This is a genomic window from Planktothrix mougeotii LEGE 06226 (assembly GCF_015207485.1).
Taxonomy (GTDB): Bacteria; Cyanobacteriota; Cyanobacteriia; order Cyanobacteriales; family Microcoleaceae; genus Planktothrix.
Map to the genome: position 1 here is coordinate 1 of NZ_JADEWU010000041.1, position 49640 is coordinate 49640.

41 protein-coding genes and 2 tRNA genes are annotated in these 49640 nt (G+C 39.9%); 23 read left to right on the forward strand and 20 right to left on the reverse strand.

Annotation, left to right across the window (positions count from 1 at the left end; genetic code table 11):
* On the forward strand, nucleotides 1-632 hold a 632-nt coding region (locus tag IQ236_RS16655; protein ID WP_193870332.1), incomplete at its 5' end, for an S-layer homology domain-containing protein.
* Between the two features lie 134 nt (nucleotides 633-766).
* Nucleotides 767-1342 (forward strand): Uma2 family endonuclease, encoded by a 576-nt coding sequence (locus tag IQ236_RS16660; protein ID WP_193870333.1) that lies wholly within the window; start codon nucleotides 767-769, stop codon nucleotides 1340-1342.
* On the opposite strand, the gene IQ236_RS16665 is transcribed toward IQ236_RS16660, so the two are convergent.
* Complete coding sequence (locus IQ236_RS16665; protein ID WP_193870334.1) at nucleotides 1331-1756, reverse strand: hypothetical protein; 426 nt, start codon at nucleotides 1754-1756, stop codon at nucleotides 1331-1333. The genes IQ236_RS16660 and IQ236_RS16665 overlap by 12 nt on opposite strands.
* Nucleotides 1757-1987: 231 nt before the next feature.
* Here IQ236_RS16665 and IQ236_RS16670 point away from each other — a divergent pair, with 231 nt between their 5' ends.
* Together IQ236_RS16670 and psb27 are read left to right on the forward strand one after the other, a co-directional pair.
* Entirely contained in the window at nucleotides 1988-2962 is a 975-nt protein-coding gene (locus tag IQ236_RS16670; RefSeq protein ID WP_193870335.1) for a carbohydrate kinase family protein, read from the forward strand.
* A gap of 155 nt (nucleotides 2963-3117) precedes the next feature.
* Nucleotides 3118-3519, forward strand: a complete 402-nt coding sequence (gene psb27 / locus IQ236_RS16675; RefSeq protein WP_193870336.1) for a photosystem II protein Psb27 — start codon at nucleotides 3118-3120, stop codon at nucleotides 3517-3519.
* 207 nt (nucleotides 3520-3726) lie between these two features.
* Here psb27 and tgt read toward each other — a convergent pair whose 3' ends face one another.
* Nucleotides 3727-4890, reverse strand: a complete 1164-nt coding sequence (gene tgt, locus IQ236_RS16680) for a tRNA guanosine(34) transglycosylase Tgt (RefSeq protein ID WP_193870337.1) — start codon at nucleotides 4888-4890, stop codon at nucleotides 3727-3729.
* A 143-nt stretch (nucleotides 4891-5033) separates the two neighbouring features.
* Entirely contained in the window at nucleotides 5034-5486 is a 453-nt protein-coding gene (locus tag IQ236_RS16685) for a hypothetical protein (protein ID WP_072720443.1), read from the reverse strand.
* Between the two features lie 587 nt (nucleotides 5487-6073).
* Between IQ236_RS16685 and cobS the strand changes: the two genes are divergently transcribed.
* On the forward strand, nucleotides 6074-6871 hold the full coding sequence (gene cobS, locus IQ236_RS16690; RefSeq protein WP_193870338.1) for an adenosylcobinamide-GDP ribazoletransferase: 798 nt from the start codon (nucleotides 6074-6076) through the stop codon (nucleotides 6869-6871).
* A gap of 274 nt (nucleotides 6872-7145) precedes the next feature.
* On the opposite strand, the gene IQ236_RS16695 is transcribed toward cobS, so the two are convergent.
* Both IQ236_RS16695 and IQ236_RS16700 read right to left on the reverse strand, forming a co-directional pair.
* Entirely contained in the window at nucleotides 7146-8366 is a 1221-nt protein-coding gene (locus IQ236_RS16695; RefSeq protein ID WP_193870339.1) for a hydrogenase, read from the reverse strand.
* Nucleotides 8367-8417: 51 nt separating this feature from the next.
* Nucleotides 8418-9038 (reverse strand): ribonuclease HII, encoded by a 621-nt coding sequence (locus IQ236_RS16700; protein ID WP_228041686.1) that lies wholly within the window; start codon nucleotides 9036-9038, stop codon nucleotides 8418-8420.
* A 457-nt stretch (nucleotides 9039-9495) separates the two neighbouring features.
* On the opposite strand from IQ236_RS16700, the gene bchH reads away from it, so the two are divergent.
* On the forward strand, nucleotides 9496-13167 hold the full coding sequence (gene bchH, locus IQ236_RS16705; protein ID WP_193870341.1) for a magnesium chelatase subunit H: 3672 nt from the start codon (nucleotides 9496-9498) through the stop codon (nucleotides 13165-13167).
* A gap of 67 nt (nucleotides 13168-13234) precedes the next feature.
* On the opposite strand, the gene IQ236_RS16710 is transcribed toward bchH, so the two are convergent.
* Nucleotides 13235-13930, reverse strand: coding sequence for an SPASM domain-containing protein (locus IQ236_RS16710; protein WP_193870342.1), 696 nt, complete (start codon nucleotides 13928-13930; stop codon nucleotides 13235-13237).
* 133 nt (nucleotides 13931-14063) lie between these two features.
* Between IQ236_RS16710 and IQ236_RS16715 the strand changes: the two genes are divergently transcribed.
* From IQ236_RS16715 to IQ236_RS16760, 10 genes are all read left to right on the forward strand, one after another.
* Nucleotides 14064-14408, forward strand: coding sequence for an ArsR/SmtB family transcription factor (locus IQ236_RS16715; RefSeq protein WP_193870343.1), 345 nt, complete (start codon nucleotides 14064-14066; stop codon nucleotides 14406-14408).
* A 280-nt stretch (nucleotides 14409-14688) separates the two neighbouring features.
* Complete coding sequence (locus IQ236_RS16720; RefSeq protein ID WP_193870344.1) at nucleotides 14689-14922, forward strand: DUF7219 family protein; 234 nt, start codon at nucleotides 14689-14691, stop codon at nucleotides 14920-14922.
* A 420-nt stretch (nucleotides 14923-15342) separates the two neighbouring features.
* Entirely contained in the window at nucleotides 15343-16683 is a 1341-nt protein-coding gene (locus IQ236_RS16725) for an oligosaccharide flippase family protein (RefSeq protein WP_193870345.1), read from the forward strand.
* Between the two features lie 88 nt (nucleotides 16684-16771).
* Nucleotides 16772-17656, forward strand: coding sequence for a sulfotransferase domain-containing protein (locus IQ236_RS16730; RefSeq protein ID WP_193870346.1), 885 nt, complete (start codon nucleotides 16772-16774; stop codon nucleotides 17654-17656).
* Between the two features lie 38 nt (nucleotides 17657-17694).
* Nucleotides 17695-18522: a 2OG-Fe(II) oxygenase gene (locus IQ236_RS16735; protein ID WP_193870347.1), complete on the forward strand. Its 828-nt coding sequence runs from the start codon at nucleotides 17695-17697 to the stop codon at nucleotides 18520-18522.
* A gap of 51 nt (nucleotides 18523-18573) precedes the next feature.
* Nucleotides 18574-20184: an O-antigen ligase domain-containing protein gene (locus IQ236_RS16740; RefSeq protein ID WP_193870348.1), complete on the forward strand. Its 1611-nt coding sequence runs from the start codon at nucleotides 18574-18576 to the stop codon at nucleotides 20182-20184.
* Between the two features lie 64 nt (nucleotides 20185-20248).
* The gene (locus tag IQ236_RS16745) at nucleotides 20249-22006 is read left to right on the forward strand and encodes a cellulose-binding protein (protein WP_193870349.1); all 1758 of its coding nucleotides are present in this window, start codon (nucleotides 20249-20251) and stop codon (nucleotides 22004-22006) included.
* 47 nt (nucleotides 22007-22053) lie between these two features.
* Nucleotides 22054-23046 (forward strand): glycosyltransferase family 2 protein, encoded by a 993-nt coding sequence (locus IQ236_RS16750; RefSeq protein ID WP_228041687.1) that lies wholly within the window; start codon nucleotides 22054-22056, stop codon nucleotides 23044-23046.
* 1 nt (nucleotide 23047) lies between these two features.
* Entirely contained in the window at nucleotides 23048-23914 is an 867-nt protein-coding gene (locus IQ236_RS16755) for a sulfotransferase family protein (RefSeq protein ID WP_193870350.1), read from the forward strand.
* Nucleotides 23915-23940: 26 nt separating this feature from the next.
* The gene (locus IQ236_RS16760; RefSeq protein WP_193870351.1) at nucleotides 23941-24924 is read left to right on the forward strand and encodes a glycosyltransferase; all 984 of its coding nucleotides are present in this window, start codon (nucleotides 23941-23943) and stop codon (nucleotides 24922-24924) included.
* Between the two features lie 142 nt (nucleotides 24925-25066).
* Here the strand turns inward: IQ236_RS16760 and IQ236_RS16765 are convergent.
* The 4 genes from IQ236_RS16765 to IQ236_RS16780 form a co-directional block, all read right to left on the reverse strand.
* A tRNA-Ser gene (locus IQ236_RS16765) sits at nucleotides 25067-25155 on the reverse strand.
* Between the two features lie 119 nt (nucleotides 25156-25274).
* Nucleotides 25275-27731 (reverse strand): ComEC/Rec2 family competence protein, encoded by a 2457-nt coding sequence (locus tag IQ236_RS16770; RefSeq protein ID WP_193870352.1) that lies wholly within the window; start codon nucleotides 27729-27731, stop codon nucleotides 25275-25277.
* Between the two features lie 146 nt (nucleotides 27732-27877).
* Nucleotides 27878-29662, reverse strand: a complete 1785-nt coding sequence (gene pyk, locus IQ236_RS16775; protein ID WP_190523471.1) for a pyruvate kinase — start codon at nucleotides 29660-29662, stop codon at nucleotides 27878-27880.
* Nucleotides 29663-29841: 179 nt separating this feature from the next.
* Nucleotides 29842-30651, reverse strand: a complete 810-nt coding sequence (locus tag IQ236_RS16780) for a COP23 domain-containing protein (protein ID WP_193870353.1) — start codon at nucleotides 30649-30651, stop codon at nucleotides 29842-29844.
* A gap of 136 nt (nucleotides 30652-30787) precedes the next feature.
* On the opposite strand from IQ236_RS16780, the gene crtR reads away from it, so the two are divergent.
* A complete protein-coding gene (gene crtR / locus IQ236_RS16785) occupies nucleotides 30788-31684 on the forward strand; it encodes a beta-carotene hydroxylase (RefSeq protein ID WP_190523467.1) in 897 nt (298 codons plus the stop codon).
* A gap of 102 nt (nucleotides 31685-31786) precedes the next feature.
* The gene (gene lepB, locus IQ236_RS16790; RefSeq protein WP_193870354.1) at nucleotides 31787-32374 is read left to right on the forward strand and encodes a signal peptidase I; all 588 of its coding nucleotides are present in this window, start codon (nucleotides 31787-31789) and stop codon (nucleotides 32372-32374) included.
* On the opposite strand, the gene tumA is transcribed toward lepB, so the two are convergent.
* The 3 genes from tumA to IQ236_RS16805 all read right to left on the reverse strand — a co-directional run bounded on the left by tumA (nucleotide 32371) and on the right by IQ236_RS16805 (nucleotide 35862).
* Nucleotides 32371-32598: an antitoxin TumA gene (gene tumA, locus IQ236_RS16795; RefSeq protein WP_193870355.1), complete on the reverse strand. Its 228-nt coding sequence runs from the start codon at nucleotides 32596-32598 to the stop codon at nucleotides 32371-32373. The genes lepB and tumA overlap by 4 nt on opposite strands.
* 154 nt (nucleotides 32599-32752) lie before the next feature.
* Nucleotides 32753-35038, reverse strand: coding sequence for a Piwi domain-containing protein (locus IQ236_RS16800; RefSeq protein ID WP_193870356.1), 2286 nt, complete (start codon nucleotides 35036-35038; stop codon nucleotides 32753-32755).
* Nucleotides 35035-35862 (reverse strand): PD-(D/E)XK nuclease family protein, encoded by an 828-nt coding sequence (locus IQ236_RS16805; RefSeq protein WP_193870357.1) that lies wholly within the window; start codon nucleotides 35860-35862, stop codon nucleotides 35035-35037. Before IQ236_RS16805 ends, IQ236_RS16800 begins: the two co-directional genes overlap by 4 nt.
* Before the next feature lie 161 nt (nucleotides 35863-36023).
* On the opposite strand from IQ236_RS16805, the gene IQ236_RS16810 reads away from it, so the two are divergent.
* Nucleotides 36024-36386 (forward strand): helix-turn-helix domain-containing protein, encoded by a 363-nt coding sequence (locus IQ236_RS16810; protein ID WP_193870358.1) that lies wholly within the window; start codon nucleotides 36024-36026, stop codon nucleotides 36384-36386.
* 5 nt (nucleotides 36387-36391) lie between these two features.
* A complete protein-coding gene (locus IQ236_RS16815) occupies nucleotides 36392-36997 on the forward strand; it encodes an ImmA/IrrE family metallo-endopeptidase (protein WP_193870359.1) in 606 nt (201 codons plus the stop codon).
* Between the two features lie 107 nt (nucleotides 36998-37104).
* On the opposite strand, the gene IQ236_RS16820 is transcribed toward IQ236_RS16815, so the two are convergent.
* Complete coding sequence (locus IQ236_RS16820; RefSeq protein ID WP_193870360.1) at nucleotides 37105-38025, reverse strand: glycosyltransferase family 2 protein; 921 nt, start codon at nucleotides 38023-38025, stop codon at nucleotides 37105-37107.
* Between the two features lie 174 nt (nucleotides 38026-38199).
* Between IQ236_RS16820 and IQ236_RS16825 the strand changes: the two genes are divergently transcribed.
* A complete protein-coding gene (locus tag IQ236_RS16825; RefSeq protein ID WP_193870361.1) occupies nucleotides 38200-39402 on the forward strand; it encodes an argininosuccinate synthase in 1203 nt (400 codons plus the stop codon).
* A 337-nt stretch (nucleotides 39403-39739) separates the two neighbouring features.
* On the opposite strand, the gene IQ236_RS16830 is transcribed toward IQ236_RS16825, so the two are convergent.
* From IQ236_RS16830 to IQ236_RS16845, 4 genes are all read right to left on the reverse strand, one after another.
* The gene (locus IQ236_RS16830) at nucleotides 39740-40348 is read right to left on the reverse strand and encodes a Uma2 family endonuclease (protein ID WP_193870362.1); all 609 of its coding nucleotides are present in this window, start codon (nucleotides 40346-40348) and stop codon (nucleotides 39740-39742) included.
* A 296-nt stretch (nucleotides 40349-40644) separates the two neighbouring features.
* Nucleotides 40645-40716, reverse strand: a tRNA-Val gene (locus tag IQ236_RS16835).
* Nucleotides 40717-40761: 45 nt separating this feature from the next.
* Nucleotides 40762-41988, reverse strand: coding sequence for a glycosyltransferase (locus tag IQ236_RS16840; protein ID WP_193870363.1), 1227 nt, complete (start codon nucleotides 41986-41988; stop codon nucleotides 40762-40764).
* A 42-nt stretch (nucleotides 41989-42030) separates the two neighbouring features.
* Nucleotides 42031-43242, reverse strand: coding sequence for a glycosyltransferase family 2 protein (locus IQ236_RS16845; protein ID WP_193870364.1), 1212 nt, complete (start codon nucleotides 43240-43242; stop codon nucleotides 42031-42033).
* Nucleotides 43243-43880: 638 nt separating this feature from the next.
* On the opposite strand from IQ236_RS16845, the gene IQ236_RS16850 reads away from it, so the two are divergent.
* Together IQ236_RS16850 and IQ236_RS16855 are read left to right on the forward strand one after the other, a co-directional pair.
* Nucleotides 43881-45305, forward strand: a complete 1425-nt coding sequence (locus IQ236_RS16850; protein ID WP_228041688.1) for an SLBB domain-containing protein — start codon at nucleotides 43881-43883, stop codon at nucleotides 45303-45305.
* A gap of 40 nt (nucleotides 45306-45345) precedes the next feature.
* Nucleotides 45346-47661, forward strand: coding sequence for a GumC family protein (locus IQ236_RS16855; protein WP_193870366.1), 2316 nt, complete (start codon nucleotides 45346-45348; stop codon nucleotides 47659-47661).
* Between the two features lie 133 nt (nucleotides 47662-47794).
* Here the strand turns inward: IQ236_RS16855 and argJ are convergent, their stop codons facing one another.
* On the reverse strand, nucleotides 47795-49036 hold the full coding sequence (gene argJ, locus IQ236_RS16860; RefSeq protein ID WP_193870367.1) for a bifunctional ornithine acetyltransferase/N-acetylglutamate synthase: 1242 nt from the start codon (nucleotides 49034-49036) through the stop codon (nucleotides 47795-47797).
* Between the two features lie 238 nt (nucleotides 49037-49274).
* Complete coding sequence (locus tag IQ236_RS16865; RefSeq protein ID WP_190522743.1) at nucleotides 49275-49466, reverse strand: hypothetical protein; 192 nt, start codon at nucleotides 49464-49466, stop codon at nucleotides 49275-49277.
* Nucleotides 49467-49640 lie beyond the last annotated feature (174 nt).

The following is a 49640-nucleotide window of genomic DNA, read 5'->3' on the forward strand; positions in this document are numbered from 1 at the left end:
CTCCCACCCCAGCACCCAGCCCTGGCCCAACTCCCACACCGACTCCGGCTCCAGGTGGTGCAAAATTCAACGATATTGCGTCTCACTGGGCGAGACCGTTTATTGAGCGGTTAGCGGATATGGGGATTATTAGCGGGTTCCCCGATGGTTCATTTAAACCGGATGCGACCTTAACTCGCGCCCAACACGCTGCAATGTTGATGAAGGCGTTTACACTCACCCCTATTCGAGAACCCATCGCCTTTACCGATGTTCCCGCGGATTTCTGGGGGAAAGAAGCCATTGATAAGGCAAATCGGGCGGGGTTCCTGTCGGGTTATCCTGATAAAACCTTCCGACCCAATCAAAATTTAACTCGTTCTCAGGCTATTGTTTCTTTAGTGAATGGGTTGAAATTAACCGGGGGAACCTCGAATAGTTTGAGTGTTTATACGGATCGTGCTCAAATTCCGGCTTTTGCTGTTAATGCCATGATTACCGCAACGGAATTAAATATGGTGGTCAATTACCCGAAAAAAGAGGTTTTTAACCCCTTAAAAGATGTCACTCGTGGGGAAATTGCGGCGATTTTCTATCAAACCTTAGTGGCCGTTAATCGGGCACAGGCGATTGATTCTCCTTACATTGTTTAATTCCCTCTAGTTCCCTGGTAGAACCAGGGAATTTACTTAGGGAGGCTCTGCCTCCCGTTAACAGCAGGCAGAGCTTGATTAAAGTATTGCTAGGTAGAACCTAGCAACAAGAAAAAATTAAGGAGATAAAAAATATGGCAGAATTAATTTTAAATAATCCAGAAACCGCCCCGATTACCGATGAGCAATTTTATCAACTTTGTATCGCTAATCGTGAATTAAAATTAGAACGAACCGCCACAGGAGACTTAATTATTATGCCACCCACCGGAGGCGGAACTGGAAAACGGAACTCAGATATTAACCTAGATTTGGGTTTGTGGAATCGACAAACTCAATTAGGAATTGTCTTTGATTCTTCTACTTGTTTTCAACTTGCTAATGGTGGAGATCGTTCTCCTGATGCGGCTTGGATACCCTTAGCGAAGTGGGAATCTCTCACCCCCGAACAGCAAGAGAAATTTCTGCCAATTTGCCCCGATTTTGTCATAGAATTGCGATCGCAAGAGCGTTCTTTAAAACCTCTACAAGATAAAATGCAGGAGTATATTGATAATGGGACTTGTTTAGGTTGGTTAATTAATCGTAAAAATCGTCAAGTCGAAATTTATCGTCACGGGAGGGAAAAAGAAATTTTAGAAAACCCAACTACCTTATCGGGAGAAGATATTTTACCCGGATTTGTTTTAAATCTTTCATTAATTTGGTAAATAGATCATCTTAATATTGCCCACATAACGTAATCTTTCAGAGTATCCTAACTGCCACCTTTCAAGAAGTTTGACATAATCAATGATTTCGTATCTTCCGTATTTGTAAGTCATGTAATCTAACTGTTGAAGTTTTTTTAAGGTGGTTTTCACCGTTTTGGGACTAACACCAGAAATGTAAGAAATTTGTTCATCAACATCATCCTCTTTTAAAGTATTGGGCTGGCTTAATAAGGCATACATAACTTGCAAAGTAGAGCTAGTAATTTCTAAAGACTTATTTTTACTATCTTTTGAAGCTTGATTACGAACTACTAGATAAATTCCTGGGCTATTCAGATAAATATTTCCATCAACATCAATAAATTCAATAGAGGCAAGACACTTTTGGAATAGTGGGTTTTTGGGACGCATTGAACGATTCCCCAGATGACGGAACAAAGTTTAATTATATCTTTAGATTTGTATTTCCGTTGTTTTCAGTCCTCAGCCTATATCCAATTCAAGCACAACCAAGAATCATTAGGGTCAAATCATCCCATCCTGTTTACTCTGGCTGAGTGTGCTTAAATGTTCTACGATAGCTGGTGCGTGCGCGTTGCTTACGCACCCTACAATAGAGAAGGTTTATTATTGTGAAAAATCATGAATAATCCTCCAGTTATTTGTATTGGTGAAATGTTGTTTGATCGGTTATCGAATGAATTAGGACAACCGTTAGAACAGGTTAAATTGTGGACAGATTACCCTGGAGGTGCTCCCGCTAATACGGCTTGCGGATTAGTAAAATTAGGCATTCCAACGGCTTTTATCGGGTGTATTGGGGAAGATGCACCCGGAGAACAATTAGTGGAATTATTAAGGGAAATAGGTGTTAATATTACAGGAGTTCAACGCCATTCTAACGCACCGACTCGGATTGTTTATGTAGTTAGAGATGCAGCAGGCGATCGCAGTTTTGCAGGTTTTGGAGATTTAGACACTACAGAATTTGCAGATACCTATTTACAAGCAGAACTCCTTCCAGAAGCATTATTTAAAACCGCAAAATTTCTTGTTTTGGGAACCTTAGAATTAGCTTATCCAGAAAGTCAACAAGCAATTTTAAAAGCAATTCAGTTAGCTAAAAAATATCAAGTTAAAGTTTTTATTGATATAAATTGGCGACCGATGTTTTGGCAAAATCCTGATTCTGCAATTGACTTGATTTTAAAGTTGGTTCAAAATGCGGATTTTCTTAAATTAACGAATGAAGAAGCTGAATTATTATTTAATACGATAGAACCCGAAGCGATCGCTCAATTGTTACAAATCCAAGGAGTCTTTGTTACGGCAGGTGAACAAGGTTGTGCCTATTATTTAGCCGGAAATTCAGGAAGACTACCCGCATTTTCTGTTAGTGTAGCAGATACAACGGGCGCTGGAGATGGATTTACAGCCGGAATTCTTGATCAATTCTGTAAATTAGGACTAGATGCGATTAATGATGCTATAATAGCTGAAGATATGGTAAGGTTTGCGAGTGCAGTTGGGGCATTAACCACAACAAAACCCGGTGCAATTGCGGCTGAACCGACATTAACAGAAGTTGAAATATTTTTAAACAATTCTAAATCTTAATTAATTTTTAAGATAACAATTAAAGCTAAATTAAGTATTAGAATTGGGACGTTTGACCCTGATCCCATCCCCCATTTTAGCAGTTTATTCCTTCCTTCAGATAGAATAGACCCGGATTTTGACTATAATTTTTAATGCCAATTCTAATAAAGATCATGAAAAAATACATTTCTCGCCTATTAGCTCTTGTTCTTGTAGCCGCCATTACCTTAGTCGGATGTGGGGGAAGTCCCTCTGGACTGTTAACAGGCAATTATCCTCAAGATACTTTAGCCGTTGTCGATAGCTTAAGAACTGCTATCCTGTTACCTGAAGATGCTCCGAATAAGTCAGAAGCCCAAGGTCAAGCCCGCGAGGTGATTAACGAATTTATTGCCCGTTACCGTCGGGATAGCTCTGTAACGACTCTCTCCTCCTTTACCACCATGCGAACCGCCCTCAATGCCTTAGCAGGTCATTATAGCTCCTATCCTAACCGTCCTATCCCCGATAAGTTAAAACAACGTTTGGAACAAGAATTTAAACAAGTTGAAGCTGCCGTCAACCGAGGCGCGTAAACATTTGTAGGGGCGGGGTTTCTCCAAAAGTCCGTCAACTTTAGGAAAATATAGAAGGCATTTGCAACGGTTAATGCTAGTTGAAGAGGGCGATTATTAGTAGCCGCCCTCGCGACATAATTCTGAAGAACGACAATTTTTCATGATCAGGGATTTAAACTGTAATTGATAGCAGGAAGAAAGCCCTGAAGGGCTTACTACGGGGGGTTAGCCGTGACTACGTTTATTGATTTCAACCTCTTCTAAAACGGTTTCAGTATCCGGTGCTGGACTTAACCAAAATTGGAATTCCTCTGCAAATCGATGGTTTAAAATCGCCTCTCGAATGCGTTGGGTAAACCGAATTAATTCGGTAACATTATGAATTGAGATTAATGTATAGCCTAAGAGTTCCTTGGCTCGGACTAAATGACTAATATACGCCCGACTAAAATTTTGACAGGTATAACAGGGACAAGTTTCATCTAACGGTTGAAAATCCTCTCGAAATTGAGCATTTTTTAAATTCAATCGTTCTCCCTTAATTAATGCTGCGCCATGACGGGCTAAACGAGTGGGAATGACACAATCAAATAAATCCACCCCAGCAGCAATGGCTTGAGCCATTTCCCGATAGGTTCCTACCCCCATTAAATAACGGGGTTTATTAAAGGGTAAAATTGGCGTTGTCACCTGAACAATTTTTTCAATTAATGTTACAGGTTCCCCCACACTTACCCCACCAATGGCATATCCAGGTAAATCAAATTCAACTAATTCTTGAGCCGCTTTTTGTCGTAAATCCGCATAAATTCCCCCCTGTACAATGGCAAATAAAGCTTGGTCGCTGCGTTGATGGGCTTGAATACAACGTTCTAACCAGCGTTTCGTGCGTTCTGTGGCTTTTAAAACCGCTTCTCGACTGGCGGGATAGGGGGGACATTCATCAAAAGCCATAATCACATCCGCCCCTAATTCATTTTGAATTTGGATAGAACGTTCTGGGGTAAAGTTAATGATTTTCCCATCATGGGGAGAACGAAACGTTACCCCGTCTTCAGTGATGGTGCGAATTTCACTTAAACTAAAGACTTGAAACCCCCCAGAATCCGTCAACATCGGGCCATCCCACCCCATAAATCGATGCAGACCTCCAGCCCTCGCCACAATATTTTCCCCTGGTTGTAAATGCAGGTGATAGGTATTGGATAAAACCATCTGGGCACCTGCATCCTTCAGGTGGGCTGGAGTCAAGGTTTTGACATTGGCTAAGGTTCCCACAGGCATAAATCGGGGGGTTTCCACCCAACCATGGGGGGTATGAAATAACCCAACACGGGCTTTTGTTTGACTACAGCACGCCTGAACTTCAAAGGAAAAAGGGTGTGACATAAAAAACTTAAAAAACAGCTTGGAAAAACTAGGGGAAAAAATAATTTTCCCCTTTCCTTTTTTATTCTAAGGCTCTGTTGAAACAACAAAGTTCAAATTCTGAGATTAAGCCTTGAGAATTCCGATTTCCTGGCTTTTATCCCTTAGAATGGACAGTCATCCTCATCAATTTGAGTATCCCAATTAGAAGACAAAACTTGATCCATAACCGCATCTAAAGCTGCTGCATTAAAATTGCGGTTAAATTGTTCTTGTAAGGGATTGTTTAAAGGAATTAATCTTAATAAACGCCCCCCTTCTTGAACCAGATCAAAATAAGTTTCCTTGTCAGGAGACTGTTTGAGTTCTAAGTAATCAAAACTATAAACATTCAAATACAACGAATGATTCGCAACTAATGTTGCTTGTTGTGGATTGGCAAAAACTTCTAGGATGTATCCTTCTGCTTCGGTGCATATTTGTCCGTCTTGAATATGCAAATAACGGACACGACCTAAATCAACAAGCAGTTTTTGCATATCCCGCTTATTGAGAACGATACCCGTATCGATAATGCACGGAGCAGACACCCTGTAGTTTAGTTGGTCGTAACTCATGGAGCAAAAGCCTCAGATGTAATCTGTGAATGACAGAATGGCAATGATTCTGTTGAATGAAATCTGTAGTTGTCAAGTTATCCCATCCCTAGGTGTAGAGGAATTACGAACAAAGGTGTCTGGCTGTACTGGTCGTTAATTCCGATACGCCTTCCCAATTACGAACCTTAATTGTTTTATTCCTCCGCCATTGATCTTATGGTTTTACTCTAACAATTATTGAGGAAAATGCAAGGCTGAAGTCAGAATTTTATTAAAATTCTTTAACAAGGCTCAAGCTATTCCTACCCATCATTAGAACCATGCTTTTCACTGATATGGTAGATATTGTCATTGTAGCAAAACTACAACTGTCCAATCGGACAAACCGGGTTTGTAACTCACCTATTCCTTCTCTTATCTGAAATAATCGCAAGGAATTAAAAAGGATGGATTCGTTTTCGAGCAGATGTGTCATTGAACAACCCTGGAGTTGGTAAACTCCGATATGATGTTTTGACTTGACTCAGGCAAAACATGAGTTGTTATTTCAATTCTGGCATAACCTAGAAAATATTTATAGATCTACGCAAATTTAATTTTTTGCTATGTCAGATAATAAGCTGATTCGATCACTTTCTGAATTTTTCCAGCGACAGGGTGCAGCGTTAGCGGCGGCAATTGCCTTTTATACCTGTTTCCCTATCCCCCTATCTTGGTCGTTGGAGTTTCGAGGAATTGCCCGTTTTGCCCCGGTGATTGGGGTATTAATCGGCGGAATTTTAGGCTTAATTGATGGGGGATTATTCCTACTCGGTTGTCCGGTATTAACCCGGTCTGTTTTAGTCATTCTGGCAGGAATTGGCATCACCGGAGGATTACATTTAGATGGAGCAATGGATACGGCTGATGGTTTAGCCGTGGGCGATCCGAATCGACGCTTAGAGGTGATGGCCGATAGTGTGACGGGGGCCTTTGGGGTGATGGTGGCGATCGCAATTATATTATTAAAAGTTTCTGCTTTACAGGATTTGAGTGCAGATCGAGGCTTAATTTTAATGGCTGTGGCGGGATGGGGACGTTGGGGACAGTTAGTGGCGATCGCTCGTTATCCCTATTTGAAAGCTACAGGAAAGGGAGCCTTTCACAAGGATACCCCCTATTCGTCCTGGGATTTAGTTCCCGGTGCGCTATTACTGATGGCTTTAAGCGGGATTATTGTGCTTCTCCATCCTCAGCATTGGTTAGTGGCTATAGGTCTAGCTTTAGGGGGAAGTGCGATCGCCATTTTAAGCGGGGCTTGGTTTAATGCGCGTTTGGGAGGACACACCGGAGATACTTATGGAGCCGTTGTTGAATGGACAGAAGCCTTTGTTTTAGTTTGGGTGGTTGCATTACAAGGATAATAATCAGTCATCAGTCATCAGTTATCAGTCATCAGTTAACAGTTATCAGTCAAGAAGTGGGCAGTTGTTAACATTTACAACTTATTAAAACTTAAATTTTAACGGTTAACGGTTAACTGTTCACTCTTACACTAATAAGCTGTTCAGCATCTAAATTGTGTATTTAGAAATGGGGAAAGTCTTGTAGTGCCAGCGTTCTCACTGGCTTACATATAAAGTTTAAATGCGGAACAGCTTAACTGATAACTGATAACTGATAACTGATAACTGATTATTACTTCGCTTCGATCCAAACTTTAAGTCCTTCTACCCGTAGACCTTGACCTTTTGTGCCGCAGTATTGGCCGTTGGTGCAGACGGGAACATCGCCTTTATTTTGGATGTGGGCCGTATAGAAAACCGTGTAGTTCGCAGCTTGGGGGCCAGTGAGTTCAATCATAAATCCCTCAATTTGTCGGTTTTTGCCCCGTTCTCCGACTAATTGTCCTTCGGAAATCCAGGGGGTATCCCCAACGTTGGCGATATGAGCCATGTAGCGCAGACTTAAACCCGCAATGGGGGGATCAATATTAATTTGCAGAGCTTCTAAACGCCGTCCTTGGCCTCGTGTTCCGGCGTATTCTCTGGCGGTAAAGGCGCGATCGCCTAAGCCTTGTAAATGGACTAAAATCTTTAAATTAATATTAGAAAGGGTTGCCTTTCCTTGGGATTTAGAGACAAGGGGTGCATTGCCAAAAACAATATTTTTCCCGTCAATGGTGGGAGGTAATTTGCTAACATCAATACTGGGAACAATAATTAATTCGGGGTTTGCCGATCCTTGGGGTTCATCCAAGATCACAATATCAGGAATTTGCGGTTTAGGAACAGTTGCAACTGGGGCGGGAGGTTGAACGGTGAAATTAATTTTTCCTCTGGAAATTGCCACCCCCAGAGACTTACCAAAGGCTTTAGTAATTTGTTCTTCTAAAATCGCCCATTGATTATCATCTAATTGATCTTGTTTTTCGACTAAGTTGACTAATGCCACTAACGGATGATTTCCAGCCGCTAAGGCTTCGGCGACAGAATGCAGTTGGTTGGTTTGCTGAGTAATAGATTCTTGCAATTCTCTTGCTTGATTTTGAGCCGTTTGTAAGGGTGAAAAATCCGGTTGTTCGCTGTGGGTTAGAGACAGAACTTGCTCTAAAATTTGCAACGCTTGTTGGTGAGTCTTCTGATGTCCAGGGGGGGCGGTTAAGGTTTGTAATAAATTCTGTAACTGTTGTACAGAGGTTGCTTGAATAGCAGGTTGTTGTCCTTGGGCGATCAATTTTTGTTGAATTTCGCTAAAGTCTTTAGAGTAAGCAATCACTTCATCCACTAAGCTTTTTGCTGGGGGAGTTCCTGCGGTTTTGAGGTGTTGTGCGGCTTCGGTGAGACGACTCCCTAAATTGGGATAGCGTTGAGATAATGCAGTCAGTTGTTGTTTTAAGGTTTCGTAATTTGGTTCCACAAAGAATAATCCTCCTCGTTCAAAGTTGGGTACAGCATCGTTGAATCTTTTCTATCTTTCATTGTACTCTAAAGGTAAGGATAATTGACAACAACTAAAAGATTGACGATGTTGAGAAGTTATACCATATTGTTGAATAGCTTGACGGTGTTTTGCTGTTCCGTAACCTTTATTTTTTTTTAAATCATAGTGAGGATATTTTTTCGATAAACGAGTGATTAATTCATCTCGCCAAACTTTTGCAACAATACTGGCGGCTGCAATGACCAAAGATGTACTATCACCTTTAATAATAGTTTTTTGGGGAATGAATAATTGCGGAATGGTTTGATTACCATCAATTAAACAAAGTTCGGGTTGGGGATTTAACTTAGAAATAGCGCGTTTCATGGCTAATAATGTCGCTTGTAAAATATTGACGCGATCAATTTCTCGCACGGAAGCCCAACCAATTTTACAATCAATGGCGATCGCTTTTATTTCCAGGGCTAACCGCGAACGCACCCCAGGGGTTAATTTCTTACTATCTTTCACCCCAGCACGGGTTAATTGGGTCATACTATTTTCAGATAAAATCACGGCGGCTGCCACCACAGGGCCAAATAAAGCACCTCGTCCAACTTCATCCACTCCGGCGATTAAAATCGGAGTTGGAGAATCATCTTCTATCATAGAAAAAAGCATGGGAGTGTGGAAACGAGCGCGTCTTCAGACAACAGAGGAAACACGACTCAGGGGAATTTATTCCCCGTGAATATTGGATTGGGAATCGACAAAAATTTTTGTATTTGCCGATTCCCGGTTTTTTTGGGATTTCTCCCACTCCTATTTCTAGGGTGAAGTTAGCTTCGCCAATGTTATCGGTCGGTAACTATCTCAAAAGCACTGTTTTACCCCTCGTAAAACTGTTTAACTTTTAAGTTCCAGAGCAACGGACTAGCTACGCATCCATTGGTGGGTTCTTTAACGCTTGCCGATAACGTAGTCAGTTAAGACTTAGGCTGGTCAGCTATCCAAAGAGGAGGCATGAAGCCCCGTCTCTTCAGAGCGGGGTGCTGACTTCCTTCAAATTTAGACTTGCTATAATTATCTATCATAGATTAAACCGTATATTTTAAAAACTGATTTTATGAAACGAATTGTTTTGATTGCAGGCTTTGAATCTTTTAATGCTGATTTATATCGAAATTCTGCACAATTAGCCAGTGTTCGTTGTCCTGAATTAGAGATTTTTGTCTTTAGCGATCGCGCTATTTCTACTGAACCGGATACCGTCGCAGCAGCGTTAGAAAATGCTGATGTTTTTTTTGCAAGTTTATTATTTGATTATGATCAAGTTTTATGGTTACGAGAACGGGTACAAAAGATTCCCATTCGGTTAGTATTTGAATCTGCTTTAGAATTAATGAGTTTAACTCAAATTGGCGCCTTTAAAATTGGGGATAAACCGAAAGGAATGCCCAAACCTGTACAATTTATTCTCAGTAAATTTTCCAGTGGGAAAGAAGAAGATAAACTTGCGGGTTATATTAGCTTTCTGAAAACAGGGCCAAAATTATTAAAATTTGTTCCGGTTAAGAAAGTTCAAGATCTCCGCAACTGGTTAATTATTTATGGGTATTGGAACGCAGGGGGAACGGAAAATGTCGCCGCTATGTTTTGGACAATTGCTACAAATTATTTAGGGTTAACCGTTGGTGAAATTCCGCCGCCCATAGAAACGCCTAATATGGGATTATTACATCCCGATTATAACGGTTATTTTGAATCCCCTAAAGCTTATTTAGACTGGTATCAACAGCAATATCCAGAGACAGCTAATAATCCCGTTGTCGGTCTTTTATTATATCGAAAGCACGTTATTACTCACCAAAATTATATTCCGAAACTTATTAGTTATTTTCAGCAGGATAATTTAATCCCTTTACCAATTTTTATTAATGGTGTTGAAGGTCATGTTGCGGTTAGAGATTGGATGACAACAACGGATGAATTAAATAAGCGAGAACAGGGAAAGATTGAAACCCTATCCTTATCTAAAGAAGCTGTAAAGGTTGATGCCATTGTTTCAACCATTGGGTTTCCCTTAGTTGGAGGGCCAGCAGGCTCAATGGAAGCCGGACGACAGGTAGAAATTGCTAAAGGGATTTTAACCGTCAAAAACGTTCCTTATTTTATTGCAGCACCCCTATTAATTCAAGATTTATTATCTTGGACTCGTCAAGGAATAGGAGGGTTACAAAGCGTTGTTTTATATGCTTTACCCGAACTCGATGGTGCTATTGATACAGTTCCTTTAGGGGGGTTAGTTGGAGAAGAAATTTATTTAATTCCTGAACGAGTAAAACGGTTAACCGGACGGGTGAAAAGTTGGATCAAACTGAGACAAAAACCGCCTGAAAACCGAAAAATTGCTATTATTTTATATGGATTTCCCCCTGGATATGGCGCAACCGGAACCGCAGCTTTATTAAATGTACCCCAGAGTTTATTAAAGGTTTTGCATGGGTTAAAAGCCCAAGGTTATAGCGTTGGAGAGTTACCCGAAACGGGTGAAAGTTTAATTCAAAAAGTTAAAATAGCAGATGAAACCTTAGAAATAAAACAGAATTTTGTGTTGGCTGAGGGTTCGGTTATTTCTAATCAAGTCAATGTAGAAAAATTAGAAAAATGGTTAGGCTATTTACAACGCAGTCGGGTAGAGAAACAATGGAAATCTTTAACAGGAACGGGGATTAAAACTTTAGGTGAAGATTATCATATTGGGGGAATTCAACTGGGTAATATTTGGATCGGAGTTCAACCGCCTTTAGGGTTATCCGGTGATCCAATGCGGTTAATGTTTGAACGAGATTTAACCCCCCATCCCCAATATACTGCCTTTTATCAATGGTTACAAAAAGACTTTCAAGCCGATGCTATTGTTCATTTTGGAATGCACGGAACTGTTGAATGGTTGCCTGGTTCACCGTTAGGAAATACAGGTTATTCTTGGTCAGATATTTTACTGGGAAATCTGCCGAATTTATATCTGTATGCTGCTAATAATCCCTCAGAATCTATTTTAGCAAAACGTCGAGGCTATGGGGTATTGATTTCTTATAATGTTCCGCCTTATGGTCGAGCCGGACTGTATAAACAATTGGTATCTTTACGAGAATTAATTGCCGAATATCGGGAAGATCCGCAAAAAAATTCTACTCTTCAAGAGGTAATTAGTCAGCAAATTGTAGATATGGGTTTAGAGGTAGATTGTCCTTTTGAGGAAGGGAAAAAATTAGGAATTGCTTTTAATTTAGAAAATGCTCGATTATTTAGTGTCGAAGTTCTCTACAATTATTTTATCAAAATTTATGATTATTTGCAAGTGCTTGAACAGCGATTATTTTCCTCTGGATTACATACCTTTGGAGAAAACCCAACAGAAGAGGAATTAAGCAATTATATGAATGCTTATTCCACTGAATCAATGAATGAGTTAACCCCAGAAACAGACAGTCAAATTCGAGGGTTATTGTTGCAAACTTCCGATGAATTAACCAATTTATTACGAGGATTAAATGGAGAATATATTCCTCCCGCTCCCGGTGGGGATTTACTGCGAGATGGGCCGGGAGTGTTGCCCACCGGACGCAATATTCATGCGTTAGATCCCTATCGAATGCCTTCTGCTGCGGCCTATTTAAGAGGACGAGAAATCGCTCAAAAAATCATCGCTCAACAGTTAGCAGAAACGGGGAATTATCCTGAAACGGTGGCGGTAATGTTATGGGGGTTAGATGCGATTAAAACGCGGGGAGAATCATTAGGAATTATCTTAGAATTAGTCGGAGCGGAACCTGTTAAAGAAGGAACTGGACGAATTGTTCGTTATGAATTACAACCGTTAGAAAATATCAATCATCCTCGGATTGATGTTTTAGCAAATTTATCGGGAATTTTTCGAGATAGTTTTGCTAATATTATTGAATTATTAGATGATTTATTTCTGCGGGCTACCAATGTTGAAGAACCCGAAGACCAAAACTTTATTAGAAAACACGCTTTACAGTTGCGATCGCAAGGTATTGAAAACCCATCCGCCCGTTTATTTTCTAATCCATCGGGGGATTTTGGTTCATTAGTAAATGATCAAATTGTCGATGGAAATTGGGAATCTGGGGACGAATTAGCGAACACCTGGAAAGGGCGAAATGTCTTTAGTTATGGTCGCCAAGATAAAGGACAAGCTAGACCGGAAGTGATGACTCAATTGTTAAACACAATGGATAATATTGTGCAGGAAATTGATTCTGTTGAATATGGATTAACAGATATTCAAGAATATTATGCCAATACAGGAGGATTAAAACGGGCAGCCGAACAACATCAAGGTAAAAAAATCAAGGCTAATTTTGTTGAAAGTTTTTCTAAAGATACAACGCCTCGACAATTAGAAGATTTACTAAGAATTGAATATCGAACGAAATTATTAAATCCCAAATGGGCAGATGCAATGGTGAATCAAGGAAGTGGAGGGGCTTATGAAATTTCTCAACGAATGACGGCATTAATGGGTTGGGGAGGAACAACTAATTTCAAAGAAAATTGGGTATATGATCAAGCAGCTAAAACCTATGCGTTAGATGAAAAAAGGGCTAATCAATTAAGACAAGCAAACCCCGAAGCTTTTCGTAATATTGTCGGTCGAATGTTAGAAGCGCAGGGTCGTGGATTTTGGGAAACCGATGCAGAAACTTTAGAAAAATTAAGAGCATTGTATGATTTAACAGAACAAGAATTAGAAGGAGTAATCCTTTAAAACCCATCAAAAACTGCTATAGTCTACAAAGGTAGGCTATAGCAGAGATTACAGAAGATTAACGCAGCTAATTTTGACGATTTGTTAATAGAGTTAATCCCATTTTGACTTTATCTGCTAAGGTTTTTTGGGATAAACAAGTGTAGAGGCAAAGGCGATCGCAATTTGTTGTTTGTTGACGTCGATCCTGAGCTTCTTCTCCTTCCCAAATTTGTCGCGCACTGTGATGTTTAACATTGCCAATGGGAGGATAAAACCAGCAAACTTCTACATCCCCATTCGAGCGAATAAAATAGTTTCGTAAACCCACACGACAGGAACCAACACTGGCGGGTGCTTTTTCTTCTCGAAAATGAGCCGACCACATTTGTAGCAAAGATTCACTATTGAGGATGGGAAGACCCTGGCGTTTTTGTTCAATTAAATTTTCAACAACGGTTTGCAATTCTTCCATACGAGCTTCAGAAATCCAAAGTTCATCATAGGTTTCAGATGTCCAACGATCAACAGGTTGGAAATTAACAGCCGTTGCTCCCAATTGTTGCACCCATTCCGGCATTTGAGAAATAATATGCAAATTTTGACCATGAACCGTTGGTTTAATCATCACAGGAAAGGTTTGCCCTTGAGCATTTCGTTCTGCTAGTAAAAATTGCAAATGTTTTTTGACTTTTTCTAAAGCACCGGAAACTCCTCGGACATAATCATGAATTTCAGCAATGTGAGCATCAATGGAAATTAGGAAGCAAGTTTTGATTCTCATCAGAGGACTGTAGATTCTCAAAGAAGATCAACAATCCTGAATGATCACCTCAGAATGGTTGATTTGTACTTGATATTGGAATGAAACGAAGATGATAAGCTAGAGTGATTCGCCTAAATTTAGGAGATCCTTGATGGTTGCAAATAATGTGAGGGGAACTCCTGCGGTTCCTGTTGCGAACAGTGTTCTCGTTGCTAGGTTTCATGCCCTATCTGACCCTTTGCGTTTGCAAGTCATCAATCTGTTACGAGAACAAGAATTGTGCGTTTGTGAACTGTGCGAACTGTTGGGAGTCAGTCAGTCTAAACTTTCCTTCCACCTGAAAACCCTGAAAGAAGCATTATTAGTACAAAGTCGTCAAGAAGGACGATGGATTTACTATCGTCTTAACCCTGACCAATTTAAAGTTTTAGAAGAATATTTGGCACAATACCGCCATTTTAGTCCCCTCGCAACCTCCCACAACGGTTGTAATTGAGAGCCGTCTCAAGATCTGCTGTTCGGTGAAAAATCAAAAAGGTCTGTATCTTTTTTTACCAACTTGAACAGGCATTTTGTTTCATTGTTTCTAGGGTGCGAAGAACTTCAATTCTTAATATCAATTTATATCTCACGATATAGAACTGTATTTTCTCTATCCTGAAAACATGAAGCTAATTGAGTTATAATAAAAGTATCAAGCAATACTTTTTCAGTTGATTCTGAATCCGACATTGTATGTAAAAATGGATAATTATGTAAACTGGAGGGTGAAAAAGATGACCAACCGAGGTTCGTTTTACTGGAGTTCTCGTTATCGAGGAAATGCAACTCCTGAAAATGTTGTGTTTAATGCTAATTTGCAGGAATTTGCTCAGAAGGTCAACCTTATTGTTGGCTTGCAAACCAGTGGAAAACTTTCAGTTGAAGAATCTTATGTACAAATTGAAGCTTTATGGGAACAACTTCGAGAAAGTAAACAACATTTGGGAATTGGAAAAAAAGCAGGATAAGAGCCTGAATTTAGGGTTATCAAAGGAAGGGTACAGTTCATCTGTACTCTTTCTTTTTAAGGACAATTTACCAACAATCCTTCACCGAGATTAGATCGATAAACAGGAAGTTCTACTTTTTTAAAGAAAAATGTAAAAGTTTGATAAAGTTCATCTATAATCGTGGCATAATGACCTCAAGTCGTTCTATTCTAAACGCTAGACGATTTGAAGATTCCAGTCAAAAATTGTACAATACTCTATCTAAAGATAGACTTAGATCAACCTCATTTTAGCCCATCATTTTGAACTTAGGCATCAAGATATTATACCATCAGAACCCGGAAATTGATCAGGACGGGTATTTCAAAACCAGTCAAGGCAAAAAGCCACCAGTTCTAAACCCCCTATTTCCAAAATTTATTTACGGTTAACATCCTCATGGCATCTCTTAGTAAACAAGCAATTCAAGGTACAATTTGGACTCTCTTCGGCTATGGAGGTAGCCAAGTCTTACGATTTGGGGGAAACCTAATCCTTACTCGTCTTCTAGTCCCTGAATTATTTGGTTTGATGGCATTAGTTAATACCTTTATTATAGGTCTTAACCTATTTTCAGATATTGGAATTCGCCCTAGTATTATCCGTAGTCAACGGGGAGATGACCCAGAATTTCTGAATACGGCTTGGACAATTCAAGTATTCCGAGGATTTGGGCTTTGGATTACTTGTTTATTGATCGCAGCACCCATTGCCTCTTTTTATAACGAACCTCAACTTTTGTGGATTACACCCATTGTTGGTTTTGGAACAGTTATATCGGGATTTAACTCAACAGCTTTAGCAACATTAAACCGTAATTTGGCATTAGGTAAACTCACGGTTTATGATTTTGTTATCCAAATCACAAGTCTCAGCGTCATGGGTGTTTGGGCTTGGATTAATCCTACAATCTGGGCTTTAATCAGTGGAACATTGATCGGTTCGTTTTTGGGTTTGATTAGAAGTCATCTCTTGAATGAAGGCAGTCCCAACCGTTTTGCTTGGGATAAAAAAGCCCTTGAGGAAATCTTTTCCTTTGGTCGGTGGATTTTTCTCTCCACGGCAATGACTTTTTTAGCAACTCAAAGTGATCGCCTGATTCTCGGAAAATTAATATCTTTAGAAAAATTAGGCATTTATACAGTTGCTTATACCTTTGCTGACTTACCCAGACAACTCTTGAACAAAATTAGTAGTCAAGTTCTGTTTCCCGTTTTTTCTAAACAAATGGATATTCCCAGGGAAAACTTAAGAAAAAAAATCTTAAAAAAACGTTGGTTTATCTTAATAGGACTTGGTTTACTAATCACTGTTTTTTTTGGTTTTGGTGATTTGATTATTTTAGCTTTATATGATGATAGATATAAACAAGCAGCCTGGATGCTACCCATCCTCAGTTTAGGATTATGGCCAGTCGTACTTTGTTCAAGCCTGGATAAAATTTTATATGCGATCGGAAAACCCCAATATTCAACAGTCGGATATTTCTTGAAATTTTGTTATATGATGATCTTGTTACCGTTGTCTTTTAAAGCCTTTAATATTTTAGGAGTCATTATTACGATTGCTTGTAATGATATTCCTTACTATATAGTCGTTAATTATGGACTTTGGATTAACAAGGTTTCCCTAATTAAGCAAGACCTGGAGGCTAGTTTAGTGTTGATTATCTTAGTAATCACGGTACTTGGGATTCGATATCAAATAGGTCTTGGCCTGCCTTTTGCCCAAGCTTTATAACTGAGTAACGGTGCTTATATTCTTCAGTAGATAACCACTCACAACAGTCAATCACCTATTGATAGCATTGATAGCAAGGAGTTTTCTAATGATTAAACCCCAATTTATCATCATCGGTGCAGCTAAATCGGGAACAACAACACTCTATCAATATTTGTGTCGCCATCCCCAGATCTTTATGTCTACTCCAAAAGAACCCGACTTCTTTTCTGTAGATGCTCACTATGATCGAGGAATGGACTGGTATGAATCCTTATTTGGTCAAGCAAAACCTGATCAAATTTGTGGTGAAGCCTCAACGACCTATTCCCGCTTACAACAATATCCCCATACGGTAGAACGTCTTGTCAAAGCTTTACCCCAGGTTAAACTGATTTATATTATGAGACATCCCGTAGACCGGGCCTATTCGTTCTACATTCATCGCTTTAAAGGAGCTCGCCATAAACCAGAATTAGCGGTGGAAAAAACCTTTGAAGAAACCATTGTCAAACAAAGTGAATTTATTGACAGTAGTTTTTATTTCTATCAAATCGAACAGTATCTGAAATTTTATCCCCGTGAGTCATTCCTCTTCCTGCCCATGGAAGACTTAATTCAACGCCCGCACGAGACGATTTGCCAAATTCTCACGTTTATCGGTGCTGATTCCCAGATTAATTTGACCGAGGAAAGTACCATTGTTGCCAATAAAGCCCAGGATGATTCAGAATGGTTTGTAAGGAAACAAATAACCTCTTCCTTCAACAAAATTCCCGGGTTTGAGCAGTTCAAAGCTTTCTTTCCCAAATCCTTGAAGGATCAAGCCTACCAATGGCTACGCCGTGCCAAATACCAACAATGGAAATCCCAACAATATATGCCACCTCCAATGCTGGCCGAAACTCGCAAAATGTTATTAGAAAAATTTCGAGAACCCAATCAGCAACTCGCTGAATTTTTAAATTGGGACTTATCTCACTGGAACCGTTAAAATCGACATTTTCAATCATCAACTCTAGGAGAAAAATCATGACACAATCCTTAAGCTTTTGTCTGGATTTAAACAAGTTAAACGATTTAGCCGAAAATCAGTGGAAATCCTACGCTGAAGCGGAACCCTTTCCCCATATTGTTATTGATAATTTTCTTCCTGAATCGGTCTTAGATGAAATATTGGAAGAATTTCCTAAACCCGGACAAATCAATTGGAGACAATTTGATGCAGAGGCTGAAAAAAAATTAGCTTCTACCTCCGAACTGCAAATGGGTGAAGCCACCCGGTTTTTACTCTATCAATTAAATTCTTCCGTTTTCCTCAAATTTTTAGAAAAACTCACAGGAATTTCAGGAATTATTCCCGACCCTTACTTTCACGGAGGAGGGCTTCACCAAATTGAAAAGGGAGGATTTTTAAAAATGCACGTTGACTTTAATAAACATAAAGGTTTGGGTTTAGATCGGCGGTTAAATCTGCTCATCTATTTGAATAAAAATTGGCAAGAAGAATATGGCGGACATTTTGAAATGTGGGATGCAGAAATGACCCACTGCTTTAAAAAAGTTCTTCCGATTTTTAATCGGTGTGTAATCTTCAGTACCTCAGACTTTTCCTATCATGGTCATCCTGATCCTTTAACTTGTCCAGAGGGAATGACTCGCAAATCCTTAGCCCTTTATTACTACACGAATGGTCGTCCTCCTGAAGAAGTTTCGGACACTCATTCAACGGTATTCCAAGCCCGACCCGGAGACAATTTAAACTCCAAACCCGCTCCTGTTCCCCTGAAAACTCTGCTCAAAAAATTCCTGCCACCAATTCTTTTCGATCTTCGTAACGCAATTAAGCATAAATCCTAAAGTGGGGAACTATCCACATCTGACAAATATGGGAAATTTGCCACCGCGTTTATGACACCTCAAGCACAACTGGCTTTATTACTCTTGCTCCCCACTGTTCTGTTGTTATTTAAACGGTTTTCAACGGATAGAGCAGTGGTGATCAGTTTTATTCTGGCGTGGCTATTTCTTCCCCAACGTGCTGTCTTTTCCTTCCCCGGTTTACCTGATTATGATCGCGCCACCGCCACCAGTTACAGCATTATGCTGGCCACTTATTTGTATCATCCCCAAAGGTTTCGCACCTTTAAATTCGGATGGTTGGATATTCCGATGCTGATGTGGTGTATTAGTCCTTTTATGGCATCAATCACGAATGATTTAGGAGCATACGATGGATTTTCATCGATGCTTACCCAAATTGTTGAGTATGGTATTCCTTACTTTTTAGGTCGCCTATATCTCAATAGTTTGAAAGGTCTTCAGGAATTAGCGATGGGTATTTTTATTAGTGGGATTATTTATGCCCCCTTATGCTGGTTAGAAAGCGTAATTAGTCCCCAACTGCATCGCATGGTCTATGGCTATCATGGCATTCACCAATTTTCCCAATCCTATCGTTTAGGAGGATATCGACCCAATGTATTTATGAAACATGGTTTAAGTGTGGGGATGTGGATGATGGCAGCAACGTTAATTGCGCTGTGGCTTTGGCAATCCGGTACGTTGAAAAAATTTTTGAATATACCCATGATGTTTTGGTTCATCGGGTTATATATCACTCATCTTATAGTTCGCTCCACAGGTGCTTATATGTATATGTTCTTTGGAGTGGTAATTTTGTTCTGTGCCAAATTGTGTCGCACCGCCTTTCCCCTGCTGCTGTTAATTTTGATGTTATCTTCTTATCTGTACCTGGGTGTGACGGGAAACTTCACTGGAAAACAAGCCGATCAAATTATTGAGGTTGCAACTCAGATGGCGGGGGCAGAACGAGCGGCATCTTTAGAATTTAGATTTGATAATGAAGAATTATTAGTGGTAAAAGCTAAACAACGAATGTGGTTTGGTTGGGGAGGATGGGGACGAAATCGGATTTATGCCTATAGCGAATCGGAAGGAAAACTGAAGGATATTTCTGTTACGGATAGTTTGTGGATTATTGCCTATGGCATTAATGGCGCCTTCGGGGTAATCGGTATCTTTGGAACCTCTTTGATTCCCCCACTCATGTTTTCCTTGTTTCAATATCCGGCTAAAACCTGGTTTCGTCGTCCCCAGGTCGCTGGTGCTGCTGTGCTGAGTGTGGTTATAGTTTTATATGTACTAGATAACCTCTTAAATGATCAATATAATCCCGTTTTTACCCTAGCGAGTGGGGGTTTAGCTGGGTTATTGATGAACCCCAATCCCCAAGAATTCAATTCCTCTGTTGCTGGTTCTAGCCATACGATTAATAGCCAGGGGACAGAAAATCAAAAAATCCCGGCTACACCGCTTCTCATGACTACTAAAACTGTTAAGTCTATTCCTAAAGTCAATCCCAGAAAGTCTCGACCGATTCCGATTTCTGCAAAACCTAGTGTCAGTCTGCTTAAGCTTAATCGCCGAAAGTCTCGACCGATTCCGATTTCTGCAAAACCTAGTGTCAGTCTGCTTAAGCTCAATCGCCGAAAAAGCTAGATCTCTATAAAAAATTAAGCCTAAATAATTGAACGGTTAAAAGTTGTTTTTAAAGGAATTGATCATGTTGATATTTAATTTAGTTAAATTAAAATTAAAAAAAAATATTGTATTATTTTTTATTGTTATTATGGGAATAGGAATAATCATATCTAAAATGATTGATGATTCTCAAAACGGTTTCAAAGGAGTTGCATTCAGCCAAGGTTTATCAAATTCTCAATCTCCTTTAGGCATTAATTTGAGTGGTTTAGGGACTGCATCAACTCAATTTGCATTTATTGACTATTTTAAAGGTTCCCGCCAGTGGTTCACGACCTGTCGCAGTTTAAAAACATCAGACTGTCGAGGGGAATGGGATACAAAAGAATCTGAGCAATTAGATTTAGATGAACAAGGTTGGGTTAAATCCTTACCCAAGCCCGAAGATCCTCCCCGCTATACTCAAGTTGCCACAACTTTATTTAAAGATATCCCTAAAGATACTCCGATTTCTGGACAATATCTTGTTTTCTATGACGGAGAAGGAACGTTAGAATATGGTTTAGCCGCTCAAAAAGATTCTAACCTTTCTAAACCCGGACAAGATGTGATTACAATTGATTTATCCAAATCAAATGGGGCGTTAATTGTAATTGCTGCAACTGATCCGAATCAAACCGGAAATTATATTCGGAATATTCGGGTAATTAAAGCAGAAGATCAAACTCGTTATCAACAAGGTGAACAATTTAATCCCGTTTTTTTGGATAAAATTAAAAAATTTAGAACTTTGCGATTTATGGATTGGATGCAAACCAATCATTCTCCTCAAAAAGAGTGGGAGAATAGACCAACACCTGCAACAGCAACCTATAGACGTTCAGGAGTTCCTTTAGAAGTGATGATTGCTTTAGCCAATCAAGTTCAAGCAGAGCCTTGGTTTAATATGCCCCATCAAGCAACGGATGAATATATCCAAAACTTTGCCCAGAAAGTAAAAGCGGAATTAAATCCTAATTTAAAGGTCTATATCGAGTTTTCTAATGAAGTTTGGAATTGGAATTTTAAACAAACTCGCTATGCTTTAGAACAAGGTCAAGCTCGATGGGGAAAAGATAAAAAAGATGCCTTTCGTCAGTGGTATGGAATGCGAACGGCTCAAATGTGTGAAATTTGGAAAAGGGAATTTGGAACTCAAGCTGATCGGGTTATTTGTGTGATTTCTACACAAACGAATTCAAAAGGAGCAGAACAAAAAGTTTTAGATTGTCCCTATTGGGTGAATGAAGGAAATAAACCCTGTTATCAAGGGATTGATACCTATGCGATCACCGGTTATTTTGATGGCTCTTTAGGAGATTTGGAGAATAGTAGTACGCTTGAATCGTGGATCAATCAGGGAGATACAGGAATTAATCAAGCTTTTCAACAGTTAAAAAAAGGAGGATTACTCCCCAAAGACCAACATAGTTTACTTGATCAGTATCAAACTTTTTTGTATCATGCAGAAGTCGCTAAATCCAAATCATTAACATTAGTAGCTTATGAAGGAGGACAACATTTAGTTGCGGAGCGCAAACATCCTCAACAAGAACGCTTGACGGATTTCTTGATCCAACTCAATCGTAATCCGCAAATGTACGATACCTATCTACAACTGTTACAAGATTGGAAACAAGCTAAAGGAACTTTATTTATGCACTATGCTGATATCGGTAAACCGACAAAATATGGCAGTTGGGGAGCTTTAGAATCGGTCTATCAACCCACTTCACCCAAATATAAAGCTTTAGAGGATTTTATTGATCAAAATCCTTGTTGGTGGGAAAATTGTCGTTAGATGATCCGCTAACTGCTGACATTATTTTTATGTTTAAGGAGGAATGAATGGAGGAAATTACAGTTGAAAACAATAGTTTGATTAATCGGATTCGATGGGCGATTGTTATTATTAATTATCGCACTCCTCATCTCGTTATTAATTGTTTAAAATCCCTTGAAAATCAAGTGGAAATAGGGTATGATCAGGTGATTATTGTTGATAATGCTTCTGGGGATAATTCCGTTGAACTTTTGCAACAAACGATTACAGAAAATCAATGGTTTTCTTGGGTACAACTTCTTCCTTCTCCGGTGAATGGGGGATTTTCCGCCGGGAATAATTTAGGAATCAAAGCCATTGAAGCCGAAGCTTATTTATTACTCAATAGTGATACCATTGTCCGACCCGGAGCCCTTTCATCTTTACTTCACGCCTGGAAAACTCACCCCGAAGCGGGACTGATTAGTCCTCGTTTAGAATGGCCCGATAGTACCCCCCAAATTAGTTGTTTCCGCTATCATTCTCCCTTGAGTCAATTGATTGATGCTGCGGCGACAGGAATGATTACAAAACTGTTTCAACAATATGACGTACCGATGGAGGTTTCTAATACACCCTATCAACCGCAATGGACAAGTTTTGCTTGTGTTTTAATTCGTCGGGAGGTGATTGAACAAATTGGCTTTATGGATGAGGGCTATTTCATGTATTTTGATGATGTGGATTATTGTCGTCGCGTGAATCAGGCGGGCTGGCAGATTCTCCATTGGCCAGAAGCGAGGGTGGTGCATTTACGCGGAGGAAGTGGTTCGGTGAAGTTGGATATGGCGGCGCGGCGTCGTCCTCGCTCCTATCTCTATGCTTCTCGTTCTCGGTACTTTGCAAAATTTTATGGGATTACAGGGTTATGGTTAGCAAATCTCCTGTGGTTAGTCGGTCGGAGTTTGTCTTGGATTCGGGAATTAGTCGGAAATAAACAGCCCCATACCTGCGAATTTCAAGCTCAAGATATTTGGATGAATTGTTTAACTCCCTTAAATCTATCTCAACAAGAATAATATGAATAAAACCCCTGATTTTATTATTATTGGTGCGATGAAATGTGCCACCAGTACCCTACATGAACAGTTGGCTTTACAACCCGGAATTTTTATGAGTCAACTCAAAGAACCTAATTTTTTTAGTAATGATGAAGAATACGAAAAAGGCTGGAATTGGTATCTATCCCATTTTGAATCTGCACCTGTAGATGCCTTCTGTGGAGAATCCAGCACCCATTATACTAAATTACCCACTTATCCTCAAACCATTCAACGAATTCAGCACCATTTACCCAATGCTAAATTTATTTATGTGATGCGACATCCGATTGATCGATTAGTGTCTCAATATATTCATGAATGGACACAAAAGGTGATGAGTGAGGATATTAATACAGCGATCAAAAATCATCCCGAATTAATTGATTATAGTTGCTATATGATGCAGCTTCAACCCTATTTTGAAACCTTTGGTCAAGATCGGGTTTTACCGATTTTCTTTGAACGAATGCTTTCTTATCCCCAAGCCGAATTAGAACGGGTTTGTGAGTTTATAGGTTATCCCCAAAAGCCGATTTGGAACTTTGAACTAGAAGCGCAAAACGTATCGACTGAACGTATGAGAAAAAGTGCTTGGCGGGATTTTTTAGTGGAAACTCCGGGTCTTCGAGAATTGCGACGTTTATTGGTTCCTAAATCTTTTCGGACTTGGGTTAGAAGTTGGTGGGCGATGAAGCAAAAACCAGAACTCACGCCAGAAAATCATGAGAATTTGCGATTAATTTTTAACTCAGATTTAGCTGTTTTAGGGTCTAAATTAGGAATAGAATTATCCTGTGATAATTTTAAATCCGTTGTCAAAAATCAAGCTTTTAATTGGGTTTAATTCTTAGCAATAGAGGAGGTTTGACCTTGAGTAGTATTGGATTAGTCGCCATTGGACGCAATGAAGGTGAACGGTTACGGAAATGTTTATCTTCCATCATCGGAAGCGTTGACAATGCAGTTTATGTTGATTCCGGTTCAACAGATAATTCTGTGGAAATAGCGAGATCCCTGGGTGTAGATGTTATAGAATTAGACTTATCTATACCCTTTACCGCAGCACGGGCTAGAAACACAGGTTTTGAATTTTTACTTCAGAAAAATCATGAATTAAATTATATTCAATTTGTAGATGGTGACTGCGAAATTGTAGCGGGATGGTTAAACACAGCCCAACAAAAATTAGATGAAAATCCTAATATTGGGGTGGTGTGTGGACGACGACGAGAACGGTATCCTGATGCGTCAATTTATAACCGTCTTTGTGATATTGAATGGAATACTCCTATTGGTGAAACTAAAGCTTGTGGTGGAGATGCCATGATGCGCGTAGAAGCGCTTCAACAAGTCTCTGGATTTAACCCCCAATTAATCGCAGGAGAAGAACCGGAATTGTGTGTTAGGCTACGACAAAAAGGATGGAAAATTGAGCGTTTAGAGGCAGAAATGACCCTCCATGATGCTCAAATGACTCGGTTTAGTCAATGGTGGAAACGCCATTTAAGAGCAGGTTATGCCTATGCTGAGGGAGCTTATTTACATGGAAAGCCACCGGAAAACCATTGGGTGAGAGAAAGCCGTAGTATTTGGTTATGGGGTTTCATTATTCCTGTCTTAGCTTTAATCTTAATATTGCCAACCCATGAATGGAGTCTGATTTTATTTTTAGCCTATCCTTTATTAATTTATAAAACCTATCGCTATTATAAAACCAGAGGATTTTCTGGTTCAGATTCTACCTGGTACTCAGTGTCTTGTATGGCTTCAAAATTTCCTGGCTTAGTCGGACAAATCAAGTTTTATTTTAATCAAACCCTAGGAAAATCTAACCCGTTAATTGAATACAAGTAAGCAAAATTATTCCATCGGGTGAAACCGTCGTCGGAATTCCGGCTGAAATTATTCGTTCAAAGTCTGCTCAAAACCCAAACTGAATTTGAACGAAGTTATGCCGTTTCAGCTTACAGATTGATAGGTTGAGAAATTCTGAAAACGGAGAGGGTGGGATTCGAACCCACGAGGAGTGCAAGACCCCTAACAGATTTCGAGTCTGCCGCATTCGACCAACTCTGCCACCTCTCCAAACCTGAAATGATTCAGATCGTATTTTAGACGACTTTTCGATTATAGCAGGGAACGGGGAACAGGGAACCAGAAACCGGGAAAAACATTTCATCGTTTAGGTTTACTGCATTAGTCTATTAAAGAAAAGACCCATCTGTTTCATCAAAATCTAAAGTTGTTTCAAAACCTTGAGTCGGTGTCCATCTAATGGCTCCATCTCGACCCGTCCAAAAGATTTGAGTTTGTTGTTGACTTAGGATTTGTACCGTTTTAGGATCAATAGAATTAGAAGAAGCGATCGCTATTTTAGGCTTGAATACAGATAAAATTTCTGGGCTTAAGGGTTCTCCTGACCACCACAACACTTGAGTCGGGGTTAAACTTTGACTTTCCATCAACTGTTTTTGGTCATTAATAGAAGTTTCTCCTAATAATGTCCAAGTGTTTTGACCCATTTCAAATCGAATCACCGGGGGCTGAGGATTTAATAATTCAAGTTTCACAGAACCTAACATCACAGGTTGACGTAATATTAAAGGAACATAAGCTCCTTTTTGTTGAGCTAATGCTTTCAAAATGACTTCATTGGTAGCTTGATAGGTTTTTTTGGGGGCTGGATTATCGTAAAATCTTTTAATCGGAACATTCTCTAAAATAAACGGCCAACCAATACTTAAACCCAGTTGGGGATGAGTCGCAACTGACCCTTGAATTTCATTGACACCCTGAGCATTTAAAAACGGTAAAACGACAAATTGGGCTGTGTTTTGACTTCCACTATTAATTAAAGTTACTTTTCCTTTTTCTTCAATCACTAAAATCGGTTCTTTAGGTGTACCGAGAATCGTGGCTTGAAATTGGGTTTTTTTAGTATACCAACCCGGTGCCACCACTATTAATATAGCACAAGTCACTGCAAATAAAAGAGGAATCCAGCCTTTTTTATAAGTAAAAATTTGGGGATTTTCTTGAGAATTCACCCAGATAAAATAACCCCAAATTAAAAAATTTAAACTATAGAGGGTAATCAATTGTATTAGGGAAATACTGCCCACCGCAATAGAATTTCCGGGAAGGTGACTAAAATAATCGGCTGTTTCAATTAAACCTAAAATTGGATAATGAAGAACTTGGGAAATCGCACTTCCAAATCCCGGCATCAATAAAGCGACTAAAGCACTTGCCATACCTCCTAATGTAATAATTGAAATCAGAGGAGAAGCAATAATATTAACCAGAATACTATAGGGAGATAAAACTTTAAAAACGTAGAGTTGTAGGGGTAATGTCCAAATCATGACGGCTAAAGGAACGGCGATTAAAGAAGCGAAAAAGGGAGGCATCCAATTTAACCGTTGCATTAAGGGAGGAACTGTGACCATTAATCCCAATGTGGCTAAAAAACTCAGTTGAAATCCGATATCCGATATCCAAAGGGGGTTAACAATTAATAATAATATAGCTACCAGTAATAATACATTTAAGGGTTTGGTTTGACGTTGGGTTAAAAGGGCAATTAATACCGCTAATCCCATTAACGTTGCTCGTAAAACAGAAGGTGAAATCCCCGTTAAACCCAAGTAAAACAGAAGCGTTAATAATCCTAAAATAAATCGAATTTGGGGAGAAAATCTTTGAGTAAGAGCTAAAATAACTCCCAATAAAAATGAAACTTGAAATCCTGAAGCTGCTAGAATATGAGCGAGTCCAACTTGAACAAACGTATCTCGAATATCGTAAGGTAAATCAACCGCTAAACGGCCTAATACCATCGCACTCAGTAGCGAACCTTCAGGAACTCCTAATAATTTAGCTTGAGCGCGTGTAATGCGTTGGCGAATTTTCCACAATCCCCAAGGGGGAGGTTGACTATCATCATGACTAATATAACGTCCCCGCAATCCAGCAAAAGATCCTTGTTGAGCCAGATAGTTATAAAAATCAAATCCCCCTGGGTTTGAAGGGGGTTGAGGTTGATATAAACTTCCGGTAATCGCAACACTTTCCCCCGGATATAACCCCGTTGCTTTTAATAAAGGAACAGTCACATAAACTAAGCCCCTCACATCTCGACTAACAGCAATCGGAGTATTATTATTCGTAATTTCATTAACTTGATTTACGTTTAACCAAAATTGTCCCCGTCCTGAACGAGTTAACCGGGGAATACTACCCACTTCTCCGCGAACCGTAATTAATAAATCTTGGCTATTCCCGCTATTAAGAATTAATTGACTAATATCATTTGTCGCTGGTTGAGGAGTTCTAATTTGTAAATAAACACTGGCTAAAAAAGCGGTGATTCCGGCTAATAACCACACCCAAAACGGCAGTTTAGGACGAGGAGGTTTAGGAATTTTTGCTGCAAACTCAATCGGGTCAGTGAGAGCATCTTTGCGGGTTTCTTTTTGTTTAATAAACTGTTGAATTCTAGCTTTTCGCGATTGTTTTTGCTGATAAACTTGTTTCAGGGCTGTCGCAAGTGCTAATATAATTCCTAACCCTAATATTCCATAATTTACCCAAGGGATTGCACCTACTAGCAAACCTAAGAGATAAGCAAAAGCCAGAATAAAAATCACCGTTTGATTCATTCAATAATCAGGGAACAGGGAACAGTCAACTCTTTTATAGAGAACATCCTATCTGATAACAAGTGAACCCAACACTTAGGCAGGAGCCAGGTTTCTCAACAGACCAATCGTCCCCTCGCCGAGCCGGAGAGGGGATGGGGAAGAGGTTACAAAGTGTTATCCGGTAGGGAACCACTCGTAGCACCTGAATACACAATACCGCGCTCCATATCCAACGTCAAAATCACCCCATCTCGAATCATGCGAGTAGCATTCTTTACTCCCACAATTACAGGAACCCCTAACCGTAAACCAATGATCGCCGCATGGCTGGTTAAACTATCCGCTTCAGTCACCACACCCACCGCCTTTCGCATCGCATCCACAAAATCAGCACTGGTTTGGGGAGTGACTAAAATGTCTCCCACATTAAAATCGCTCAATTCTCCGGCACTGCGGGCAACCCGTGCTCGTCCCGTTACACAACCTTGACCAACAGCCGTGCCCTTGCCTAAAGCAGCCGTCACCACTTCCACCTTAATTAAATCCGTAGAACCCGCCACCCCTTGCAAAGTTCCGGCCGTCGTCACCACCAAATCCCCATCCGCCAGCAGATTTTTTTCCCTAGCCACCGTCACCGCCGCTTGGAAAGTTTGGTCAGCCGAAGGTAAATCTAACACCAATAGCGGTTTCACCCCCCAGACTAAACTTAACTGTCGGGCCACCTCCACATGGGGGGTAATGGCTAAAATCTGGGTTTGGGGTCGAAATTTAGAGACGTTACGCGCCGTAGACCCGGTTTTAGTTAAGGTCATGATAGCTGCGGCATTCAACTGATGGGAAATTTGCCCAACAGCTTGACTAATCGCATTAGGAATAGAACGTCCGGTATCTTCAACTTTAGAAATATTGCGGGTGACGCCATCTTGTTCAATTCGCGCCGCAATTCGCGCCATAGTTGCGACTGCTTCTACAGGATATTTGCCAACGGCTGTTTCATTAGAAAGCATCACCGCATCAGTACCATCCAAAATCGCATTCGCCACATCGGAAATTTCCGCACGGGTGGGTCGAGGATTATTCACCATGCTATCTAACATCTGAGTAGCGGTAATCACCGGAATTCCCATGCGGTTAGCGGTGAGAATTAACCGTTTTTGTAATATCGGCACATCTTCAGCCGGAAGTTCTACTCCTAAATCTCCTCGCGCCACCATCACGCCATTACACAAAGCCAGAATTTCTTCCATTTGTTCAATCGCTTCATGTTTTTCAATTTTGGCAATGACGGGAACATCTTTCCCTGCACTAGCGATTAATTCTTTAATTTCTAATACATCCTGGGGATTTCTGACGAAACTTAAAGCAACCCAATCAACTCCTTGATCTAAACCAAACATTAAGTCTTTTCGATCTTTTTCTGTCAACGCTTTAATCGACAGATAAACCCCCGGAAAATTCACCCCTTTACTATTAGAAAGAGTTCCGCCAACCACCACACGACAATATAAGCGTCCCTTTGCTGGTTCAACTTTCTCCACGAACATCTCAACTTTACCGTCATCGAGGAGAATAATTGCCCCTTCTGGGACTTCATCGGCTAAAGGTTGATAAGTTACGGAGGAAATTTCCTGAGTTCCGACGACATCCTCGCTGGTGAGAATAAACAAATCATCTCGGTTGAGAATAATTGAACCATTCTCAAATTTACCCAGTCGAATTTTAGGCCCTTGCAGGTCTTGTAAAATTCCGACAGGTTGGTTGAGTTCAAAGGCCGTTTGTCGAATCAAGCGAATACTGCGTTGATGATCCTCATGGGTATTATGGGAAAAATTCAACCGTAGAGTCGTTGCACCCGCTTCAATCAACGCGCGCAGAACGTCAGGCTTCTGTGTAGCAGGGCCAATTGTAGCGACTATTTTGGTTCGGTGCAGTAGATTTTGCGGTTGCATGACTCAATAAACTTCTAGGGAATTATTTGTAGAGACATTCCGGGGAACATCTCTACAAAGCATAAAGAAAATTTAACCATGTCAGGGACACATAACGATAAAGAATTCAGAATCCGGTGTTTGGGAGGTAATTACGAATTACGAATTACGAATTACGAATTACGAATGGGTTTTATTGCCTATTTGGGGAAGTAACGGGGGTTCAAACGAGATCCAGTACCCCCGTCGGTGGGATCGAGGAATTGACGCAGGGGAATTCCTTGACGATTTCGAGAACCACCTAACACCCCTCGAATAACGTCTCCGGTGCTTTTTTCATCGACAAGGGTATAAACGCCTTGGGTGCTTTGACCACTATCCGCAATAACCAGGTTTTGGAAAATGCGATCGCGCACAAATAAGGGATCTTCCCCAGGAGGAACCGTTAACACAATCCGACATTGAGGAACATCTTCGGTTGTGGCGCACAACGTATTATAACCGTTTTCAATCGCTGTACTCAGTTCTGATAACCCATCGGGACGATAGGACTCTAAACGGCGACTAATTTCGGAGCAACGGCGTTCGGGCGTCCATCCTCCCCCCATATTACTCGGAACGGCCCAAGCATAGCCTTGATTGGGTTGACTCACCGGATAATACATGACCGTATATTGACCGCCAATCACTTCACATCTAAATCGCGCCATCTCTGTTTCCCCGGTTTCGACTTCTACTTGAGGAATGGGAGGCTCCGAGGCGGGGGGAAGGGTTTGAGGTGCAGGAGTTTGTGTCGAATTGGGGGGGGAAACCTGAATGGGTTGTTGAGATTGCTCGGTGTTGCGGCGGAGTTGCAATAAATCCCTTAAACTGGGTAAACTTAGCCACTGAGAACGGGAATGATTCGAGGTGGGTTGAGCCTTAACTTCGGTTGGATAACCCATTAGTGATAGGGTAATGGATAAACTTACGAGTCCGAGTAAGGATGGGCGAAATCGTGAACGAGACATAAATATTTCCTCCTAGGGATAAAATCGTGGTATTTTAAGCTGTTACGTTCCTGTTTAGCTCTTTCACAAATCTTTACAATCTGTTACTTTTCTCATAAAATACTCAGGTGTGAAACTTCAAGGAGTGCAAACCGTAATGTCGGAGGCAAGCAAGCCACTGACAGTCCCCAAAGAATACCTCACCCCAGAGGGTGGTTTTAACACTACGCTACTGATGTTTTTCGTCGCAGTAGCTCTGGTGATCTATTCCACGTTGGGATACTGGCGTTGGGGTTGGCCAGACTGGTGTTGTTTTTTGATTAATGTTTTGGCACTGCACCTTTCCGGGACAGTGATTCATGACGCATCCCATAATTCTGCCCACAAAAACCGCATTCTCAACGCGGTATTAGGACATGGTAGTGCTTTAATGTTAGGGTTCGCTTTTCCCGTATTTACACGGGTGCATATCCAACATCACTGCCACGTTAATGATCCAGACAATGATCCCGATCATTTTGTTTCCACAGGTGGGCCTCTGTGGTTAATCGCGGCGCGGTTCTTTTACCATGAAGTGTTTTTCTTCAAACGCAAACTCTGGAAAAAGTATGAACTTCTGGAGTGGTTTTTGAGCCGCTTATTTGTGGTGACGATTGTTAGCATCTCGATTCATTATGGGTTTCTTGACTATATTCTAAACTTCTGGTTTTGTCCGGCTTTAGTCGTCGGGATAGCCTTGGGTTTATTCTTTGACTATTTACCCCATCGCCCTTTTCAAGAACGCAATCGTTGGAAAAATGCCAGGGTGTATCCAAGTCCGATTTTAAATCTGTTAATTTTGGGGCAAAATTACCATTTAATTCATCATTTATGGCCCTCTATTCCTTGGTATTATTACAAGCCAACTTATGAATTTATGAAACCCCTACTAGATGAAAAAGGTTCCCCCCAAACTTTAGGAATCCTAGAAGGGAAAAAAGACTTTTGGAGTTTTCTCTATGATGTCTTTTTAGGAATCCGTTTTCACTCTCGCAAATCCTCAACGGATAATTAAACGTTTACCCTTGAAGTTCAAGGGATTGAGAATTAAGAATCGCTATTGAACAGAGGTTCTTAATTCTTAATTTATGAGATGATGATATTCTGGGAAGGAACCATGAAATCTGAAGAAAAAACCGCAAGTCAAACTTCACAAGCCGAAAATAACAAAGAAAAAAGTAATTGGGATAAAATTAAAGAGAATATTCTAATTTTAGCGATCGCATTAGGATTATCCCTATTGATTAGAACCTTTATTGCTGAACCTCGGTATATTCCTTCCGATTCCATGTTTCCGACTTTAGAAATAGGCGATCGCTTAGTGATTGAAAAAGTCTCCTATTATTTAGATTCTCCTCAATTTGGCGATATTATTGTATTTAATCCTCCCTCGCAATTACAAGAGATTGGCTATGCAGCCGATCAAGCTTTTATTAAACGAATTATTGGTAAACCAGGTGAAATTGTAGAAGTTAAAAATGGTCGAGTTTATATTAATAATCAGCCTCTATTTGAACGGTATATCGCTGAAGAACCCCATTATCAATTACCTCCGGTGAAAGTTCCCGAAAATTCCTATTTTGTTATGGGAGATAATCGCAATGATAGTAATGATTCCCATGTTTGGGGTTTTCTTCCCAAAGAAAATATTATTGGTCGCGCTGTATTCCGCTTTTGGCCAATTGAACGATTTGGCGGAGTTTAGATTGTTTTAAGTCTTTGGGCGAGTTCCTGATGTAAAGCCAGGTAGTGACGGTAATCATTAGCCCATTCTATAAATAGAACATCATCAGATAAAAGCCCGCGATTATATTGGTTAAAGAATTCCTTGGAGTCAATTTTTTGCTGGTTTTCGTATAAGCTGAGTCGTTTAGCAACAGCAACTAAAGCATCTAACGGTGATGTATATTGAATGATTTGTTTACGCATAGATTTGTTGTTTTTATAGGGATCTCTAACGAGGGAAACAGATTGTTGTTACATTGATAATAAAATATCTAAATTTCAGTTTAGGCTATTTTTAAGTTATTGTCAATCATTGTGTTTTGAGAATTAATAACAGTTACAATCTCTAAAATAGAGGTTATAACCAAAATTGTTTATCTCCATCTAAAGAACCCGGTGAAATTCCTTGTAAACGTCGATAAGCAATTCGATCTGAACCATATAAGGGAACAGGTAAACGGGGTTCTTTTAATGCTCCATGATGCAGTAATGTTAGTTTCAATGTTGCTTCCACTAAATCTTCAAGTGAAATCGGTTGAGTCTCATCAAGATCAGGAATCACTCTTAGACGCAAAGGAAGAGGTAAACCCATATTTTCTGACTTTAATTGGGTTGTTACTAAAAGAACTTCATGAGACGATAAGCGAAGTGATAATCCTCTTGTCGGTGCTTTTAAACTGTTTTGAGACGGGTTATAGTTATACAGTCGAGGTACTCCTGATTTAATACATTCTACTAAAATAAATTTAGCCTGAATTGCTTTTTCTCTTTCCTGTAAATGCTTAATTTCATTCCCGCGAAACAAACCATCTCGATAAATTAATACGGTTTTTCCCCGTAAATCCTTAGAAGGGAGAAATTTTTCTAAAGTGCATTGATCAATTTCTTCTCCTTCGGTTAACGCATCTTCTAAACCATAACGAATAAATTCTCCTCGCTGATTATATAGACGAACACTAGCACAAACATTTAAGCTTCCGGTTCCCTTTTTTTTCGGTTTTCGAGAAATATCTAATCCAATAAAATAATCGGCTATTTTTAAAGGTTCAGCTAGAATAAACGGTAGATTTCCTAATTTGGCTAATATTCCAGGGACAACTTGATTAAGGATATTCGCATAATTAGCGGGATCTTTGATAGTATTCTCATAAATCACTTGACTTGCTAATCCTCGACGCAGTATTCTCGAAGAAATAAAACTATATAAACTACCCTCTTCCCTATCATCAGTATGGCGATCGCTTTGCGGAAGAAAGGTCAAAATAATATCAGGTTTAATCACTAATAATTCATCAAGAGCTTCTTCAACGGCTGCTTTTGCTTCTGAATCACTTAATCCTTCAATCGAAATGGGCTTCACTCGATCATGATCTACTTTTTTAGTTTTTGGATCAATTAAATTAACAGTATTGAATTGATAATGTTTTAGCCGATTTTGGATTTGTTCTAAAAACACAGAATTGACTTTAAATTCGCCTACCTTTAAAATATTAATTCTAATGGCTCTTGATGGATTATTGTAATCTTCATGACGACGATAAACTCCGTTTTTAAGCCCATTCAAAATAGCCCCTCTCTTACCTCGAAAGTTATTGCCAAATAACAGAGGAGTATCTTCAATATTAAAACTAGGCAAGCTGAAAACACCGGGGTAAGAAAAGTTATTAACACTTTTCTCCACTGTAAAGCCATAATCGGCTAAACATAGTTGTGCAGTCTGCTTATAGGAGTTTAAATATTCTTGTCTTTTTTGATATTTTATTTTTGTGTGTGTCAGTAAATCCCCGTGTTTTATCTCAAACAAATAAGAATTTTCTTCTGTAATAGAAGGACAAAGTGCTGCCATTACATAATCATATTCTTTAGGATTTTTCCCAAACTTAACTGTAACGACAGGTTGATCATCTGGTGCATCATTAATGGCTGTGCTACTAACTGAAGCAGGCTTATGTTTTAAGAGTTCTTCTCTATTTTCTCCTACAGTTCCTCTCAAGCCAACAATTGTACAACTATTATAATTTTCACGTTCTCGAACTTTTAACCCGATCAAGATTTCTTCAGGCTTATGACGATAAGGATGATTTTCATAGTATTCTACTAAAGTTCCTTGATAAGAAAAATAGCTTTTCGGGGTAAGTACCAAAGCAGGGGATATAGAATTATTGAACTCTATCGTTTCTGCCCAAAACTCAGCTTTTCGTTTAACTTCAACTTGATTTTTAGACCAAACAGTTTCAGCATAAAAAGCTTTCCCTTTTTGTAATGCTCTGACGGCTAATTGTGCTAAAATAGAAGCGGTAGGTTGAGGTTCTATTAATGATTGAATGGAATAAATGCGATCGCCAATATCATCTTTCAATTCTTCTGAAATTTCTCTCAAAGCTTCTCGCCATTTTTCATGTCCGTATCGTTCCTCATTCTGTTTTGTTAAAATCCAAAAATATCCGGCTTCCCAAATCACGATTCTATCCTGAAATTTTTGGCTTAAATGCCAACTTATTTTATTTCCTAATTTTCGATCAACTTTGGGAGACAATCGAAAGCTATCGAGATTAGGATTAGGAATCGTAAGGGGAAAAATTTCACTTAAAAAATAAGTAGGCGTTGTAGCGATTTGAGAAGTAGATGAAATCGTGTTTGTCATGAGGCAGCAACCTCTGAATAAACAGAAAATTTACAAATTGATTTAACCTGGCAATGATAGCAGTTAACCCCAGGATTAGGCGGAAAAATATTCTCAAAATTAGAACGGTTAAACCGATACTGTTTTAATTCTTTTTGGAGTCGTTGAGCTACTAGAGCCATTTCAATTTCAAAAGCCTTGAGAGTCTCTTGACTAGCAGAAATAAGTTTTGATTGTTCACATTTTTCAACATTATAGAAAGATGCGATCGCAGGTTGACCGGGATATAAATAACTAACAGCGAGTAGATAAAGATAGGCTTGCCTGTAGTCAATACCAGAATGACCCGTTTTAAAGTCTAAAATGTGTAAGATTCCATCTGTTTCTTCAAAAATACAATCAATGGCAGCAAAGAAGTTAAACCAATAATTCCCATGCTTGATTAAAATAGGCTGAGGAAAACCTTCATCCCCTCGGTTTAGCTTAATAATTTTTTTGCCTGCTAAGATGGGATTTTGGTAATAGTTGTTCAGGATAGTTTTAATTCTTTCCTGAACTAAACTAGATTGTTGATTCAGTTTAATAATTTCAGCAATTTGATCGACTCCATCAACACTAGACAACAGTTGTGGGTTATAATGAAATTCATAAATACCTTGTTGCGCTAAGAGTCCAATTCGCTGCGGTGCAGTATCTTGTTTGAGTAAAGGTTCAATTCCTGGTTCTCGTTTTTTCGCCCTAGCAAAACCTCGTTTCATGTCACAGTGAAATTTCTCCTGACCCACAGGGGGTTCAAATTCCAGCCAAATTCTATAACTGGCATAGGGACGCCATACTTTGTTCATCTGTTTAACCCTCCCAATAGAGGGTGCTAAAGAATTCATTGGGTTAAAATTTCTTGGCGTGTTGTCTAAATTGGTCAACTTGAACAACAATTTCAGATTAACCCGGATTGAATATAAAGTCAAGATAGAATAAAATTTTTGCATAATGAGGAACTCTAACCGTGAGCGAGACGTTTGGTAAGCTGATTCGTCAAGCCCGAAAACAGAAAGAATATAGTCAGCGTGAACTGGCAAAGATGATTAAGGTTGATTACACCTATCTGTCTAAACTGGAGAATGATCACGCTGGCTATCCTCCCAGTGAGGATGTAATTGAGGCATTAGCCCATCATTTAGATTTGATGGATCGAATTAATGACCTCAAACGGCTTGCAGGGCGAATTACGCCAGAAGATGCTCAGGCGTTTGAAGAATTGGTCAGAAAGTATCAGCAAATGCCTGCTTTGCTGCGACGGATGCGAGATGAACCAGAATTTGCTCAAAAAATCCTGCGGGAAACAACACAATCAGAGGGTGAGGAGTAATTCAGTTGAGTGTTATTAAACCTTATCGACACCTATCAAAACAGGAAATTGAAGCTCAAGCTGTTAGTATTCTTAAGCGAGTACAGGAAAAACGGACACGCCCTCTTAAATGGCCACTAGATGCAGGCTGTATTGCTGAAACATTAGGATTAGATATGGATTGTGGCAATATTCCTCCTGATCAACAAGGGGAAATTGCTGCGATGATTCTACCCACTGAACGAAAAATCATCTTAAATGAGAGGAGCGTAGTCATGTCTAAAGGGTTTGAAGAATCCTGTATTGCTCATGAAATTGGGCATTGGGAACTTCATATTGATCACAATCAATTGCATCAACAGCAAGCCTCTTTTCTATGCCGTGCGATTAATAATTTACAGGGAATTGAATGGCAAGCTCAGTATTTTGCGAGTTGCTTGCTAATGCCAACTTTTAAGTTAGAAGAAGCTAAAAAAGGGCGAAATTTAACAAAGTGGCCACACTTGTATGCGATTAAAGACGAATTAGGTGTCACGATTAGTAACTTAACTCATCGTTTACAACAACTAGAATGGATTAAGATTCCAAAGGGTACAAAAGAGATTTATCGAGGAAATGCCTATCCCGAATAACCCATTTATGTGATTCAAAGAATTTAAGTTGTATTGATGATAACAGGTTACATACCTTAAAAAATATTCTTGTAATTAATGGGGCTTGATGATGGGCTATGGCGATCCTACTTGAATTCTGTATAGGCTTGATAAACCGCTTTAACATTATACCAATTCAGAAAAATCCGAGCAATTTCTAAGGCTAACTGAGGTTTTCCTCGATCAATCAAAATTTGTAAAAATCCTGCCATTGTTTTTTCGTTTAAACGTCCTCCCAAAGACAATAAACCCCATAATATTTGATGTAATAGCGTCATTTGAATCATCATTTTAACTTCAAAATTAGGATGTTTTTGATAAAATAAAACTCCCATTCTTCCCCGTTGAATTTCTCGGTCTATTAATTTCGGTAACTCTTCTAAACTAAAAGCCGGATGCCAATGATAACCGACAGCATCAGGACATTTTATTAATTTTAACCCTAATTTTTTTAACCTCACCCCTAATTCTAAATCCTCCCAGCCATATTGTTTAAATTGACAATCAAATAATCCGGCTTCAATTAACCAATGACGAGCGATCGCCACATTTCCTGTCGCAAAATAAGCCGCAGAAAAATCTGTAATTTTATACGGTTCAGATGTGGGATTCTCAAAATTACAAGTATTAATCACCCGACCATAGGTAAAAATTTTATCTGAAGTTTTATATCCTTCTGCTAACGTTTCTGCATGGGATTGTAAAAACGTTTCTGTCACCACTAAATCACTATCAATAAAAATAATAATCTCCCCTGTTGCCTGTTCTACCCCTAAATTTCTGGCAGCAGCTGGCCCTTGATGGGATTGACAGAATACCCGAACATGGGGCAATTTTAACTGATTTTCCTCTAACCAAATTAAGGTTCCATCCGTTGAACCATCATCGACAACAACCACTTCATAATCGGTAATCGGATGATGATATTGTTGTTGTTCTAACGCTTGTAAACACTTTTGTAAAATCGCTAAACGATTATAAGTCGGAATGACAACACTTAAAAACACAGTTTTTATAACCTAAACCCTCAATCAATCTTATTATTAACCACTCACAGGCCTAAAATCTAGCCTTCTCGTGTTTTTGCGACTCAAAACTAAATATTCTCAATCCCTGACATCCAAAGAGCATCAAAGACGAGATAATGTAACATTTGGTTACTTCAGGAGAACATATTAATCATGGGTCGCGCTGAAAAAGTTGTGCTTGCTTATTCCGGTGGGGTGGATACTTCCGTTTGTATCCCCTACTTAAAAAATGAATTTGGCGTTAAAGAAGTGATTACCCTGGCCGTAGACTTAGGACAGGGGGATGAACTAGGGCCAGTCAAACAAAAAGCCTTAGACTCCGGTGCTGTAGAATCGTTAGTGATTGATGTGCAGGAAAGCTTTGTTAAAGATTACGCTTTCCCAGCTATTCAAGCCAATGCGTTGTATGAAAATCGTTATCCCCTCGCCACCGCTTTAGCTCGTCCGCTCATTGCGAAAACCTTAGTGGAGGTGGCCGAAAAATACGGTGCGGATGCTATTGCTCATGGTTGTACTGGAAAAGGCAACGACCAAGTGCGATTTGATGTGTCTGTAGGTGCATTAAACCCGAAATTGAAAATTCTAGCCCCCGCGCGGGAATGGGGAATGAGTCGGGAAGAAACCATTGCTTATGGAGAAAAATTTGGCATTGCTTCTCCGGTGAAAAAATCCTCCCCCTACAGTTTAGATAAAAACTTATTGGGAATTGCCATTGAAGCGGGGCCCTTAGAAGACCCTTGGACGGAACCTTTAGAAGAAGTTTATGCAATGACAAAACCCATTGCTGAAACGCCTAACGAACCGGAATATATTGAAATTGGGTTTGAGAATGGGGTTCCTATCAGTTTAAATGGGGAAACCATGAACGGGGTTCAATTAATTGGAAAATTAAATGAAATTGCCGGAAATCATGGCGTCGGACGCATTGATATGATTGAAAACCGTTTAGTTGGGATTAAATCACGGGAAATTTACGAATCTCCAGCGATGATTGTGTTAATTAATGCCCACCGAGATTTAGAAAGTTTAACGTTAACTGCCGATGTTACTCGCTATAAACGGGGCATTGAAGAAACCTATAGTCAGTTAGTTTATAATGGCTTGTGGTATAGTCCGTTAAAAGCGGCTTTAGATGCCTTTATCCAACAAACTCAAGCCCAAGTTTCCGGTACAGTTCGGGTGAAATTGTTCAAAGGAAATGCAACTGTTGTGGGTCGCAAATCTGAAAATTCTCTCTATAGTCACGACTTAGCAACCTATGGTTCTGAGGATGTTTTTGATCACAAAGCCGCCGAAGGTTTCATTTATGTTTGGGGTTTACCGACTCGTGTTTGGTCGGAAAAAATGAGAGGTTAAATTTATCAGAGGGTGAGTCCTTGCTCACCCTACGAGCCAATTAATTCTGACCTCAACTGTATTGAGATAGATAGCTGCAATATTTTCATCAGGGGGGTCTTTCTGCATTTCCTCTAATGTTGTCGATACCTTGAAGAAGTTTATCGAACAAACCGAGAGGAACAATGTTAAAAATTTCGTAGTAGTTTGGGATGACATGAATTTTGATATTTAAAAAAATTATTGGTAGGGCTTTGTTCATTGAATCTTATGTTAGTCCAGTATAATAAGATAGGTGTAACCCAATCTTATTATAGTAAAAGGCGTTTGACTATAATAAGATTAACGACAAGATCGCTTACCCACCGCTAAAAATTTGTAATGCTGTCAAATTTAACTCTGGAAATACAGCAGATTCAACTTTTTCATCTCCCCGAAATAGTTTAATTTGATATTCGCCATCAACTAACTGATAAACCGACAAAGTAGGCTGTTTGGGAGAACCAATATAACGGCTACCTCCTAAACCCAGATAATCTACAATCCAATATTCACCAATGCCTAATGCTTCGTAGTCAATCATTTTATGTGCATAATCATCGCGCCAATTTGTGCTGACAACTTCAACCACTAATTTTATGGAATCTCCCCGGATAATAACTGATTCTCTTTCCCATCGAGACTCATTGGCTGCTACGGCTTGTTTATCTAATACGATGACATCTGGATCGTAGCCAGAGTTATCGCTTAATTTAATTGTACATTCCTTGGGAATAAAGTAAGGAAGTGCCAATCGCCGGATTTCAAAGTTAAATTCGGCAGCATGAAAACCTGCCACTACTGAATGTTGCCCTGTTGGATTAGGCATCTCAACAATTACTCCATTATGTAGTTCATAATGTCCGATTTCTGGTTTCCATTCCAGAAACTCATCAAAAGTCATTAATTTGGGTATCGCTTGAGTCATCGCTACCTCTCCATTTCTTTCAGATTATTTTAACATTAAAATAATTTGTGTTAAATTAATCGGATTATTTTTAAAGACTCAATGCCGCGATCGTCTACAATTTTGACAGCAACGCGCTGATATTCTCCTATTTCAAAGGGCAACGAGACAGTCCCTTGATAAGACTCGATAATCCTTTGATGTATTGTGGAGTTGGATAGATTATGGATAATTTAAGCGGTTAGCACAGTGATTAAAGCATCTTTCCTTTACATGGAAGGGCTCACAGTGAGAATCCTGAGTTAAATCGTCAATAATGGGCGATACAGGATTTGAACCTGTGACCCCTTCCGTGTGAAGGAAGTGCGCTACCACTGTGCTAATCGCCCGCACAATTTATTAATATAACACACCTTTCCTCGATTGACAAGCCCTTACGGTTTCAGGTCGGGATTGAGAATTGAGTCCCCTTGAAATAGGCGAATGAGTTTTTGGGCTTCAATGTCGATATTATGATGTTCAGCTACTTTCAGGGTTCCAAATTTGCCCATTGTTGTTAATTCTTCTATAGAAGTTGTTAAGGCGGTTTTGAGAGCTAGGGTTAAATCCTCTAAAGACCCAGCAGGAACTAACCAACCGTTTTTCCCCGGTTCGACTAATTCTGGAATTCCAGCAATATAGGTACTAATCACCGGACGAGATAAAGCTAAGGCTTCCATCAGAACAACGGGTAAGCCTTCCGCAAAACTGGGTAATACAAACACCTGGGAGGATAAAATCTGTTGTTGGACTTGAGTATTGGTTGCCCAACCTGTAATTTCAATATAATTGTCTAACCCTAAGCGATTAATTAATTGTTCAATCTCTGGGCGCAGGGGGCCATCTCCCACAAAAATTAATTTAAACTCAAATCCAGCCTTGACCAGTTGGTTAACGGCTTCTACTAACAATAAATGACCTTTTTGCTCACTTAAACGACCGACACAAACGAAGCGACGTTCTGAAGGTAACCGAACAAAAGGATGTTCCAAAAACATCGGATCAACACCACAATGGACAATCTGAATTTTTGACCAATCTTGATAATCACACCAGCGTTGACATTGACTTTTTCCAAAGGAACTAATGGCTACTACAAATTGAGCACGTTTGATTTTTTCCGGTAATGCGATCGCTCCTACCTTATCAAATTCCTCCGGCCCATGTATCGTCATACTATAAGGGGGGCCACCTAAAGCTTGACATAATAACGCAACAGTAGCGGAATTAGTTCCAAAATGAACATGAAGATGGTCAATTTTGTCTTGAGATAACCAATGGAATAAAACACAAGCTTCCGCCAGATAAATACCGTGTAGGAAAACACCTCGTTCTGAACCCCAACCTAATTTTAATGCTAATCTTCCTGTCTGCCATAAACGTTGAGGATGAGTGAGTCCAACTTGTAATAAATGACTGAATAAACCCCAAATCCCCACTTTCAGAATAAACCGAGTTTTTTCAGATTCCTGTTGATCGGCTGGATCAATTAATTCTGATTCTAAAGACCGAATTGAGAACCGACTAATTTCCAGTCCTTGAGCTTCAACGGCTAAGATTTCTCGACGAATAAAACTGTGACTAACTTTAGGATATTGATTAATTAGATAAGCAACTTTCATGCGGTTTAATCCGATGCAGGGTTGTTGATTCAGGGTTAAAGGTTAAGGTTCAGAAGAGGAAATTGTATCACGTTGAGTTCTAACCCATTCCTGTTGGGGTTTTTTCAAAAAACCGAAATACATCGGTAATTTCCACAGGATATAAACAGGAATACTCAGCAGCGTTTTTAACGATAGAATAGAACGACCAAAGTTAAACCAAGTTAGAAGAATTGCAACTAATAACAGCGTTCCTTCAAGGGCTAAACATTGCAAGGGAAACATAGAAATATTGAATACTGCCATCAAAACACTCGCGATTAAAGCAGCAGTCCACAACAGAACTAATAAAGCTAAGGGAGGAACACAAAGGTCTAAGGCAATTGCTAATAAATCCAGGCGTTGTTGACGAAAAGAAGCGGAAATCAAGCAAGGAACTTGAGTCAATAAGGTGTTTAAGTGTCCATGTTCCCAACGAGTTCTTTGGGTTTTGGCTGCGGTTTCTTGGGCGGGTAAAATTCCCAGGGTTTTAGCGTCTTCACAAAACAGAGGGGATGCTCCTGATAACGCTAAATCAATCCCAAGCTGCATATCTTCCACAAGATTAGAACTGGCTAGGGAGACTTGACAAATTACAGACCAAGGAAATGCCATTCCTGTTCCTGTTAGCAGACAGGGAAATCCTAATCGAGCTAATCCTTTAGGACGAACCCAATTTTTCACTAAAAAAGCAAAGGCGGAAATAGAATCTTTAGGAGTTGGATTTTGGGGCGTTTCCATTAAATAGGTTGATTGTACAGGTCGCTGTTTGACCATCGCCAGTTGAGCAATTTTAGCAATTGTCCCAGGTTCTGCATGACAATCAGCATCAATCATGACGACCACATCCGGTGGGTCTTGAGTTAAAAACTTTAAACCATAATCTAAAGCATAGCCTTTGCCTCGATCATCTAAATCCTGACGTTCTAAAACCGTTGTTCCCATTTGACGGGCTATTGCTGCGGTTTCGTCAGTGCAGTTATCTGCGATTACGATAATTCTTCTGGGAGAATCAACTTGAGGTAAAATAGCCTTTAACGTCCCTTCAATTCCCAATGCTTCATTGTGTGCCGGAATCAGAATAGAAACTTTAGAAATAAAATTTTCCCCATCTTGAGGAGATGAATGCTTCTGCATCAAGGCAGCAAGGCATTCGAGAAAAAATACTGAAACCGGGATGCCAAGGGCTACAGCAATTATCGTTAATCCAATAATCAGTTGAGTTGTTAGGCTCATATCTTGTCTATGTTAAGATGTTTCAAATGATGAGATCATGATTTTCTCAGATGGGGAAAAGGTTTACTTGACACTCCCTGTGCCTAAAGGCGTGGGGATTCTGGGTTCAACGAAACCACTTAATCAAAGTGCCTTGTAGTGCTTCAACCAGAGTTGGGATTCACGCCCTTGCGTAAATTCGGGTATGCCCTACCCTATTCGCATGACTGCGAGTTCTTTTTTGACTTGAAACAAATTTGTTTCAAAAACTGGTTGTTGAGCTTCCCATGAATCTTTTACCCACTGCTGGGGGAAACTAGAACTGTGCAGCAGAACCGCATAGATTCAATTGTCAAGGTGAGCGTGTTCTGCCGTTAAGCAACTAGGTTTTTAGACAGGTTGTTTACCTTTTCCTGTTACTGGAAATAGTACCAGGCTCAGATGTGAATAGACAACCCACCAATATAAAGCCGTCCGACGCTATCGCTTTCATGACGGGGTTTTAAACCCAATTTTTCGATAAATTCCCCTGAATCGTGTTTCCTCTGTTGTCTAAAGACGCGCTCGTTTCTACACTCTCATCCTACTTTTATGATTATATGTTTGTTCGATGTGTTAGTTGTTCTTTAACGCACTTAATTTTAAGCCTAGGAGTTCCCTTGACCTCCACCCTAGCTGTTGGGGCTCAAAGCCAACCGCCAGAGTATCCAGCTTCTCAACACCGTCAACAGGAACGTATTGAAAATCCGCTTCAGGATTTTCCTTACCTTTTAGGGGTGGGCGATCGCATCCGAGTGGATGTATTCGGTGTTGAGAAATACACGGGTGAGCAACTGGTTCTTACGGATGGAACGATTAATTTACAGGGTATTGGGCCTGTATCCGTTGCGGGTTTAACCCTGACCCAAACCCAGGTATTGATTGCTCAACGATATTCTAGTTTACTTCGACAACCGATTATTACTATTACTTTAATCGCACCCCGTCCTGTACAGGTTGCAATTGCGGGGGAGGTGGTTCGTCCGGGTTCCTATAATTTATCTTCGAGTGCTCAACAATTTTCTCGACTCAGCCAAGCTATTTTAACGGCTGGAGGTATTACGCAGTCTGCCGATTTAGCTTTAGTCCAACTGCGACGGGCTGATCCTCGCCAACCTGTTGTGACTTTAAATTTAAGGGAGTTATTGGATAGGGGAGATTTAAACCAAGATCCGATTCTCCGGGATGGAGACAGTATCTTTATTCCCACTCTCACTACTTTTGAGCCCGCCCAAGTCCGTGAGATGGCTGTTTCAAGTTTAGCCGCCCCGCCAGACCAGTCAATTCAAGTTGTGGTGGTTGGAGAGGTTTTTCGTCCTGGTGCTTATTCTTTGAGTCAAGATGGGGGTCTTACGGATGCGGGGACTGGGGGAACTGGGCTAAAAATTGTCAAAAGCAATTTACCAACTTTAACTCGTGCGCTTCAGACGGCGGGAGGTATTACGAATAGGGCTGATATTCGCAATATTGAAGTTCAACGTCTGACTAATACGGGGGTGAAAACCACAAAAGTTAATCTTTGGGAACTGTTGCAATCGGGAGATATTAATCAAGATATTTTTTTACAACAGGGAGATACAGTCATTATCCCCACTGCAACTGAAATTAATCCGACGGAACTAGAAGAATTAGCGTCTGCTAGTTTTTCACCCGCAACGATCAATGTCAATGTCGTCGGGGAAATTAAACAGCCCGGCTTGATTCAAGTTCGTCCAAATACTCCTTTGAATCAAGCTTTATTAGCGGCTGGAGGGTTTGATAGCATCCGAGCCAATCGGGGTACGGTGGAACTGATCCGTCTAAATCCCAACGGTTCTGTGACTCGCAGAAAAATTCAGGTGGATTTTACGTTAGGAAATGCGGCTGCTAATAATCCGGTATTACGTCATAATGATGTGGTTATTGTACATCGGTCTTTAGTTAGTAGAATTGCTGACACTACTTCTTCTATATTACAGCCTGTGGCTAATGCTTTTACGTTTTACAGGTTATTTGAGGGTTTAATTCCCCAGAGAAATTCTAATTCTAATTCTAATTCTAATTAAAGATAATTCTCGATAATCATAACGGGGGTATTCAGTTGCTATGTCACAAGATATTCAAGTTTTTGAAGATTCACAACAGACAATCGAACCTAAAAAGAAAAGTCCGGGTATCCGTCCGGTATTGCGGACATTACAACGCCGGGTGATTCTGATTATTGGAACCGCAGGAATCACAAGCTTAGTGGGTTTTCCTTTGATGGGTGGAGAAGCTCCGACGGTTTATAAAGGAAACTTTCAATTGTTAGTTGAACCTGCCACATCTGAACAGCAGTTAGCCGATCCCTTAACCCTAACTCGTTCCGAAGGACAACCCAGCGATAAATTTTTCAGCTTAGACTACCCTACCCAAATCCGTATTTTAACCAGTCCTGAAATTTTAAATAATATTACCAAACAAATTCAAGTTCGTTATCCTAGATTTAAGGTAGAGGATTTAACGGATAAGTTGGAACTGGAACGAGTTTCTAATGGTTCTAGTATCCGGGATCAAACTAAAATTCTGGAAGTTTCTTATAAAGGAAAAGATACTGATCAAGTTTTGTTTGTATTACAAAAAACGGCTGAGAAGTATTTAAAGTATAGTTTAGATGAGCGTAAAACGAGAATTAGTCAAGGGGTTGAGTTCATTGATGAGCAATTACCTTTATTACAAAAACGAGTTGCTGAAGATCGAGGAAAACTTCAGAAGATTCAACAGCAGTATGAGTTACTTGACCCGATGGCACGGGGGCAAACATTGTATGATCAAATTCGGACTCTGGAAACTCAGAGCCAAGAAGCAGAGAGACAACTACAAGAATTAAGAGCTTTATACCAACATCTACAAACGCAACTATCCTTTAGTCCAGATGAAGCCGTAGCCGCTTCTGCCTTAAGTGAAAGTCCCTTCCGTAAACAAATCTTAGATGCTTTAATGACGGTTGAAACTCAAATTGCGATTCAATCTGCAACCTTCAGCGCTAATAGTCCAGAAGTGCAACAATTAAAGGAACAACAAGCTAACTTATTAAAATTATTAGAACAAGAAAATCAGAAGATTTTGGGTGAAAACGCTTCAAAAGTGCAAAATAATTCTTCAGTGATGGCTTTTCAAACCTCTATTCGTCAAAAGTTAATTGGGCAACTTGTAGATACGGATAGTCAAATAAAGTCTTTAGAAGTTCGGTTAAAAGGATTAAATAATGCACTTAATACTTTAACTCAACAAGCTCAACTTTTTCCGGGTGTTGCTCGTGAATATAATGAAATTCAGCAACAGCTTGATTTAACCAATAAACGACTCAATTTATTTTTAGATGAGCGAGAAAAATTAAGAATTGAAGCGGCTCAAACTAATATTCCTTGGGAGATTATTTCTAAGCCCAGAATTCTTTATGATAGTAACGGAATTCCCATTGGTGCCGAGCCTGAAAGTCCAGTCAAGAACCTGATTATAACTTTGGGTGGAGGAATTGTATTAGGAATTGGATTATCAATTCTCTTGGAACGGCTTCGCAATATTTTTTATACAAGGCAGGATATAGAAGATATGATTTCATTTCCTTTGTTGGGGGAAATTCCTCGACACAATAATTTTCCGATAGCTTCCCATCTCCCCCTAGGGGATAATTTGAGTCGATCAGGATTAACAAAATCTCGGATACGGGCGTTAGAAAAAATGACTCAATTTTTGAATGCTTTTGATAACGCTTACGCTAATTTGCGGTTTTTATATGCCGATTCTTTAATCCGATCTATTGGAATTTGCTCCGCAGAATCTAAGGATGGTAAATCAACAATTGCTTTACACTTAGCACAAACGATGGCTAATATGGGGCAGCAGGTACTATTAGTAGATGCCAATTTACGTTATCCCCAACTTCATACGGTTTTAGGGGTATCTAATCAAAAAGGACTCAGCGATTTATTAACTGAAAAAGCAACACCTCATGCAGTAATTCAAAGGACTTCGCTCTCGGAAAATCTCTTTATTTTAACCGCAGGAGTTCCCTATGCTAATACTTTTAAGTTGCTGGCTTCGGAGCAAATGCGACACATCGTTGAGTCACTCCAGGGAACTTATGATTTAGTGATTTATGATACCCCTGAATTGCATGAATATAATGATGCTATTTTCTTGGCTGAATATTTAGATGGTCTCATTTTAGTCACGGCGATTCATAAAACCCATAAAACGGTTTTTAGAAAAATATTAGATAAACTGGATACCTATAGGATGCCTTGTATTGGTGTTATTGCTAATCATCTTCAACTCAATTCTTCTATTACTTATCCCTTTTATTTAACCCAATCTTTGAATTCACCTGAAGCCGTTACTGTTAATAATTCAGTCATCAGTAATCAGTACAAAAGTTAAAAGTTCATGAATAACCCAATAACCAATAACCAATAACTGATAACTGATAACTGATACAGACGCGCCTGGGCGAAGCCATGCCGTAAGGCTATTGGCGCGTCTCTACACTGATAACTGATAACTGATAACTGATTTAAGTCGTATATTCAGCGTTAATTTTCACATAGTCATAACTTAAATCGCATCCCCAAGCTTTGCTGGTTCCTGGGCCATTGCCGATTTGAACTGAAATTAAAACGGTATCTTCTTTGAGATATGCTCCTGTTGGTGCTTTCTTTAAATATTCGTTAGCTGCATTGCGATCAAACGCCAAGGGTTGACCCCGTTGCATTAAGAGAAAATCCCCTAACTTGATTTCTAAATGATTTTGGTCAAAATGAACTCCAGCCCGTCCAGCAGCAGCCGCAATGCGTCCCCAGTTGGGATCACGACCAAAAATTGCCGACTTCACCAAAGATGAACCCACAATGGTTTTTGCAACTTTACTCGCCGATGCTTCATCTTCTGCACCGGAAACTTGAACTTCAATTAAACAAGTAGCCCCTTCTCCATCCCGTGCGATCGCTTTTGCCAAATATTCACAAACCGCCGTTAACATCCCTTCTAATTTTTCAGCGTCTGGCCCCATTGTGGTAATGGCCGGAGTCCGAGAGGCACCATTGGCTAAAGCAATTAAAGAATCATTGGTGCTGGTATCCCCATCCACTGTCACTTGGTTAAAACTCCGGTTGGTCGCACGAGTTAACATTTCTTGCCAAAGGGGAGGAGAAACCGCAGCATCGCAGGTGACAAAAGCTAACATAGTGGCCATATTGGGGTGGATCATTCCCGAACCCTTGCAAATTCCGCCAATTCTCACAGGACGATCCCCAAACATCGTTTCTAAAGCTATAGTTTTCGGAACTAAGTCCGTTGTCATGATCGCTTTGGATGCGGCTTCGTTACCCTTTTCTGACAATTCGGCGACTAACTTCGGAATTCCTGCTTTGAGGGCATCCATTTTAATCCGTTGACCGATGACTCCGGTGGATGCCAGTAAAATCGATTCTGGTGCAATACTTAAAACAGCAGCTAAAGCTTGGGCTGATTCTACCGCATCCGTCCAACCTGCTTCTCCTGTGGCAGCATTGGCTTGTCCTGAATTACATAAAATTGCTTTCGCGCTGGGTTTGGCTTGCAGTTGTTGACGGCAATAGTCTACACAGGCTGCTCTAACTTGACTGGTGGTAAAGACCCCCGCCGCGATCGCATCCACATCAGACACAATTAAGGCTAAATCGGGTAATCCTGATAGTTTTAATCCGGCTGTAATTCCCGATGCTCGATATCCTCTAGGTGCTGTGACTCCACCCTCAATCACTTTCCAATCTGACATGATTTCCCCTTCCAATATTACTGACAAGCGATTATATCAATAACAGTAGGCAGGGGGAGAAGAGGAGCACTCCTGAGTAGGGGAAGAGATTGAAATAATTAACACCCGTCAACCGTCAACCGTCAACCGTCAATAACAGGCAAGATGCCTGTTCCACAAAAATATCCCCACTTGCTACAGCAAAGCGGGGGCATTGATAGATTCATGGTAAATTTCGGGTTATCTAACAACAACTCAATTAACTCATGGATGATCCACTACGATCATAGTTACTTGCATTTTCAGTGGGTTTACCTTGAATTGTTGTCCGATAATCACCCGGTTCAATGCCAACTTCATCCGCCACACGATTGAGTAAAGATTGTTGACGGTTTTTGATCATTTGATGGTGACGCATCATTAAAGAACGAGCTTGATCTTGAGTATCCATAATCTGTTTCTCCCTTATTTAAAATTGAATGTTTTCTTGACTTAATCTTAAAAAAACTAACGTTGAGACTTAGCTCATGGTGGCGTTGCTACGTCCATAATTATTGGTAGCATTGGAGTTGGGTTTGCCTTGAATCATGGTGCAATCACCGGGTTCTGTACCGACTTCATCCGC

Excerpts from the sequence above, each read along its gene's own strand:
- IQ236_RS16740 (WP_193870348.1), top strand. The coding sequence starts at position 18,574 with ATGACACCTCAAGCACAACTGGCTTTATTACTCTTGCTCCCCACTGTT.
- cobS (WP_193870338.1), top strand. The coding sequence starts at position 6,074 with ATGTCAGATAATAAGCTGATTCGATCACTTTCTGAATTTTTCCAGCGA.
- IQ236_RS16745 (WP_193870349.1), top strand. The coding sequence starts at position 20,249 with ATGTTGATATTTAATTTAGTTAAATTAAAATTAAAAAAAAATATTGTA.
- tumA (WP_193870355.1), bottom strand. The coding sequence starts at position 32,598 with ATGCGTAAACAAATCATTCAATATACATCACCGTTAGATGCTTTAGTT.
- pyk (WP_190523471.1), bottom strand. The coding sequence starts at position 29,662 with ATGCAACCGCAAAATCTACTGCACCGAACCAAAATAGTCGCTACAATT.
- IQ236_RS16730 (WP_193870346.1), top strand. The coding sequence starts at position 16,772 with ATGATTAAACCCCAATTTATCATCATCGGTGCAGCTAAATCGGGAACA.
- IQ236_RS16670 (WP_193870335.1), top strand. The coding sequence starts at position 1,988 with ATGAATAATCCTCCAGTTATTTGTATTGGTGAAATGTTGTTTGATCGG.
- IQ236_RS16755 (WP_193870350.1), top strand. The coding sequence starts at position 23,048 with ATGAATAAAACCCCTGATTTTATTATTATTGGTGCGATGAAATGTGCC.
- crtR (WP_190523467.1), top strand. The coding sequence starts at position 30,788 with ATGTCGGAGGCAAGCAAGCCACTGACAGTCCCCAAAGAATACCTCACC.
- lepB (WP_193870354.1), top strand. The coding sequence starts at position 31,787 with ATGAAATCTGAAGAAAAAACCGCAAGTCAAACTTCACAAGCCGAAAAT.
- bchH (WP_193870341.1), top strand. The coding sequence starts at position 9,496 with ATGAAACGAATTGTTTTGATTGCAGGCTTTGAATCTTTTAATGCTGAT.
- tgt (WP_193870337.1), bottom strand. The coding sequence starts at position 4,890 with ATGTCACACCCTTTTTCCTTTGAAGTTCAGGCGTGCTGTAGTCAAACA.
- IQ236_RS16750 (WP_228041687.1), top strand. The coding sequence starts at position 22,054 with ATGGAGGAAATTACAGTTGAAAACAATAGTTTGATTAATCGGATTCGA.
- IQ236_RS16805 (WP_193870357.1), bottom strand. The coding sequence starts at position 35,862 with ATGAACAAAGTATGGCGTCCCTATGCCAGTTATAGAATTTGGCTGGAA.
- IQ236_RS16735 (WP_193870347.1), top strand. The coding sequence starts at position 17,695 with ATGACACAATCCTTAAGCTTTTGTCTGGATTTAAACAAGTTAAACGAT.
- IQ236_RS16800 (WP_193870356.1), bottom strand. The coding sequence starts at position 35,038 with ATGACAAACACGATTTCATCTACTTCTCAAATCGCTACAACGCCTACT.
- IQ236_RS16665 (WP_193870334.1), bottom strand. The coding sequence starts at position 1,756 with ATGCGTCCCAAAAACCCACTATTCCAAAAGTGTCTTGCCTCTATTGAA.
- IQ236_RS16825 (WP_193870361.1), top strand. The coding sequence starts at position 38,200 with ATGGGTCGCGCTGAAAAAGTTGTGCTTGCTTATTCCGGTGGGGTGGAT.
- IQ236_RS16700 (WP_228041686.1), bottom strand. The coding sequence starts at position 9,038 with ATGATAGAAGATGATTCTCCAACTCCGATTTTAATCGCCGGAGTGGAT.
- IQ236_RS16715 (WP_193870343.1), top strand. The coding sequence starts at position 14,064 with ATGGTTGCAAATAATGTGAGGGGAACTCCTGCGGTTCCTGTTGCGAAC.
- IQ236_RS16845 (WP_193870364.1), bottom strand. The coding sequence starts at position 43,242 with ATGAGCCTAACAACTCAACTGATTATTGGATTAACGATAATTGCTGTA.
- IQ236_RS16840 (WP_193870363.1), bottom strand. The coding sequence starts at position 41,988 with ATGAAAGTTGCTTATCTAATTAATCAATATCCTAAAGTTAGTCACAGT.
- IQ236_RS16710 (WP_193870342.1), bottom strand. The coding sequence starts at position 13,930 with ATGAGAATCAAAACTTGCTTCCTAATTTCCATTGATGCTCACATTGCT.
- IQ236_RS16780 (WP_193870353.1), bottom strand. The coding sequence starts at position 30,651 with ATGTCTCGTTCACGATTTCGCCCATCCTTACTCGGACTCGTAAGTTTA.
- IQ236_RS16685 (WP_072720443.1), bottom strand. The coding sequence starts at position 5,486 with ATGAGTTACGACCAACTAAACTACAGGGTGTCTGCTCCGTGCATTATC.
- argJ (WP_193870367.1), bottom strand. The coding sequence starts at position 49,036 with ATGTCAGATTGGAAAGTGATTGAGGGTGGAGTCACAGCACCTAGAGGA.
- IQ236_RS16725 (WP_193870345.1), top strand. The coding sequence starts at position 15,343 with ATGGCATCTCTTAGTAAACAAGCAATTCAAGGTACAATTTGGACTCTC.
- IQ236_RS16660 (WP_193870333.1), top strand. The coding sequence starts at position 767 with ATGGCAGAATTAATTTTAAATAATCCAGAAACCGCCCCGATTACCGAT.
- psb27 (WP_193870336.1), top strand. The coding sequence starts at position 3,118 with ATGAAAAAATACATTTCTCGCCTATTAGCTCTTGTTCTTGTAGCCGCC.
- IQ236_RS16770 (WP_193870352.1), bottom strand. The coding sequence starts at position 27,731 with ATGAATCAAACGGTGATTTTTATTCTGGCTTTTGCTTATCTCTTAGGT.
- IQ236_RS16855 (WP_193870366.1), top strand. The coding sequence starts at position 45,346 with ATGTCACAAGATATTCAAGTTTTTGAAGATTCACAACAGACAATCGAA.
- IQ236_RS16720 (WP_193870344.1), top strand. The coding sequence starts at position 14,689 with ATGACCAACCGAGGTTCGTTTTACTGGAGTTCTCGTTATCGAGGAAAT.
- IQ236_RS16865 (WP_190522743.1), bottom strand. The coding sequence starts at position 49,466 with ATGGATACTCAAGATCAAGCTCGTTCTTTAATGATGCGTCACCATCAA.
- IQ236_RS16830 (WP_193870362.1), bottom strand. The coding sequence starts at position 40,348 with ATGACTCAAGCGATACCCAAATTAATGACTTTTGATGAGTTTCTGGAA.